This window comes from Actinomyces gerencseriae DSM 6844 (assembly GCF_000429265.1).
GTDB lineage: Bacteria > Actinomycetota > Actinomycetes > Actinomycetales > Actinomycetaceae > Actinomyces > Actinomyces gerencseriae.
The window spans coordinates 1-57,671 of record NZ_KE386872.1 but is presented as its reverse complement, the minus strand read 5'-3'; the positions used below and the strand labels follow the sequence as shown (position 1 = coordinate 57,671).

Genomic DNA, 57,671 nt, shown 5'->3' with positions numbered 1-57,671 from the left:
CGTCACTCGTCGGATCCGTGCTCCGGGGGCGACTTCCCGTCCGCGCCCGTAGCGCCCGAAGTCGTCGGGCCGCGCGCCTGCCGGGCCGGTTGCCGCGCTCGGCGGTGGCCGGGGGCACGCGTCGGCGTCGGGCCGCGCGCCTGCCGGGCCGGTGCGGAACCTCCGCGGACCCGACGGGGCCCGTGGCGTCGGGCCGCGCCTGCCGGGCCGGTGGGCGGTGCCGGGCGGCGTGTCAGTCGGCCTCCTGCGCGCGCAGGAATCCCAGGGCGTCGAGCCGCCGCGCGATCTCGTCGAGGCGCTCCTCGGAGTCGGCCTCGATCGTGTGGGTGTGCCAGCCGTTGGTCAGCTCGGCGAGGGAGGAGGAGGTGACCAGGCGGGAGAGGAAGGCCTCGAGGTCGGGGCGGTTGCGAATGAGCAGGTCGGCGGTGATCTGGCCGTAGAGGCGGTGCTCGATGGAGACGTCGATGACGGCGCCGCCGGCGTCGAGGATCGCGGAGAGCTCGGCGGGGATCTGCCCGCGCGTGTGCTGCACCAGCAGCGAGCGTCGCGGCCGCGTCGTGGGACGCGCCAGGAGGTAGCCGCGGTTGGTGGCGTGGATGGAGTGCCCCGAGGCGCGCAGCAGAGCGACGTCGCCGACGATGATCTGACGGGACACGCCCAGCTCCTCGCCCAGCCTGGCGGCGGGCAGGGGCGTGGTGGCGCCCTCCATCCTCTCGAGGATCGCGGTGCGGCGGTCGGCGGCGTCCATGGTCGACTCCCCTGGTCGTGGTGCGTTCGGATGCGGCTCGGTCCACCGTAATGCGTCGGCCGTGCCGTGGGGCGACACGCCCGGCGAGACCCGATTGCGGGAGCGAGTTCCCCGTGCCCCGTCCCCAGGGTGGGGACGGAGCGGACGGAGCGGCAGTGGATGCCTGTGGGTGAGGGGGCGGGATTCGTGTCGTACCCCTGGAGGAGCATGGTTCCGCAGGTCGTGGGGCCTCCCCCGAGCTGCGGCGCCGGGAGCCGTGGGCCGCCCGTCTCCCCGGCGTCCACAGAAGGGCGGCGGCTCTCCACAGGAAGGGGCGCGTTGTGCACAGCGCCACGTCGGACACATCATCTAGTGGTGCTGGCACGCCCCCACCCCTAGGTGTAGTGTCTTGGTGTGCGAGGCAGACATGCCCGCCCGAGAACGACACGAGCGTTATTACACCGATGGCGCCCCTTCTCAAGGGCGCCGCGTACGGCGCTCGACCATCCGTCCGCGACCCATCACGAGAGCCAGGAAGTGACCGACATGGCGATCACCGTCTACTCGAAGCCCAACTGCGTGCAGTGCAGTGCCACCTACCGCGCCCTGGACAAGGCGGGTCTGCTCTACGAGACGGTCGACATCACGCTCGACGTCGAGGCCCTTGAGCAGGTCAAGTCCCTCGGCTACGCCCAGGCCCCGGTCGTCATGGCCGGGGACGACCACTGGTCCGGTTTCCGCCCGGACAAGATCAAGGCCCTGGCGATCGCCGCCGAGGCCCTCGCGGTCTGAGGGGCGTGTCCGCCTCGGGCCGTCGGAGCGGCCCGCTCCTGGTGTACTTCTCCTCGGCGTCGGAGAACACGCATCGCTTCGTGGGCAAGCTCGGCTACCGCAGTGCGCGTCTTCCGCTGCGACGGGGCGACGAGCCTCTCGTGGTCGATGAGGAGTACGTCCTCGTCGTGCCGACCTATGGCGGAGGATCCGTGAAGGGGGCCGTGCCCAAGCAGGTCATCGCGTTCCTCAACGACCCGCACAATCGGTCCCTGTGCCGGGGAGTGATCTCCTCCGGGAATACCAACTTCGGCGAGGCGTACTGCCTCGCCGGCGACATTATCGCCAGTAAGCTCGATGTGCCGCTCCTGTACCGGTACGAGCTTCTGGGAACGAACACGGACGTCGCGCGCGTCAAGGAAGGATTGGAAGGCTTTTGGCAGACACGCTGACGGATACGGGCCCCGAGCCCGCGCCCTCACCGGAGCTCGACTACCACGCCCTCAACGCGAGGCTGAACCTGTACGACGCCGACGGGCGGATCCAGTTCGACGCGGATCACGAGGCCGCGCGCCAGTACTTCCTCCAGCACGTCAACCAGAACACCGTCTTCTTCCACGACATCGAGGAGAAGCTCGACTACCTGGTCGAGGAGGGCTACTACGAGGGCCACGTCCTGGACAGCTATTCCCCGGAGTTCGTCAAGTCCGCCTTCAAGGCCGCCTACGCGCACAAGTTCCGCTTCGAGACCTTCCTGGGCGCCTTCAAGTACTACACCTCCTACACGCTCAAGACCTTCGACGGCAAGCGCTACCTCGAGCGCTTCGAGGACCGCGTCACCATGGTGGCCCTGGCGCTGGCCGACGGCGACGAGCGTCTGGCCCTGGATCTCGTCGAGGAGATGATGACCGGCCGCTTCCAGCCGGCCACCCCCACCTTCCTCAACGAGGGCAAGGCGCAGCGCGGCGAGCCCGTCTCCTGCTTCCTGGTGCGCATCGAGGACAACATGGAGTCGATCGCCCGGGGCATCAACTCCGCTCTCCAGCTGTCCAAGCGCGGCGGGGGAGTGGCCCTGCTGATGAGCAACCTGCGCGAGATGGGCGCACCGATCAAGCGCATCGAGAACCAGTCCAGCGGCGTCATCCCCGTCATGAAGCTGCTGGAGGACTCCTTCTCCTACGCCAATCAGCTGGGGGCCCGCCAGGGGGCGGGGGCCGTGTACCTGCACGCCCATCACCCCGACATCATGCGATTCCTGGACACCAAGCGCGAGAACGCCGATGAGAAGATCCGCATCAAGACCCTCTCCCTGGGCGTCGTCATCCCGGACATCACCTTCGAGCTGGCCCGCAACAACGAGGACATGTACCTCTTCAGCCCCTACGACGTCGAGCGCGTCTACGGCAAGCCCTTCGCCGATATCAACGTCACCGAGAAGTACCGCGAGATGGTCGATGACGGACGCATCAAGAAGACCAAGATCAACGCGCGCACGTTCTTCCAGACCCTCGCCGAGATCCAGTTCGAGTCCGGCTACCCGTACGTCGTCTTCGAGGACACGGTCAACCGCGCCAACCCGGTCAAGGGCAAGGTGGTCATGTCCAACCTCTGCTCCGAGATCCTGCAGGTCAGCGAGCCGAGCATCCTGAACGAGGACCTGTCCTACGCGCACGTCGGCAAGGACATCTCCTGCAATCTGGGGAGCCTCAATATCGCCAGGACGATGGACTCGCCGGATTTCTCCAGGACGATCGCGACCGCGGTGCGGGGCCTGACCGCCGTGTCGGACCAGACCCACCTGCCCAGCGTGCCCTCCATCGACCGCGGCAACCGCGAGTCCCACGCCATCGGCCTGGGGCAGATGAACCTCCACGGCTACCTCGCCCGCGAGGGGATCTTCTACGGCAGCGAGGAGGGCCTGGACTTCACCAACGTCTACTTCGCCTGCGTGCTCTTCGCGGCCCTCGCCGCCTCGCACGATCTCGCCGTCGAGCGCGGTCGGGCCTTCGTGGGCTTCGAGGATTCGACCTACGCCAGCGGCGAGTTCTTCGAGAAGTACGTGACCCAGGACTTCGTGCCGGTCACCGAGCGCGTCAAGGAGATCTTCGCGGCCTCCAGCGCGCACGTGCCCACGCGCGAGGACTGGGCCGAGCTGGCTGGGAGGATCCGGCGCGACGGCATCTACAACCGCAACCTGCAGGCGGTGCCGCCGACCGGCTCGATCTCCTACATCAACCACTCGACCTCCTCGATCCATCCGATCGTGGCCAAGGTCGAGATCCGCAAGGAGGGCAAGATCGGTCGCGTCTACTACCCGGCGCCCTACATGACGGACGACAACCTCGAGTACTACCAGGACGCCTATGAGATCGGCCCCGAGAAGATCATCGACACCTACGCCGCGGCCACCCAGCACGTGGACCAGGGTCTGAGCCTCACCCTGTTCTTCCCGGACACGGCCACCACCCGCGACGTCAACCGCGCCCAGATCTACGCCTGGCGCAAGGGCATCAAGACCCTCTACTACATCCGCCTGCGCCAGGCGGCCCTCACCGGCACCGAGGTCGAGGGCTGCGTCTCCTGCATGCTGTGATTCCGACGAGGGCGGCGGTGGAGGGGAGACGGGCATGCTGACGCCCCTTGCGGGGCCGCCATGCCCGCTTCCGGCCGGATCGGCCGGGCCGTCGACGAGACTCATCAGGGATGCCCGCGAAGGGGCTCGGTGCCTCACGTAGAACCGCCCGTGACGTCCGCGGACCGTGGCGGGCATGGGACGCGGGTCGTCGAGGCGTCCCGGGCGTCAGACATCCCCCGAGGGGAGCCCTCCCCGTTCCCGGGCCGAGACGCTGCGTGTACGGTCGTGCGCATGTCTCATCGCCAGATCCACTCGCGCCTCAGTCATCGTCGCAGTATCCCGCAGATCCTTCTGACCGCGCTCGTTCTGGCCCGACCGGCCTGGTCGCCCCGACTCGTCCGGACGACCTGACCGCCGCATCCCCCGGCCCGCGTGGTCGGCAGAGTCGGCCGGTCGGCTTCCGGCTGCATCGGCTACCGGGCGGGCCACTCGGCTACAGGGCGTTCGGCGGCGCCGTGCTGCCGCGCAGCACCAGCTCGGCGGGAATGATGACGCTGCGGGACCCGTCCATCGGCCCGGAGGCCACCTGCTCGAGCACCAGCCCCACCATCTCCCGACCGTGGCGCTTGAAGTCCAGGCGGACCGTGGTCAGCGGCGGGAAGCTGAACTCGCCCAGGGCCAGGCCGTCGAAGCCCACCACGGACACGTCCTGCGGCACGCGCCTCCCCCGCTCGTGCATGGCCCTGATGAGGCCGAGCGCCACCTCGTCGTTTCCGCAGAACACGGCCGTCACCTCCGGGTCGTCCGCAAGGCGCAGACCCGCCGCGTAGCCCGCGGCCGCCTCCCAGTCCCCGCCCACCGGGTCGGGAACGGGCGCGCCCGCCTCCCTCAGGCGCGCCGCCCAGGTGGCCCTGCGGACCAGTGCCGACTGCGAGCCCTCGGGGCCGGTGACGTGATGGACCGTGCGGTGCCCCAGCTCCAGAAGGTGCCCGACGGCGTCGCGCACCCCCCCGACCTGGTCGGCGCTGGCCGAGGGGTAGTAGCCCACGAGGGCGGAGTCCGAGACGGCCACCGGCATGGTCGGCGGCAGGGAGAGGTGCTCGAGTCCCGCCCGCCCCGCCTGGACCACCACCAGGCCGTCGATGGTCTGGTGGGAGAGCCGGTAGACGGCCTCGCGCATGTCCTCGGACTCGGGGCGCTCCACCTGGACCAGGTTGACGGCGTAGTCGGCCGCGGTGGCGGCCTCCAGCACTCCCGCCGTGGTCAGGGCCTCCCCGGTGCGCTGGATCTGCTGAGTGAGCACGCCGATCGTCTTGAAGGATCCTCGTCTCAGGGCCTGCGCCGCGCGGTTGGGGGAGTACCCCAGCTGGTTCATCGCCCTCACCACCTTCTCGCGGGTGGCCGGGCGCACGTTGTCGGCACCCATCGAGACGCGCGAGACCGTCTGCGCCGAGACGCCTGCCAGGCGGGCCACGTCGCTCAATGACGACGCCCCCTTCGTTCTCCTGCGCTGGCCGGCCATGACCGGAGGCTATCAGGGGTCGGTGGGCGTCTCCTCGTCACCATCGTTGACAACGTTAGCATGATCGGCATCATCGCCGCTCCGCCTCTCTGCAAATCATATGACTGCATGGTTGTCGAAGTCGTTGACCGTCGATATGATAACGTAAACATCGTGGGTGCCGCACAGTGGCGGCACCCGGCGCCCCGCCGACACCCGAGAGAGCACGAACGATGATCGTTCCCAGACACTACGAGGACCTCGGCGTCCTTCACGAGAACACGCTGCCGCCCCGCGCCTACTACGTCCCCGCTTCGGCCGCTGCGGACCCGAGCCCCTGGAAGCGGGAGGAGTCGGATCGTCTCCAGCTGCTGAGCGGCCAGTGGAGCATGCGGTATCTGCCCAGCATCCACGACCTCACCGAGCCCTTCTGGGAGGGAGGTGAGCCCGTCCGCGTCCCGGAGGACGGCGAGGACGCCGGCGCGGCTGGCGCAGCCGGCGCGGTCACTGCCTCCGATGCCGGGACCCGGGCGGACGCCGCCGACCCGACCGGCACGGCGGGGTTCGCCCGGGTCCCGGTGCCCAGCACGTGGCAGCACCTCGGCTACGACCATCACCAGTACACCAATGTCCGCTACCCCATCCCCTTCGATCCGCCTCGCGTCCCCCAGGACAATCCCTGCGCGGTCTACCTGAAGGATTTCGAGTACACCCCCGATCCAGAGGCCCCCTGCACCTCCCTGACCTTCGAGGGCGTGGACTCCTGCTTCTACGTGTGGCTCAACGGCGCCTACATCGGCTACAGCCAGGTCTCCCACGCCACCAGCGAGTTCGACGTCACCGAGCGCATCCTCCCCGGGTCCAACCACCTGGCCGTCCTCGTGCTCAAGTGGTGCGACGGCACCTACCTGGAGGACCAGGACAAGTTCCGCACCAGCGGCATCTTCCGCGACGTCTACCTGCTGTCCAGGCCGCGCGCCGTCCTCTTCGACTACGCCGTCACCACCTCGCTCGCCGGTTCGCCCACCATCCCGATGGGACCGGACGGGTCCCCCGTCCCGGAGCCGGGCGGCGCCGTCGTCGAGCTGCGGGGGTCCTACCGCGGCGGAGCCGTGCCCACCACGGCGATGCTGACGACCTGCCACGGCGAACCGGTGGCCATCGGGGACCTGGAGCCCATCGACGACGGCGATGACGCGAGCGGCGTCGTCGGCGGCGGGGTCGACGAGACCGGCTACACCCACCGGGTCCGCCTCGCCGTGCGGGATCCGCACCTGTGGAGCGCTGAGGACCCCTACCTCTACGTCCTGGTCATCACCACGCCGGGGGAGGTCATCACCGACCGGGTGGGACTGCGCGAGGTCGGGGTCGCCGACGTCGTCGTCCGCCTCAACGGGAGCCCCCTCACCCTGCGGGGGGTCAACCGGCACGACTCCGATCCGGTCACGGGCCCCGCCGTCGACTTGGCCCACATGCAGCGGGACCTGCGGCTGATGAAGGAGCACAACATCAATGCTGTGCGCAGCTCCCATTACCCCAATGACCCGCGCTTCTACCAGCTGTGCGACGAGTACGGCTTCTACGTCATGTCCGAGGCCGACAACGAGAGCCACGGCGCCCAGAGCCTCTTCCTGGCCGACGACTCCTGGGAGAACCAGGTGGAGCACTGGAACGAGCCCATCGCCGACAATCCCGAGTGGGCCGAGGCCACCATCGACCGGATGCGGTTGTGCGTCCACCGGGAGAAGAACCGCCCCAGCGTCATCGCCTGGTCCGCCGGCAATGAGGGAGGATACGGCTGCACGTTCGAGGCGGCGCTGGCCTGGGTCAAGGGCTTCGACCCCACGCGCCTGACCCACTACGAGAGCGCCTACTATCGCGACTCCAAGCGCCGCTACGACTACTCCTGCATCGACCTGTACAGCCGGATGTACCCGTCCCTGGAGGAGGTCCGGGACTACCTGAACTCCGATCCGGACAAACCATTCATCCTCGTGGAGTACAGCCACGCCATGGGCAACGGCCCCGGCGACCTGGAGGAGTACTGGGAGATCATCCGGGCCGACGAGCGCATGTGCGGCGGTTTCGTATGGGAGTGGTGCGACCACGCGGTGACCGCCGGGACCAGCGACGACGGCCGGCCGATCTACCTCTACGGCGGCGACCACGGCGAGGCGATCCACGACGGCAACTTCTGCGTCGATGGCCTCGTCTCGCCCGATCGCATCCCCCACACCGGGCTGGCCGAGCTCAAGAACGTTCAGCGCCCCGCCCGAGTGGTGGACTACGACCAGGACGCCGGGCTCATCACCATTCGCAACGACCTCGACCACACCGACCTGGCCCGCTGCATCCGCATCTCCTACGAGCTGCGCTGCGACGGCGACATCGTGGAGCGCGGGAAGCTGGCGATGGAGCGGCCCGTTCCGCCGCACTCGCAGGTCGTGATCCCCTGCGCTCCGCGGGTGCCGGACGCCGGTCGATGCCATCTGCGGGTGGTCTACCGGCTCGCCGCGGACCAGCCGCTGCTCGGCGTCGGGCACGTCCTGGGCTTCGACGAGGTCCCCGTTCGCAACGCCGACGGGCGCCACCGGCGCGTCCGGGCGCTCGCGGACCGTGCGGGTACCGGGGCCCCGATCGCGACGGCGTGCGAGGACGCGCGGATCGAGGTCGTCGCCGGTGGGCTGCGCTGCGTCGTCGATGCGCGCACCGGGATGCTCTCCGGGATGGCCGTGGACGGCGAGGAGCTCCTGGACCGCCCGATGGAGCTCAACATCTGGCGGGCCCCCACGGACAACGACCGCCACGTGCGCCTGGAGTGGGAGCGCGCCCACTACCACCAGGCCGCGGCGCGGGCCTACGGGGTGGAGGTCGATGAGGGGTCGGGATGCGTCACCGTCCGCGCCGAGGTGGCCATGGTGGCACCCAGCATCCAGCCCGTCCTGCGCGGGGAGACGGCTTGGACCATCTGGGACGACGGGGAGGTGGACCTGAGACTGGCCGTCCGCCGGGCCGAGGGATTCCCATCCCTGCCGCGGCTGGGCCTGCGACTCTTCCTGCCGGAGGCGATGCGCCAGGTCTCGTATTACGGGCTGGGGCCGTTGGAGAGCTATGCGGACAAGCGCCGTGCCAGCTGGCACGGGGAGTTCGCCGACGACGTCGAGGCCTTCCACGAGGACTGCATCCGGCCCCAGGAGAACGGGAGCCGGGCCGATTGCGAGTACGTGACCGTCACCGGCGGCGGCCTGGGCCTGACCTGCGTGGGGCGGCGGCCCTTCTCCTTCAACGTCTCGCAGTACACGCAGGAGGAGCTGGCCCGACGGCGTCACAGCACCGAGCTGCGTCGCTGCGGCTCGACGGTCCTGTGCCTGGACGCCGCCATGGCCGGTATCGGCTCGAACAGCTGCGGCCCGAGCCTGGCTGAGCGCTACCAGGTGAGCGCCCGCGACCTGGAGCTGGGGCTCTGCTTCCAGCTCCGCACCATGAATAGCAACAGCACGCACGATGAGGTGACGTCATGAGCGATGGGAACGCCGGAGGGGCGACCGGGCGAACGGCCGGGGGATCCGGAGCGGCCGTGGGGGACGCCCCCGGGACGACCGATGAGCGCACGTACCTGAGGTGGTACAACAAGGTGGGCTACGGCTCGGGCGACGTCGCCGGCAACGTCGTCTACGTGCTCCTGTCCGCCTTCGTCATGATCTACCTGACGGACACCGCCGGGCTCAACGCGGGCGTCGTGGGTACGCTCATGATGGTCTCCAGGTTCTGCGACGGCTTCTCCGACATCATCTTCGGGGCGCTGATGGACCGCACGCGCACCCGGATGGGCAAGGCGCGACCGTGGATGCTGTGGGGATTCGTGGGCTGCGCCGCCATGATCATCGCGATCTTCGCGATTCCCACGAGCCTGGGGGACACGGCCAAGTACGCCTGGTTCTTCATCGCCTACACGCTGCTCAACGCCGTGTTCTACACGGCCAACAACATCGCCTACTCCTCGCTCACCGCACTCATCACTCGCAACAGCTCGGAGCGGGTGCAGATGGGGTCCATCCGCTTCATGTTCGCCTTCGGGACGAATCTGCTCATCCAGAGCATCACCGTGGGCGGGGTGGCCATGTTCGGCGGTGGCGCCGCGGGCTGGCGGGCCATGGCGATCGTCTACGCGCTGCTCGGCCTGGCGGTCAACACCCTGTCCGTGTTCTCGGTCAAGGAGTTGTCGCCGGAGGAGCTGGAGGGCGAGAGTGAGAGCGGCCCCGAAGACGACAAGCTCTCGGTCGCTGAGTCCGCCAAGATGCTCCTGTCGAACAAGTACTACCTCATCATCCTCGTCGTCTTCCTGCTGACTCAGATCTTCACGGCCATGCTCAACATGGGCATCTACTTCATGACCTACATCCTGGGGGACGCCAAACTGCTGGGGACCTTCGCCTGGGCCATCAATGTCCCGCTCATCGTCGGTCTGCTGCTGACGCCGCTGGTCGTGAGCAGGTTCGGGGAGATGTACCGGGTCAACATCGGCGGCTACATCATCGCGACCCTCGGGCGGCTCGGGGTGCTCGTGGCGGCCTACCTCCACAACATTCCCCTCATGCTGGTGCTCTCCGGGATCGCGGCCCTGGGGATGAGCCCGTTGCAGGGGACGCTCAACGCCATGATCGCCGAGGCCTCGGAGCACACCTGGCTGCGCACGGGCAAGCGCATCGACGGACTCATGTTCTCCTGCACCTCGCTGGGCGTGAAGGTCGGCGGCGGGCTCGGCACCGCCGTGTCCGGGTGGCTCCTGGCGGCCAGCCATTACGACGGGCACCTGGATGTGCAGCCGAACTCGGCGATCCAGATGCTCTACGTCATGTACGTGTGGTTCCCGCTCATCGCCAACGCGCTCATCCTCTTCCTCCTCACGCGCCTCGACGTGGAGCGGGTCAATGCCCGCCTCAAGGCGGACGGGGCCGGCAGCGACGCGTCTGGCGGGGTCGGCGAGGCTGGCGCGTCTGGCGGAACTGGCGGGGCTTCCCGAGCCGACGGGGAGGCCGATGACGGCGTCGAGGGCCTGACCGCCGCGGCCGGCACCGAGGACGGCGACGGCTCGGCAGGTTGACGCAGCGTGAACGACTGTGAGTGACTCACGGGTGGGGGTGAGACGGGGCGAAGCGGACAGCGACGCCAATGCCCCCACCCGTGGTACCGGGTCGGTGCGCAGGCAGGCGGAGTGCCTGCCTGCGCACCGACCGTTCTCGACGGTGTCAGCACGCAGCGGTGGAACTATCCGCTGTTGGGGTTGATCCAGCGCAAGTCGTTGAAGCGGGCGAAGTCGCTGTCGAAGGAGCATATGGCAGTGCCGTGCTCGATGGCGAGGGCGGCCAGGTGAGCGTCTGCGACGAGGTTGCCGCGTAGATCGCCGTCGATGAGGAGCTGCCCGAGGATGTCGCGGTGACGGCTCCCGGGGGCGGGCACCCAGGCCTGGTCGGCGTCCAGCCAGTCGGTGATGCAGCTCCACGCGTCCGCTGGTGTCAGGGGACTCGCAGTCACTCGCGGATGGGTGATGATGCGCTGAAACGCCATCAGCGACACCCACGGCAGTCCCACGCGTTCGACGCGTTCATCGCCTTCTCCAGCCATGTCCGTGCGGTGGCGTGGAAGTGGGATGTGCTGTCGACGGCGTAGCGCAGGACATTGGCGTCAAGGACCACCGGGTGCCCTCGGCATCGGACTGATCCAGCAGTTCGAGCGCGCTGGCGATATCGGTGACATCGACCTTCAGCCCGACGCCGGCCGTCCGCTGCTGGAAGTGCGTGGGCGTCTGCTTCCGGGCCAGCCTGCGCGTGCGAGTTCGTTGACGGCCTTACCCAAACCGATGCGGCGCTTCCGGCGCAGGTGCTCCGCCGCAGCCGCGACCTCGGGATCGAGACGTACCATTGTCCTTATCGCACTATCCTAGCATCGTAGGTGCGGCCAATATGCATCACTGATGCGCCTCGGGTGCCGACAGGGCGAGGTCGCAGGGGCAGGTCTGCCCTCCCCGGTCGCCTGCGCTCGGATCCGGGCGGCGACTGGATCGCGAATCGTGCCGGAACAGTAACGTGAGGCCATGACCAACCCCGCTACCGGCGATATCCCTCGCGTCCATGCCGACCGGCCCACCGTCGCGACCAACGGCAATGGTTCGATCCACCCCAGGGGAACCGCTCTGAGCACTCCCTACCTCGACGGCCCCACCTCGACCCAGCGGGCCGAGCGCGCCCCCTGGCGGGCCGAGGCCGCCGTCGAGATGCTCTCGACCGCCTTCCTCCGCCGCGGTTCCGCCACACCGTTCGTACGAGAGGTGCTCGTGCCGCTGATCCTTCTCGTCACGGGCATCCAGGTCTCGGCCGTGGTGGACGACGACCCGGCCACCGGTTCCCTTCCCCTTCTCGCCGTCCTGGTCCCCGCCGCCGTCATCGCCCTCTACGTCAGCCGCATGCAGTGGGTATCCAGCCACGCCCACGTGCGAGCCGCCATCGCCTGGGCCCGCAGCGCCCCGGTGCCGCGACGGTCCTGGGGGCACGACGGGGGGCCGGGCGCCTCCCCGGGCGGAGCCGCCGCGCCGGGGTCCGACGACGTCGTCCGCCCCGGCGCCCTGCCCGCCGTCGGCCAGTGGCTGCGGATCACGCTGCCCCGCCGGCTGCCCGGCCTCATCTGGGCGGCCCTGGCTCCCCCGATCGTGACGACCCTCGCGCGCGCCTACGCCCCGGCCCCCTTCCAGGAGACCACTCGTCTGGCGGGGACGGCGCTCGTCCTCGGCGTTGTTCTCGGCGGCCTGATCGACAACCTCGTGCTGTCGGCTCGGCTCGGGCGCGCACGGTCCGCCGTCGGGCTGACGGGACTGGAAACCGGCGCCTGGACCCTCGCCCAGCGCTTCACCGACGACCCCCTCGCGCTGCCGGAGGAGGAGGCGGTGGTCCCCCGCCGCGGCACGGTGTGCGCCCGACTCGCCGGCATCAACTCGCTCCCCGATCAGTCCAGGCTCGTCGAGGTCACGGTCCTGGACGCTCAGATGGCCGTCCTCCGGCAGGCCGCCGACGACGTCGCCGGTCCCGGAGCCCCGTGGGCGGAGTCGCGTCCGGGCGGCCTCGGGGCGGATCCCGCAGTGGGCCCCCGGAGGGACGTGGCGCGGGCCAGACGGGCCCTGGCGGACCTGCTGGCCTCGGCGCGCGCTGTGACCGATCACGGCCACCGCGTCTTCCAGGCCGGTTATCTGCTCACATTCGTCCTCCTGCTCTACCTCGGTGCTCGACCCTGGGCCACCGGCGACGTCCTCGCCTGGCGCACCATCACGCCTGTGATCCTCAGCGCCGGGGCCACGCTCCTGGGCGTCGCCATGATCGGCACCGAGGTGAACAGCGTGGTCGCCGATGCCACCACCGAGCAGTTCCACCTGCGAGCGCTGCGGGACTGGGCCGCCTCCTGCCGCCTTCACGCGGCGTCCGGCTGGGCGGAGCCGGCGTGGATGCGTGACGGTCGATGGAACCTCCGACGCCGACCGGCTCGTATGACTCGGCGGGGGCTGGGGCTGTGGGTGCTCATCCTCCTGGTCGTCGGCGTCCTCGCCGTGGGCTGGACGGCGGGGGAGACTCCCGCGAGCCTGAGCCGCTCCGTCGCCTCCCTGCGCATCGAGACCCTGCGGTCCTGGGGGCTGGGGGAGATCGAGCTCGGCGCCCTGTGCGCGGTCGGGCTGGGGGTCTGGGCGCTCCCCGTGGTCGGGTGCCTTCGATGGGGGCGCGAGGTCCGGCGGCTGGAGGAGACTCTCCTGAGCGACGGCCTGGCGCGCATCAGCATCAACGGCGACGTCGTCGTCGATGACGCCTCATCGACGTCCGTCCACGCGGCGGGGACGGGGCGGGGCTCGGCGGCCGTGCTGGGGATCCCCGACGAGGCCCTCGTGGAGGGGCCGGGGGCGTGGGCCTCGGACGTGTCCGCCATGTCGTCGGGAGTCGCCGCGCCGTGGGAGTGCGGGGTGGCGGTCGAGCGGCTCAGTCGCCTGGCGGCGAACCGTCGCCGCGACTCCCGGGGCGGGTGGCTCCCCCTTCATGTCGGCCTGCTGGCGCTCGTCCTGGCCATTGTCCGGCTCGGTGCCGGGCGGGGCTGGATTCTCGGCGTCCTCGTGGCGGCACTGGGCGGGCTCATGGTGGTCAGCGGAGTGGTCTCCTTCCTGCGGGACGTCATCCTCGACGCCCGGGTGCGGCGCTCTCTCCTGGCCTGGGCGCGGGAGGCTCGCGGCCCCTGGGCCTGGCCGGGCGTCGACGGGCCGGGCGGTGAGAGCGGTGGAGGCGCGATCGCGACCTGGTGGGATATCGACGGGAAGGCCAGGCCGGCGTCCTTCTTCGTCGTCATGGGGGAGACCTCCGCCCTGTGGTGGCTGCTCGCCCCATCGGGCGCCGTGCCCGCCGCGACCGAAACGCTCGCGCTGTTCGTCCTGGCCCTGCCGGCGCTGACATGGCTCATCAGCATGATCAGGTTCGCCCTCCTGGCGGCGAGTGCGCACCGCGCCCGGGCCGCGGTCGGGCTGCCGGGGCGGTGGCGGGTCCAGGACCGAGTCGAGGCGGGTGAGCGCACCACGACGACGGTTCCCGGCTGGCAGGCGCTCGGCAAGCCCGTTCCAGCGGCGGGAGGCGCCGTCCATTGGTCCTGGGGGCGGTGACCGACGGAACCGGACGCGGGGCCCAGCCCAGGGGCTCATTGGCTCGGCGCCCCGGCGGCCCAGGGGCGCCGTGACCCGAGTCGTCCAGGAACGCGCGGCTCGGCTCGGCGGCTCAGGGGCTCAGTGGTGCCGTGCTCGCGCGCTCAGTGGTGCTCGACCCGGCGGATCTCCTCGCTCATGTCCTCGCTCAGGTCGGCAGCCCCGAACTCCTCGGTCAGGGGCAGCCTCAACCGGAAGTCGGTGCCGAGGCAGAGCTCCACAACGCCCCTGGTCAGCTCGAAGTCCACGAGGTGGCCGCCCCAGGTGCGCTCGTCGTCGATGACGTGGGCGTGGCAGCCGGCCACCGAGATCCCCTGCTCGTACAGCGGCGTGCGGAAGCCGGCCACCGTCCCCTCGAAGTCCTCGCGCCGCACGATCTCCTCGCCGTCGGTGGCCTCGACCATGGGCCGGTAGGGCCTCTCCTGCTTGACCACGGTGCGCGCGCTCGCCCACGCGAAATGCCCCGTCACCCGCAGCGCGTACATGTAGTTCGAGCTCGGCACGAGGGCGTCGATGACCTCGGAGAACTCCCTGCGGCTGAGCGCCCCGCCGGCCCCGCCCACCTCCTGGCGGATTCCGGGCACGAAGTTGGTGACGACGGCGTACGGGGTGCGCTCGCTCAGGTCGGGCACGCTCACCGACCCGTCGCCGCGCAGCCGGTAGCAGGTGCCGCCCAGGATCACCATCTCCCCGTCGAGCCCGTTGAAGGTGCCGATCCCGAAGGAGCCGTGCCCGAGCAACTCGGCCAGGGTCATCTCGTCCTCGTAGACGCCTTGGGCCAGGGATGCGATGAGACTGGTCTGGAAGATCTGGTGGCGAGTGACGGTGCGGGTCTGCGAGGACGTCATGGCGCCAGGGTAGCGACGGATCCGGCTCGGGGGGCGGGAGGGTTTGCGCCTGCCCGCTCCCCTCCCCGCAAGGGGCCGATCCCATTCCTTCCCCCGCAGGGCGCCCGATCCTAGAGTCGGGTCATGGTCCGACCGCGTGCACGCTCCATCCTCCTCGTCGTCCTCGGGGTCGTCATCGGCTTCGCCGTCGGCTCGGGGGCGACCCTCACCCTGGTCGACGCCTGGTTCAGCGGGCGCACCGATCCCGATCCCGAGGACATCGCTGCTGCCGGACGCTTGCAGGCGGCTCTTGAGCAGGCGGGGCAGGAGCAGACACTGCTCATCGGCCCTAGTGTGAGAGAGAATCCCGCCGGCTCGGGCGACTACGAGCTCAGTGCGACGTTGCCCGACGACACGGGGCTGGAGGAGGTCCTCACGATCTTCGATGGTGTCGAGGCGACCGTCGAGCAGGCGGACGTGGGTATGGGGGATAAAGGCCGCCTGAGCCTTGCGTGGACTGTCGGAGGAGAACGGATGGGTGCGGAGGTCGGCCTCAGCGGTACCTCCACCGGCACGCTTCGAACCGGGCTCACGACGGCGCTCGCCGCGGTACAGGCCGGCGCTGAGCGCGCCAACGTGGCGATGAGGAACTCTCCGAAGGCAGTCGAGGTCGACTGGGGCGAGGCCGAGGCCGCCGGCCTCTCGGCGGCCCGGCCCGGCCAGGAGCAGAATCCGGCGGGCGATGCCATCATGTACTCCCAGACCGCCTGGGTGGATCGCGTTCAGGTGCGGATTGAGACCGAACCGGGGGCCCGGAGTCTGATTGAGACGGATATCGCAGGCTGGGTGACTGCCGCGAAGGACGCCGGTTTCACCGACGTGCGGCTGAGAGCCTCGGACTCCGGCATCTGGCGCTCCTTCCGCGTCTCAGACGCCAGGAGCAGCTCGGACGTCGAGGCGGTGGCTCCGCCGCTCCTGGCGGCTATTGATCGATGCGACGTCAGTACTGGAACGGAGTTGAGCACTGGCCAGCAGTATGGCAATGACGCCGCGCGCCTGGAGTACGACTGCCGAGACGGATGGCTTGCGGTCGCCGAGGAGTCCGCAGACGAGAACACGAGGGAGACGACGGACCCCGAGGCCGCGCAGCGGGCCCTGGACGCCGCCCGGCGGTGAGGCGACGGCGGCCTCCGGCGTACCGGTCCGCATCGCCGAAGGGCTGCCCGCCCTCGTCCATGGGCTCTTCGCCTTCCGCCTGCCGGACTCTCCGCGGTTGCTCGTGGTACGCGGCAGCGGAGAGCAGAGCGCGAGAGGAGGTCGTGCCCTCATGGTGGGGCGCGTGGGACTCCTGAGACATCACGGGACTCATTCGGGCGAGGACGTGACCAAATCTGCCACAAAGGCGCTGCAAGGCGGAATCAGCGACGGAAAGAAGCCCGGAATATCAACGATTCATTGTGCGCCCTCCGACGAGATCCGGGCCTTTGTGGCAGATTCGGACATTTTCTGAGGTCAAGACCGTCGTGATCGCCTTGTCGCGCTGGCGCCTGGTCCGGGTTCTCAGGGATGTGACCGATCCTGGTGATTGGCGGGGTGTGCGTTATGGCCTGTTCACGGTTCTGTCCCTGGCCGTGACGGGGGTGGCGATCTCGTCCACCCGCACCGCGGGGCTCATAGAAGTATGATCTCAGTCAACTAAGTGGCGCAGGCTCACATGCGGCATCCGTATCTATTGTGATGCCTTGATGGCCGGGCGCCGGGGAGCGGGCACGGCGACGCAGGGAAATGGGCGTGGGAGGCCGCCGGCTCGCAGTCGGCCCCGCTCAGGCTGGTTATGGGCGGTCGCGTTTGTCGTCGAGCCGTCGAACCGAGGTAGGTGCCGGGGTGAAGCTCTCGGTGACGACTCGGGGTTCCGAGCGTCCTGATGCGCCTTAACGGGGTGGAGACCTAATGGCCGCAGTTTCGTGACCGAGTATGAGACGCGCATCATGGATTGTCTGTCAAGGTGATCTCTAGATTCAGGGAACTCTCAGATTAACCTCGTATTTTTCTCGAAGGGTCGACTGTGTCCACCATCCCCATTCCCAGAGCGCTTGGCACTCCTGCGCGTGCGGTGGGTGCGCTCGTCGCACTTGCTGCGCTCGTCGCCACGCTCCTGACTGTCCTGTCCATGCAGGCCCGAGCCGCCAACAACCCGTCGATCACCGTCTCCGGCCTGTCCCTGGTGGTCTCCAACGCCAACGGTGCCGAGGAGCCGGACAACACCTCGGTCAAGGTCGATGACATCCTCAAGCTGAAGTTCTCCTGGGACGCTCGCAACGCCAATGCCAAGAGTGGGGACTCCTTCCAGATCGGGCTTCCCGAGCAGTTCCGCAACCGGGAGCGCCTGTCCGAGCCGATGAAGGTCATCCACCAAGGGGAGGAACACACGATCGGTGAGTGCGTGATGGACGACCGCACCATTACCTGCACCTTCAACGCCGACCTTGACACCATCGTTGCTCAGGGCTTCACCGGTCTGCGGGGCGACGGTTCGGCACTGGTGGTGGCTGCTGCGACCACTGATGCGGCCAACGTGACGATCAATGCCAACGGTAGGCAGACCGAGGTGCCTGTGCCCGGCGGCAAGATCTCTGAGAACGTCGGCCCCGACTACACGCCGCAGTCGCTGAGAAAGTGGGCCTTCGACGTCACCAGCACCTCTAAGACGGTGGACTGGGAGCTGACTTTCGGACCTGACCAGGTCAAGGCGGCCCTTGAGAGGAACGGCGGCTCTCTGACGGTCGACGGGAAGACCCGATCGACCATCACCTTCACCGACCAGCTCGGTCCCGGACAGGCCTATGTCCCGACCAAGAGCGAGTGGAAGCTGAACATCGGCACTGCCCAGGGCCGGGACAAGCTTTACGGCCAGGTCACGGACGCCAGCGGCACCGACCAGGACACCAGCCAGGGAGACTTCGACCTCGACGTCGAGGTCCAGGGCAACACCGCCACCCTCAAGGTGACCGGTCCCTTCGCGCCGCAGACCAACTACCACATCTACTACGCTTCGACCCCCACCACGGCCGACGGTGTCGTCCAGGCCGGTGTGGAGTACACGAACAAGGCCTCCGCGGTGGGGACCGATCTGGAGCACTCCTACTCGGTCTACTACTCCAGGTCCTTCACCATCAACGTCACCATGGAACCGGGATTCGGCGGGCTGGACATCACCAAGCTCCTCACCGGATCCGAGACCGGTAAGGTGCCGGCCGGCACCACCTTCGAGGTCCAGATCACCTATGCCCTGCCCGGCGGCGCTACCGTGGACACCTACCCGGGGTGGAACGCTCCGGGGACCGTCCGCGCGGACCGCACCGGCGGTGACACGTCCATGACAGTCACCGCGGGGGAGAAGGCCGTGTACAACGGCACCTTCCCGGCGGGGACGGTTCTGTCCCTCAATGAGGACACGACGTCGGCCTCGAGCACTCCCGCTGGCGTCGCCTGGGGGCGCCACACCTTCACGGTGGCGGGCCAGATCACCAACAGCCTGACCATCGAGGACCAGAAGTCCACGGCCGTGACACTTCGCAACTCCGCCGACCCCGCCCCTGCGGAGGAGGGTGACTTCACGGTCACCAAGGTCCTGGCCGGCGACGGCGACTTCAGCAAGTCCACCTTCGAGTTCGCCTACACCTGCACCGACGGCACCGAGGGGTCGCTGACGGTGACGGGAGCCGCGACCTCGGAGAAGTCCAAGAAGATCAAGGCGGGTTCGACCTGCACCGTCACCGAGGACAGCGCCAAGGCCGGTCAGAACGGATACACGCTGACCGCCCCGGCCGCGCAGACCGTGGAGATCATCAAGGACCAGACAGCCGCGGTGACGATGACCAACACCTACGCCCGCGACATGGGTACCTTCTCGGTGACCAAGGCCATTACCGGTCTCGAGTCGGTGGACAATGAGTTCACCTTCTCCTACACCTGCGACAACAACGTGAGGGGCACTGTGAAGGTCAAGGCCGACGGATTGGTGGTCTCCGGACCCGAGCTGCCCGTGGGCACCACGTGCACCATCGAGGAGGACGCTCAGTCCGCCGTGGTCCAGGGATACACCCTGGAGGTGCCCGCCGCCCAGACGGTGACCATGAGAGAGAAGGAGCAGGCGGTGCTCGTGACCTTCACGAATACCTACACTCCTGAGCCGAAGCCTGAGCCCTCGCCGACTCCCACACCGAGCGAGTCCCCCGAGCCGACGCCGAGCGCCTCGCCGACTCCCAGCGAGACCGCGACACCGGAGCCCAGTGAGTCGCCGTCGCCGACGCCGTCCGCGTCGCCCAGCGAGTCGGCCTCGCCGTCTCCGTCGGCGAGCGAGTCTCCGTCGCCCAGTGAGACCCTGGACCCGAGCGAGTCCCCCTCGCAGGACCCGACGCCGAGTACGTCCGCGTCGCCGAATCCGAGCGATCCCGCTACTCCCGGTGACCCGTCCTCGCCGAGCCAGCCTCCGCAGGTCGGGCCCAGCGACCCGCCGGTGCCCGGCTCGGCGTCCGGAGTGCCCAGTGTTCCCTCCGGGGGCCCGCTGGCCAGCACCGGTGTCAAGGTCGGCCTGCCGCTGGCTTTCGCCGTCCTCGTCGTGATGGGAGGCGCCCTGCTGGTGAGCCGCCGCCGCGCCTGAGACGGGCGGTAGTCCTCACCTCTCACAGGGGATACGCCCCCGAGCCCGCCCAGTCCTACGACGGGGTGCGCTCGGGGGCGTCGCCGATTTCATTGTGTGGCGCGTGGTGGGTGGCCTGGGGCAGCCGAGGAGCGCCGGCTGAGGATGGAGGCCTGGTGGTCTGAGGCGGGAGCAGCGTGCGGAGTGTCAACGTCCAGATGGAAATAGAAGTCGGTATCTGCCGTTACCATTGAGTCGGAGGCGGCGTGAGCCGCTTCCTGGGACCTGATCGTTGGGAGCACACTAGTGGTGCGCGGAGACCTGCTTCTCGACTTGGTTGAAGCTGAGCGTCGTGGCGATCGCGACCGCTTCCGAGTCGTCGTTGAAGGGATGATCGCCGAAGAGCGCGCCAACCAGCATCATCTTCTTGCTGACCGCCTTTCCGAGATCATCATGACAAGTGGGCAAGGGCTGCCCAGAGACGATCAAGCAGCATCTGTTCGCGATCTGGTCCAGGAAGTGATTCCTCAGCGCCGGTTGGATGAGCTTGAGCTGGATCCGGTGGCGCAGCGTGTTGTCTCTGAGCTCATCGAGGAGCAACAGCGCGCCGACCTCCTACGAAGTTACGGGATAGAACCCCGCCACCGTCTCCTGCTCGCCGGACCTCCTGGTAATGGCAAAACCAGTGTTGCCGAGTCGATCGCGGCAGAACTCATGCTTCCTCTTTACGTGATCCGTTACGAAGGCGTGGTGTCGAGTTTCCTCGGGGAAACGGCGTCACGTTTGGATCATGCCTTTGAGTTCGTGCGAACCCGCCGATGCGTCCTCTTCTTCGATGAGTTCGACACTGTCGCTAAAGAGCGCGCTGACGAACATGAGACCGGGGAGATCAAGCGCGTTGTCTCCACACTTCTGCTCCAGATAGATCGGCTCCCTCCACATGTCATCCTGGTTGGTGCAACGAATCATGACGAGTTGCTGGATCGAGCGGCATGGCGGCGCTTCCAGATCCGTACCGAGTTGAATTCTCCAACGAGGGCGCAGGCTACCCGCTTCCTGGAACGACTTGCACAACGCTTCGGTGGCGATCTTGGTGACGCCCCGAGGACGCTGGCGGATCGCCTTGCGGGATCCAGTTTCGCGGAGTTGGAGGAGTTCGCCATGGATGTCCGACGCCGCACCATTCTTGAGCTACCGGACGCCAATATGCGTCGGATCGTCAAAGAGCGTCTTGAGCACTGGACGGGCACGGCCCACTCATGAGCGACGACGCTCGGCCGCTTCTTGCGTTTGACTCGCCTTCCGTTGGAGAGCGGATAAAGCCGGGAGCACATCCTCCGAAAGTGGTCGGTCCGGGCGGTAGAAGGCAGGGTGAACGGCTCAGCCCTCGATTTAAAGAGCTTACCGATGCCTTCGAGGCAAAGCGTGCTGAGTTGGGAGAGGGAACGCCGGTTGAGGCAGATCCGTCACTGGTGATTGTGCTGGACCTGGCAGGCAGCGTCGAAGAATTTTACAAGACAGTGAATAAAATTGAGGGTCTCGAGTTCCTTGCAGAGATGGTGGGAGACACGACCGACCCCGATGGTGACTTCTACATCCAGGATCGTGGGAAAGAGCGTTCAAAAAAGTCAGTCGAACACTCACTGTATCTAGTGATGTCCAACGCCAGGGCTGTCGATCAGATGGTCTCACTCTTTGGTCGTTGGGAAAAGGACCCTAAGACCAAGTTCGAGCGGGGCTTGGGTAAATTTAAGAATGTGTTTTCTCAATTAGTGGACCTTTGCCGTTGGGGGCCTGAGGATCGCGTAAGAGAAACCGGTCTGATAGATCGACGTGCCTGAGGCTACCTTCGCCGGTCCTGATCTGATGACCTTCCTGGGCCTGGACGTCCCGGGGCTGACCACGGTGGGCCAGCTCCTCAACCCCTACAAGGGCCATTGTGGAGTGTCGTATGCCTGTTGGGTTTGAGGACTCGTTCTGCCGGTACTGCGGGACTCGGGGGGTGGCGTGTGGGACGGTGGTCTGGCGCCTGGCCCACGTGCCGGTGGGGTGGGGGCCCACGCAGCTGCTGGTGCGCGTGCGGCGCTTCGCCTGCACCCACTGCCGCCGAGTGTGGAGGCAGGACACCTGGGCCCTCGCCGAGCCGCGGGCGCGTCTGACCCACTCGGCAGTCGAGTGGGGGCTGCGGGCCCTTGGTCTTGAGTCCATGTCGATCTCCCGTGTCGCGCAGGCCCCGGGGATCTCCTGACGCACCGCCAACAGCGCGATCCTGACCCATGCACAGTCCGCGCTGCTCGACGACCCCCACCGCTTCGACGGCGTAGAGGTCCTCGGCGTCGACGAGCACGTCTGGCGCCGCACCAAGCGGGGCGACCGTTACGTCACCGTGGTCATCGACCTGATCCCCGTACGCGACCGGAGTGGTCCAGCCCGGCTGCTGGACGTGGCCCCGGGCCGGTCCAAGAAGGTCCTCAAGACCTGGCTCGCCCAATGTGACCAGGCCTGGCGTGAGCAGGTTGAGGTGGTGGCCATGGACGGTTTCAGCGGATTCAAGAGCGCCGCCGGCCAGGAGCTCCCACAGGTCCGGGCGGTCATGAACCCCTTCCATGTCGTCTCCCTGGCTGCCAGCAAGCTCGACGAGTGCCGCCGCCGCATCCAGAGGCAGACCACGGGACGCCGAGGCCGGGCGGGGGACCCGCTCTACCGGGCCAGGCGCACCCTACGCACCGGTGCCAGCCTGCTCACCGACGTCCAGGCCAGGCGTCTCGAGGCGCTGTTCGCCGACGAGCGTCACGCTCCGGCCCATGCCGCCTGGGGCCGTCTACCAGCGCCTGATCCAGGCCTACAGGGCCGACGCGACCCGGGCCTGGAAAGTAGCTGATGCAACGGCTCATCGACTCCTTGAAGCAGGCCATCCCCGACGGGCTGGAGGAGATCACGACCCTGGCTAAGACCCTGATTAGCCGCAGCCAGGACGTCCTGGCCCACTATCGACCGCCCCCGTACCTCCAACGGCCCCACCGAAGCGGCGGGCGGACGCCTCGAGCACCTGGGCGGCATCGCCTTGGGATTCACAAACCTCACCAGCTACACCATCCGCAGCCTCATCCACACCGGACGCCTCAAAGACCACCTGACAGCAACCACCTAAACCCGACGATAAACCTCACCCACCACACCCTCAAACACGAAGAACCCCCAAACAGATCAATAAAACTCGCCCACCACACTCGCAAATGCGAAGAGCCGGATAGTGGAACGCCAGCATTTCTCTACAAGCGGCCGGAATCATCGAATAGTCGACGTGAAATAGTTCTCAATCCACCCCCATGCAAGTGTTATCGCCAACAATGCGAGGAGTGGAAAACAGTACACGACAAAAAACGCCCATATGCCTCGTGTGCTGAGATTTAAGAATGCTCGCACAGCCTTACGACCCCCGTGTTGTTTGCAGAAATGCCATCGCTCAGCGCCGAAACATTTCTCTATTATTTCCTCGAACTTGGAGACGACTATTTCGGGGTCGGTGCGGCGTATATCCGCAAACACCCCCATTGAAATTACCCATAACCCAATTACGGCTACCGTTACTGTCGGATACAGCATCGATGTCTTACCTACTTCCATGGCCCCTTCGATGCCATGGGCCTTCATTGCATCGTCGACATCGATTGACACGACGGCACCCCAGAAAGCGGCAACACCGAGCATGAGGGCACTTAAGACCGTACGAAAGTACTGGTGTAAGCGATTAACCAGGGAATGCTGCTTAGTGGGCGGCTCTGGTGGTGGGATCAAATAACCAGCCACCAACAGGGTTGCTGCCGAAACGAACATGCAAATCAGAAATAAAACACTGACGTAGAGCAGTGTTCTGGAAGTATGGAAAATATGGTGTTCTAACATTCCTAAAAGGAAAATAACAGCTAGCGCGGCAGCTACCCATGCCCTCCAGAATTTGGCCATTCTCACAATAACTCGCAATGCGCCTTCATCGCGTACCCGCATGGTTGGATCGATGTTCATAATTGCTCCTTCCGCACCCGACAACCCTACCGTTCGGGGCTGCGAGCCACCGTACGGCGGGGGTACGACACCTATCCTGACCTCTTAACTCTTGTTAGGTGCGCGCACCACCGGGTCGATAGTTCCACCCACCGGCATCGAGAGAAGAGATACGTGGTACTCGGGGATTCCGGGGGTCTAGGGGTGTGGGTGCGGTCTGATCCGAGAGAGATGGCTGTGTCTGATGCGACTGAGGTGGTGGCTGAGGCGTTGATCGGTTCTGTGACCGGGGGGATCATCGATCAGAAGTAGTCGGCCCGGGCGGTTGTTCGCTCGGGCCAGGGGAGCAGGGCATGAACCTGGTGTGCCGGGGTCCGGCAGACCTGCTCAGTCAGCTCATCGAGGATGTACTCGGGATTGCCTTGGAGGTGGAGATGATCAGGCGCCTTGGCCTTGAGCGCGGCGGCGTCCCGGCGGATGCGGACATGCGTAATGGGGTGCGAGGAGCGGGATTGGGCTGGTTGGGATCGAGGGCCGCGCGGGATCGGGATGGCGCGCTCGAGCCGGTGGTCGTGCTCGAGCGGGAGTGCTGGCCAAGGGCATCGACTAGATCGTGCTCTCCGATTGACTGTGCGCGGTCTGACCGTGGGAGAGGATCGTTGCGCACTTCGAGGGGGTCTGCGGTGCCCGGGGTCTGCCAGGGACACGATCAGCCGGACCACGGAAGAAGGGTGACCGAAAGGGCCTGTCGGAGACGGATCAAGCACTGCGTGGGGGCGGACGGTCGTCCAGCAGTGCGTCGTGCACCTGATTTACTGCAGCCTTGCGCTCTGCTGGTGGGCAGCACCACGACGCGATCGTGAGATTCCTCAAGCCGGTCTGCGCAGCCCCGTGCCAGGTCGCGGTCAGGGGCCGCTTTGCCTAAAGATTAAGGCTAGTGCTGCGCGTGCAGCGAGATCCGTTACGACTCAACAGCGGATCGCCCTATGACCGGTGCGGTCATCGTCTTTGACATCGACGGAACGCTCATGGACCACGGGGCCGCGGCAGGCGAAGGCCTGGACAGCTTCCTTCACCTGATCGGGGCCGAGCCCACGCCGTCGCTGGGCGACGCCTGGCTTCGGGCAGAGCAAGAGCGCTTCACGGCATGGCGGGAGGGGAAGGTGAGCTTCGCCGAGCAGTGGCGCCTCCGTATGGCGAACCTGTTCGAGGTTCTGGGGAAGCCCGTCAGCGGTGAAGCGCAGCCGAACCAGTTCTTCGGGTCGTACCTGGCCGAGTACGAGCGCGCCTGGCAGGTCTATCCCGACGTGCTTGGAGGAATTGTGTGATCGCGGCTTTGAAATGGTGGTGTTCAGAAACGGCGATGACCAGCAGCAGAACATGAAGCTTGAACGGATCGGTGTCTGCGAGTACTTCTCGTGTGTGCTCACCGCCGACTCCTTGGGGAACCGCCAAGCCTCATCGGGAGACATTCGACAGGGCAGCCGAGGCGCTGGGTTCCGTGGGCTCGGGGCTCACCTACGTCGGCGACGACCTCGCACTCGATGTGCCGGCTGCGCGCGCTGCTGGTTGGCGGACGTTCCACCTGGACCGGTTCGGCACCAGTTGCGTCCAGGACTGCATCAGGTTGTTGAGTGAGTTTCCCGTGCTTCTCCGCCGGCGATGCGAGGAGGCAGTCGACGCTCATCTGAGCATGGCCTGGCCGACGACCCCGAGATCGGTCGTTCCTGACGGTGCATCACCACCACCATCAAACCCGGGGCGCGACAGGTCGTGGCGCACGCTCCGCCGATGACAAGGGTCAGTTACGTTCTTGAGGACCCTCGCCAGGGGCTGGCGTGACGGGGCGGTTGTGGTGGAAGCTGACTCCAGCGCGGGCTTCAGGGTGAAGGGATGACTAAGCACCATTCATCGTCCCCACGGGGCCCGCGCCCCCCTGTCCCAGCGACACACCATCTCTGACCAACCGGCTCAGATGCCTTTACCCATCGACTTTGCCGATCCCTTGAGGGTGCTGCCGGAACGAGACGGCGCCTGAGCACCGATAGCGTCGGAACTGGTGAGACACGGGCAGTCCTCCCCGTTCCGCGAGCCGGGCTGAAATGCCTACGGTGGCATCGTGGCTCGCTAATGGTCCGCAACGGTGGAGGCGGGGACGCTGAGGGCGGTGCGGGTGCGACAGGACGCCCGCATCCCCGCCCCCGGTGAGAAAACCTGGCTGATCGCCGACGTCCTGGCCTACCATGTCGTGCTCTTGGGCTACATCTGTTTTTGCTGAGGTGATCCTTTGAACGTCTGTGCCGCGACCTCTGCGGGCTGTGTCGCTCGGCGGCGCGCGCTGTCGCTGATGATCGGTGCTGTTGCTGTTAGTGCGATGTCCGGTTGTGGGCTTTTGAATTCCAATAAGGAGCGAAGGGTGAGGGAGTATCTTCTCGGCCTGAAGGGTGTTGACTCGGTCGATGTCTACGTCGAGCTCCTCGGCGACCAGGGCTATCGCTGGACGGTTCGCGTGAGGCTGAGCGACGATCCGCCCCAGGATGCTCTGATCACCGTGGTGGGCGAATCATTCGACAAGGTTGCGGAAATCGCTGAATCTCAGACGGTGGATATGGAGGTCGCCTGGGTGCAAGGGTCCACCGGTGTCAGGTGGAGCAGTAAGGCGACGGATGCGACGAAGGCGGTCGAGACGGTCGCCGGGCTCTGCACGCCCGCGGTTGACGGCATCGAGGTCGACTCTGGTGGAGCCCTGGTGCGGTATCGCGCCGTTGATAGTTTTCCGGATAACTGGATGGTTCCCCCTTCCTCCGATGCGTTGTCGCTCAGTCACCGGGACTTCGAACAGCATATTCGCATTGGCGGGCTGAGCGTGAGTACCCGGTATACTGGGCACGCTGATCTTAGTTCCGTTCCGCTCGAGCGGGTCTTCGAGGCGATGTCTCCAGCCGACAGAAACAGGGAGGGGGCGTCGATCGAATTGGATGACATGGACTTTGTGCATGGTCAGGTCCAACTGCGTGTGGCCGCCTTCGGCAGCTACGAGGATGGCCTCGACTCCGATGCCGCTGCGAGGGTGCTGGCTGTTGTCCTCGGGAATCGAGTCCTTCAGGGTGTTGAGCTCTCGACAGCCTGGGACGAGTCCGGTTCGGATGAGGTTCGCTTCGATATGAAGGACGGAAGCGTTGTGGGGGAGGGCCGGCCCCCGGAGAAGGGCGCAGTCATTCTCGCGGCGGCGCAGTAGGAGGCCCCCTCCTCGTCGTGACGGGTCGGCGTTGTGGCGGGTCGGCAGGCGGGCCGCGTGCGATGCGACAGTGGGCGTCGTGCGGCCTTGCGGTCAGTCCGCGCCCAGCTGCAGCCGGTTCCAGGATCGGAGGGCGAACCGGGCCCCGACAGTGCTACGGCTTATCCTGATGCGCTCGGTGATCGTCTGGCGGGTGCAGGTGGAACCAGTGCGCACGAGGTTGGTGGGCGGTGAAGGACCTCGTGTGGGATACCGCCAAGGGGCGGACGGTGCTCGGCTCGGGCTGGGGCCGGTGCGCCTGACTGCCCGTCAGTGACTGCGGTGCGGGTTCGGGTGGGAGTCAGGCATCGTTGAGAAGTCCGAGACTGCGGAGCAGGTGGGGCATCGTCGTCGACGGGCAGGTGCCCTGAGCGTCGATCTCGGGCTGCTCGTCCGTCGGCAGGTGGCACCTGTCCACGGCCTGCGCGGCCGCATCCCAGGGGAAGCTACCCGGGAGCGTCTTGGCGTTCTTCTTGCTGAGCCCTGTCAGTTTCAGGTAGTGCTCCTGCGCGTCCGCCTGGCTCTGGTAGTTCTGCACGGGCGCGTAGTGGGCGTTGAGCCAGGCCTCGAAGCAGGGCACGGAGACGACGCCGTGGACAACCGTCTGCTCGCTGCTCAGCTTTCGGCATGCGGCGAGGAAGGGGCGACGGTCCTGGCCGTCGTGGTCGACGACGATCCACACCTCCCTGTAGGCGTCGAGAGGTACTGGCGGAGGCTGGAGGCATCCACCCGGGGGATGGCGCCGAAGGCTCCGGCGAGGTAGCGGCGCTGCTTGTTCGTGCCCTTGCGGTTGGAGGGGAAGTCGGCGAGTGAGAAGAGCTCGCTGGCACCGGAGAGCGACTTCTCGCTCATCCGCACCTCGCCCGCCTCCAGGAGCTGGACGGGAGAGTTGTCCAGGAGTGCGGTGTCATGGGTTGTGAAGACGATCTGGGCGCCTCGGACGTTGAGGTCCGGATCCTTGAACATGTCCACCAGCGTGGCGGTCAGCGTCGGGTGGAGGCTCGCGTCGAGCTCGTCGATGCACAGGATCTGCCCCAGTCGCAGGGCGTCGATGGCGGGACCGACCGTTGCCAGCCAGGTGAGAGTGCCCTGACTCTCCTGGCCGATAGCCAACCGGTACTCCTCGCCGTCAGCCCCGCGGTGGCGGAGGACGAGGTGACGCTGGAGCTCCTTGAGCACCTCGGCGGGAACCTCGGCATCCTCGTCCTCGCTCCACGGAAACCGTCGCAGGAAATCAAGCACCTTCGGAGGGACCTCGCGCTCCTCGAGCTCAAGACCGACGATGCCGAGATCAGCGGCCCGAGCAATGGCGTTCACGATGCCCGTCCACTGCTCGGGGGCGTCCGCGAGCCGGCTCATCACCCACTGCAGGCGCGAGCCGCGCTCCTCATCGCTGTGGTGGATGAAGCGCATGGCTCGCAGGCTGCGCGCGATCGGAGCGAGGGCGGTGTGCTTGTACTTAAGGGCCACGGCGAGGAAGAGGTCCTGCGGCGTCGTGATCCGACGGACCTCGTTCGTGGCTCCCTTGAGGGTGGTGCCGGCCTCGATCGTGGGCTCGTCATCCTCGGGGGCCTGCGTGCGTATGAAGACCTTGCGCCAGCGCTGGCCCGCGGCCCAGAGCTCCTCACGCGAGATGCCCCAGTGGTGCGCCTCGATGCTGTAGCTGTAGCGCTCATTCTCGTGGGTGAAACCGATGGAGAAGCGGGAGGGCTGCGCCGCGTGGTCGTGATCGAGGCTGAAGGGCCGGTGCAGGATATTCCGCTGGCCGCCGACGGCGTGGTGGAGGCAGCCGAGCGCATTCAGGAGGGTCGACTTGCCGGAGGCGTTGGCGCCGAAGACCGCCGCCACACGCCATGTCTGCTCCCTCCACGACGAGCCGGCGCGCGGCGTCAGGGTCTTGAGCGAGCCCCGGGTGAGATCGAGGGGCGTCTCCTCGGCGTAGCAGCGGTAGTTCGCCACGGTGAAGTCGAGCAACATGAATCCATGCTACGTGGGAGCGCGTCCAAATGGGAAGGAATTTCCTGAATCGTCTCCATGGGCTGGCATAAGAGGGTGCCGTCGTTGCGGCTCGGCGTCGGTACCTCCGGCTCCCTTGCACTATGGGCCTGAGGCGATCCGGCTCAGTCTCGCCGGCCTGCCGGAGGAGGGTGCTGCACGGACGCGTCAGCGGTCCCGGTGCAGGGCGCCGGCGCCTGTGGTCGCTCAGGTGCTTATGCGCAGCCAGGGCGTAAGTGGGGGCCGCGTCCTAGAGGGAGGTTCCGCCGTTGGTCAGCATCAGCGTGTGCGAAGGCCGTCGACGACGCCCCGCAGCGTGGCGTCGAGGGTCCAGACGTCGACGTCATAGACCTTGTGGGACAGGTTCCTCGATGTAAGACGCCACTCCTCGATGATTGTGAGGTCACCGATCTCGAACACGCCGTCCCCGATGGAACGCTCGAGGTCGTAGTCGTGACCCCGGCCCTCCAGGAGCGCACGAACCACATCGGCATCCCAGGAGAAGGGGCTGAAACTCCACGGCTCGGTGCCGCTCAGCGTCTTGTCAAGAAACCTGGTGAAGGTTCTCGCGCAGGTCCTTCTCGCGTCGCCTTCTTTGATCCTCCTGATGTGTGCTCCCGTCTCAAGGACAGTCGCCATAGGGATCTGCAGGCTGACGCCTGCCTCGACCTTGGCATCGAACTCCTCGGCGACCGTTGCGGATCGGTCGTTTTCGTACGGCACATCGAGGATTTCCAGGAGGACACTCGTGTCGAGCAGTTCCAGGCGCTTGCGGGGAACGGGCGATGAACGGCTCATGCGATGAGGTCTCTGATCGAGCGCAGCGTCGGTGTGGGGGTGGGGCTGGCGGTGAGGGTCCCGCGGGCGACTTCCTGCCCAAGCCGTCCCGCCTGGACGAGTCGGAGGTAGTTCTCGTGCTCGATAAGAGGGATGAGGCGGCTCCGAGCATTCTCATCCCTACGAACAGTGATAATGCCCTCGTGGTCCTCGGGCTCGACGGCGTCGAGTAGTGCTGGACTGTGCGTTGTCGTGATGAGGGCGACGCGTTGATTCGTCGCCTCCTCTCGCAGCAGGGAGAGAATACGAGAGGCCTGGTCGGGGAAGAGCCCGTTCTCGATTTCCTCAACCACGATGGTTCTGCTCCGACGGGATGGGGTGTCGGCCTCCCGGGCTATGAGTAAGGTGGCCAGGATGGCGAGGTAGCGCAGTGTTCCATCGCTCATCGTGCTTGCCGGGATGAGGAAGTCGCCGTCTGGGCCGTGTTCCTTGAGCGCGACCATGACGTCAACTGGTGATGAGGCGTTCGGAAAACGACCTTCGGCGAAAGTGAGATCGGTTGCATTCGCGCCAACGAGGCTTCGAACCAGTTCGACCAGACGCTCCCAGAGCCGGGGGGTGGAGCGAAGGCTGTGCAACTGGGCTGACAGCGACGATCCGGTGCGGTCCGGTGGTGTTCCGAGGCGCACGTAAGAACGCATGCCCGAGGGTACGGGGTCGAGGACGAAGATTCCCGACAAGACCTCGATGACTCGCCGTGCGACGTCAACGACGAGCTTGCGGGACTTCGCGTCCTCGGGAACTCGCGTGGTCGCCTGAAAAGTCACCATCCGGTTGGCCGGCATGGAGAAGATCTTGGGGGAGCCGCCACTGTACACCTTGGCGGTAATGAGTCCGCTTCCGACGTCGTGCTGCGTCGCTTCGATGAGCGTGAGATTGCGGCCCCCGCTCAACCGTAGGCGCTCGCGAAGAACCTCGAATCGTTGCGGGTCGAGTTCGATGTCGAGGGTCGCGCGTGTCTCATCGCCGAGATCGATGGTCGCCCCGATGTCGATCGAGCCGTGGTTGAAGGGAGCGCAACCGCTAAGACCGCCGCGGAGGCCCGCGACCTCCGGATCGTCGCGATCCAGGTCCGTCAAAGTGCGATCCGATGAGAGAAGGGCGAGCAAGGACAGGGCGTCGAGTGTATTCGACTTCCCGCTCGCATTACGTCCGATGAGCATCGTCAGCGGTGAGAGTGGAAGCTCTTGGCGCTTGAAACTCTTGAAGCTCCTCAGATGAAGCGTGACTAGGTGAGGCGCATCCATGGTCGTGATAGTACTCCTGCGCTTTGCGGGGATGGGGCGGCGAGGCCCTCACGAGCGCCGTCCATTTATGCGCAGCCAGGGCGTAAGTGGGCGGAGTGAGGGTGTGGGACGATGCGCGCGGACGGACTGAATGATCCGTGTGAGGCGGGGATGGTGCCCGCAGAGCATTGACCGTGTGACGCACAGGGGCTGTGCTCGGGGCCGCCGTCAGCACGCGAGTCCGACGCCGTCGTCGGACTCGCGCGGACATGCCCGCCTCGCGGCCCCGGCAACCGGGCGCGGCGCCGTCGGACCGATCTCGGTGCGGAACTCGACCGATCTCGGCGAGGGGGCTCAGTCCCCGGACATGGAGGCCAGGGTCATCTCCATCACGCGGCTGGTCCCCTTGCTCTGCTTGCAGATGAACACGACGGCGTCGGCCAGGTCCTGCGGCAGCAGCATGAGACGGGCGTCGTTGCCCTCCCGCGTGCGCCCGGCCCCCACTTGGAACTCGGTGTTGGTGGCTGAGGGGCACAGGGTGCACACCTTGAGGCCCTGCTCGCGGAACTCGCGGTTGAGCGCCTGCGCCATGCCCCGGTTGGCGAACTTGGTGGCGGAGTAGGCCACCTCCATGACATGACCGTTGATGCCCGTGACGGAGGACACGATGATGAGCTGGGATTCCTCCTTCTTGATCATCTCGGGCACGGCGTGCAGGCAGAATGCGTAGGACGAGCGCACGTTGGTGTCCATCTGCACGTCGTAGGTCTCCATGGTGGAGTCCAGGAACGGCCCGGCGATGCCGATCCCCGCGTTGGACAGGAGGATGTCGATGCCGCCGAAGGTGTCCACGGCCAGCCCGACGGTCTCCGCCGCGGTGGACTCCTCACGGGCGTCACCGGCGTGGTGGACGGCCTGGACGCCCAGCTCACGGCACTGCCGGGCGATGTCCGCCAGCTTGTCCTCGGACCTGGCGGTCAGGACGAGGTTCGTCCCCTCCCCGGCCAGGGCGAGGGCGGATGCCCGGCCGATGCCGGAGCTCGCACCCGTGATGATCGCGGTCTTCCCGGTGATGTCCTGCATGGTTCTCCCCTTGTCGTTCTTGCCTTGTCGTTCTTGGCTGTGTTCCTGCGGCCGACTGGTCCACGAGCGCTCAGTCGCCTCCGAGGGGCTGCACGACCCCGGCGGGCACTGGTGACGACGGTCCTGGCGCCTACGGCAACCGGTGGACGCGGCGGGCGGCTGTGCGGTCATGGCGTCCTTCCGCCTGCGGGGCTGTGTTCCTCCGAGCGGGTGCCCGTGCGGCAGCTGCGGCAGCACGCTATCAACGCAGGCGGTGGCGAACCTGTCCCGAGGCGCGATGACGCGCAACGCCACGGCGCCCGCTCCGGCGTCGTCGTCGGTAGCATGAGGCGCAGCCAACCCGAGGAGGTCCCATGCCCGAGCCGATCAAGCTCATCGACCGCGTCCAGGCCATCAACTGGAACCGTCTCATCGACGACAAGGACCTGGAGGTCTGGGACCGCCTGACCGGCAACTTCTGGCTGCCCGAGAAGGTGCCGCTGTCCAACGACGTGCAGTCCTGGGCCACCCTGAACGCGGCCGAGAAGAACATGACCACCCGGGTCTTCACCGGCCTGACCCTCCTGGACACCATCCAGGGCACGGTGGGCGCCGTCTCCCTCATCCCCGACGCCCGCACCCCCCACGAGGAGGCGGTCTACACCAACATCGCCTTCATGGAGTCGGTCCACGCCCGCTCCTACTCCTCGATCTTCTCCACCCTCATCTCGACGGCGGAGATCGACGAGGCCTTCCGCTGGAGCGAGGAGAACGAGAACCTTCAGCGCAAGGCCCGCATCATCCTGGACTACTACCGCGGCGACGACCCCGAGAAGCGCAAGGTCGCCTCCACCATGCTGGAGTCCTTCCTCTTCTACTCCGGCTTCTACGCCCCCATGTACTGGTCCAGCCACGCCAAGCTGACCAACACCGCCGACCTCATCCGCCTCATCATCCGCGACGAGGCCGTCCACGGCTACTACATCGGCTACAAGTACCAGCTGGCCGTGCGCGAGTCCTCGGCCGAGCGCCAGGCCGAGCTCAAGGACTACACCTTCGATCTCCTCATGGAGCTCTACGACAACGAGGAGCAGTACACCGAGGACCTCTACGACGAGCTCGGCCTGACCGAGGACGTCAAGAAGTTCCTGCGCTACAACGCCAACAAGGCCCTCATGAACCTGGGCTACGAGGCGCTGTTCCCGGCCGACGCCGTCGACGTCAACCCGGCGATCCTGGCCTCCCTGTCCCCCAACGCCGACGAGAACCACGACTTCTTCTCCGGCTCGGGCTCCTCCTACGTCATGGGCACGGCCGAGGCCACCCAGGACGAGGACTGGGACTTCTGAGCGCATGAAGAGAGTGGATCAACTGGCCGACACGTTCTGACGGTAGCTCGATGGCTCGTTCTGATGAGCGGAGGTCTGTGTGTGCCAGTCCTCGAAAGGGCGCTCCTGCTCGCATCCATTTCTGCTTCATCGATGCTGAGTCTGTTGATGTTCAGGCGGAGATTGCTTCCGTCGCGCAGCAGGTCGTGGCGCCACTGGGGCTGTCGGGCCTGGCCAGAATGCAGCGAGAGGCGGACGTTGTAGGTGCGATCCTCGGGCGTATGCGAGCGATGGCGCGAGGGCAGCTGCCAGAGGGGAATCCTCCCGCCCTGTCGCCGGTCGTCTCCCAGCCCGATCTCTTCGAGCTTCGCTGGAAGTTCGCCAAGGAGAAGAATGCGGCGGTGCGGGCCTATCACGGTGAGCCCGGCGACCCCGACGTCGTCGTCGTGCGCATCCACCGCAAGGAGACGGATGCGCCGGTTGCCAGGCAACGCGAGCTGCAGAACGCGGTGATGGAGGAGGGTCAGCGCGTTTCACCGTGGGAGAGCAGTGCCACTGGGGCCATACCAGGGCTTGCCCTCACTGCCTCGACCTGTGATAGGTTACAATCTATGACTTCGATCCAGGTGTCCCTCCAGGAGCGGGGCTTCGATGAGCTGGTTGAGCACTCGGCGCGACTCGCTCAAGCCGATGACGAGATGCGATGGGCCCTCATCCAGACTCGCAAGGAGGCCGGCCTCTCGCAGCGCGACGTTGCCGAGATGATGGGCGTCAAGCAGCCGACGGTTGCCGCCTTCGAGAGTCAAGATAACGATCCTCGGCTCTCCACCCTGCGTCGCTACGCGCTTGCTGTCGGAGCGAGCGTGGAGCATCGCGTCACAACCTGGGGACATACGACCTTCGAGTCGGAGAGCTGGACGCCCATTCAGGCGCTTGGCGGAGGTTGGCCCATGGCGGTAGAGGCGAGCGCTGGCGATCCGCTTCCGATCCAAGCCGGGCGCACAGTTCCGCTTGTCGACGACTTTTCTGTGGCTGCATGAGTGCTGATCGGCGTTACGAGACTGCTCGAGGCCTGCTCCCAGTCCTCGAACTGAATCGTGTGACGCCCTACGAGGTTGCAGGCAGGCGCGTCCCCTCCCCTGAAACCACTGAGATCAAGAACTCGATGGAGTCGATGATCGGCGGCGAGGAAGGGGTGGACTTCGTCTTCCGGGTCCGGCAGCGGGTCAAGACCGACGAGGCCGAGATCACCGCCGACTTCGAAGCGGAGTACCGGTTCAGTGAGCCAGGTGGTCAAATCTCGGAGGAGGCTCAGCTCGAGTTCGCCGAGAAGGTGGCTTTCATGACGCTCGTTCCCTACCTCAGAGAGTCAGTTCATGCGACTGCCATGCGTCTGGGTGTGCGGCCGCCCCTGCTGGGAATGGTGCGCCAAGGCGAGTTCCGACTGCGTGCTGACGGCGACACCGTCGTCTCAGGCGACGATCCCCAGAATTAAGCGGGTCGGAGGCCTCGGCCTCGCCGTCGACGTCGAGTGCCGTTGGAGGGTCGTTCGATAGCGTGATCCCATGACGACACCCGAGGTGACTCGCCCCCGTCCGACGGCGCCGCCCGTCTACCGGGACGGCCCGTCCAAGATGACGGAGGTCGAAGCGCGCTCCTGGGGACTGGACGACGTGATCGACGCCGTCTTCTTCGCCGTCGCCGCCGCGTCCACCCTGTGGCTGGCCTGGCTGCTCATCGGCTCGGGGTGGCACCTGGAGCCCTGGCTGGTGCTCAACTCGGTCCTGTTCTGGGCGGTGCTCGCCTACCTGGCGATCCCCCGTCTTCACCAGGTGCTCACCTGGCTGTACGTGCCCGACTACTTCATCGGCCGCACCCGTACCCCGGACGGTCTTTTGGGCGATCCGGTCAACCTGGCGGTCCGCGGGGACGAGGACGACATCCACGAGGCCATGCGGGCGGCGGGCTGGGTCCGCGCGGATGCGATCACGCCCCGCTCCGCCCTGCGCATCGTCGTCTCCTCCCTGCTGCGCCGCTCCTACCCGGCCGCTCCGGTCTCCACCCTGATGCTCTTCGGCCGTGGCCAGGACTTCTCCTACCAGAAGGAGGTGGAGGGCAATCCCTCCCAGCGTCACCATGTGCGCTTCTGGCACACGCCGGGCGGCTGGGTCCTGCCCGGCGGCCGCAGCGTGGACTGGTTGGCCGGGGCGACCTACGACCGCTCCGTGGGGCTGAGCGCTCTCACCCTCCAGGTCACCCACAGGATCGACGCGGACATCGACATCGAGCGCAACTTCGTGGTCGACGACGTCCGCTGGGCCAACGCGCGTGCGAGACTGAGGGTGTGGCCGGACTTCTTCACCGCCTACCACGACAAGAACGGCGGTGGGGACCGGGTGGAGACCGACGGCGACCTCTACGTGCTGGACCTGCACGACGTCGTCCCCGACTCGCAGTACTCCGTGGAGCTGGCCCGCGCCCGGGCGGCCGATGCCGAGGCGAACCGTCAGCGCCCCTCCCAGCTGCTCGTCGCCCTCGTCCTCATCATGCTGCTGCTGGGGGTTCAATCGGCTCAGCTCTTCCGGAACCCCGCCGTGGAGACGGCGGCGGCCGAGCTCGCCCGGGACGGCGTGGCTCGGGCCGCAGGAATCGTCTACGGAGTGCTCAGCATGCTGTCGGCCGTCATGATCGCAGCCGTGGCGGCCCTGGGCGCGGCGGCCTGGCGCGGGCACCCGCGCGGGAGGACCGCCCTTCTCGGGGTGCTGACGCTCGCCGTTCTGACGGACATGGTCCAGGTCTCGGCCGTCGGGGTTCGGGAGGCGACGATGTCCCTCGTCGTGACCTCGGGACTGGGCGTCCTGGCTCTTCTGGCGCTCACCGCGCGCCCGGTCCAGCGCTGGGAGCGATCGCGCAAGGCCGAGCGTCAGGGGTGGGCGCAGTCGGGGGCAAAGCGGAGCGGGACGGACCAGGGCGGCCGGGCTCCGGCGCGGGCTCGCCGGGGCGGCTGAGCGCGGGGCGGCGACGTCGTCGGTGGTGCCGTTGGCGCGGTCGTGGTCGTGCCCCTCGTGCCCGCGCCGGTCGGCAGGAGCGCCCCGTAGGCTGCTGCCATGAGCGAGCACTCCGTGGGGAAGCACGACGCCGGCACCGCCTCTCCTGGGTCATCGACCCCTGGGACCTCCCGAAGGAGCGCGGATACCAGACGCGCCCGGCGCGCCCGACATGCTCGGGGGGGGCAGGCACGCCGCCGCCCCCGCCCGGGGGCGGCACGCGGCCCCCGAGCACGTCCGCTTCGGGGTGCCCTTCAACGGCGTCGTCCCCATCTGGCACGACAACGCCGAGATCACCTGGCATCGCGCCACCGACGGGACCGACTTCACCACGGTGCTCGGCCTGGGCGTGGTCGAGACCGAGCCCGGCCCGTCGGACGCTCCCGAGGGCTGGGTCGAGATCGTGGAGACCGGCACCCTGCTGACGCCCGGCGCCGATCCCGCAGACATCGCCGCCGGCGCCGAGTCCGGACCGATCCTGCGTCTGCGCGCCGAGGCCCCCACGGGCAGGCGCGCCTTCAACGATCCCCGGCGCGGCGCCGCCATCCCCCTGTCGCCCGCGCTGACCGTCGAGGAGGCCATGGGCCCCAGCCCCGCCGACTTCGACATCACCGGCTTCACCGTTCACCTGGCGCGGCTCATGCTGCGCGCCGCCCGCGACGGCGCCATCCTCCTGTTCACCCTGCGCGCCCCGCGCGACCCCGAGCCCCATCACGTGCTGAGCATTCCCAGTGATGTCGATTCCGAGCAGGTCATGCACTTCCACCTGGGCACCCTGCTCGAGATGGAGGGTGGCGCGTGGGACCACGCCGGCCACGCCGACGGCATGGCTCTGCTGGACCTCGACGTGCCCTACTCGCGGCTGCTCGCCGACTCCGGGCCCGACGAGGAGCAGGGCTTCGAGACCGCGGGTCTTATCGAGATGGCTCAGCCGGTCGTGGACGCCGTGCTCAAACCGGGCTACCCCTTCGCGCTCGGCAGCTCCTTCATCATGCCGCGGGGCTGACATCATGTCGTGCTTCATGCCGAGGGGCCGGGCGCGTCGGGCCGTGTGAGGCGCCGGCGCGGCGGGCCCGGGCGGCCTCGGGCGCTTCCGCCGCCCCCCTCCCGTCGAGATCGGTTCGATTCCGCGTCGAGATCGGTCGAGTTCCGGCTCGAGATCGGTTCGGTGGGGCGTGCCCGGCAGTCGAGCACGGCGACGCCGGGATCGCGAAACCTGCGATCCTGGCATCATGACCGACTCTCCCCTCCCTCATCGCCCTGCACCGGGCGAGACCACCGGATGGATCACCCCTCCCACCGACGGCGGCGAGCGCCTCGATGGCCGTTCCACTGTCCTGGTGACCGCCGACCGCCTCATCACGGGGCGTCGCGGCGACGTGCCCGGCACCCTCGACGTCGTCGGCGACGTGCCCGCCGTCGGGCCCGATGGGGAGAATGCGGACCGGGCCGAGGCCGCTCGGCGCGCCGGGCGCGGGGGAGCGGTGGTGCTGCGCCGCAAGCGCATCCTGTTCGCGGGCACCGTCGCCGAGGCCGAGGCCCGACTGTCCTCCCGGACCGATCTGGCCATCGCCGACGTCGAACGCCTCGATCTGCCCGGCTCCACCCTCATGCCCGGCCTCATCGAGACCCACGACCATCTGCCCACCTCCGGCACCGACGTCGAGTACCCAGACTACGGCCCTCACGAGGTCGCCCGACTGACCCTCAACGCCGTGCACTCGGCCCGCGAGCTGCTCAGCGTCGGAGTCACCAGCGCCCAGAGCCTGGGGGCGCGCCACTACGTGGATGTCGCCGTGCGCGACGCCATCGAGCACGGGGACGTGCGCGGGCCGCGCGTGATCGCCTCCGGGCCGCAGATCACCACGACCGGAGGGCACTCCTATCACGCCGGTGCGGAGGCGGACTCGCTCGACCAGATCCGCCGCGAGGTGCGCCATCACCACAAGATGGGGGTCGATACGATCAAGGTGATGTCCACGGGCGGTTTCATGACGGGCGGCTCGGCGCCGTGGTTCGCGCAGTTCAGCCAGGACGAGCTGGAGGCGCTCGTCGCCGAGGCGCACCGACTGGGCAAGTGGACGGCCGCCCACGCCCACGGCGTCGAGGGCATCGAGCGGGCCGTGCGCGCCGGCATCGACTACGTCGCCCACGCCTCCTTCATCACCGCGGAGGGGCGCAGCGAGTTCGATCCGGCCCTGGCCGATGAGATGGCGCGCTCGGGCGTGTACGTCGATTGCACCATCACCGCCGATATGCCGCGGATGCTCCAGCGCGATGACTCCTACGCCCCGCCCGTGCGGCAGCTGTGGGAGCACGGCGTCAGGATCGTCGCCGGGCACGACGCCGGGATCCCCGAGGTGCCGCAGCGCGGCTACGTCGCCGATCTCGAGGCGCTGGAGTGGATCGGCCTGCCGCGCACCGAGGTGATCCTCGCGGCGACGTCGCGGGCGGCCGCCGCCATCGGGCGCGCGGGCGTGACCGGTGTGCTGTCGGAGGGATTCGAGGCCGACCTCATCGCTGTGGCGGGCGACCCGCGCGAGGGCCTGGGGGCGCTGCGCCGTCTGACCCTCGTGGTGACGCGCGGGCGCGAGTTCGTGCCCGATCGGCTCGAGGGCGTGCCCCTGCTGGTGGACGACTCCCTGGGCGGTCTGGGGCCGATCGGCCCCGCCGCGACCCTGGCGACGTGGCGCGCCCGCGCCGAGCGGCGTCGGGCCCACCCGGAGGTGTGACCGTGACTCGGGGTCGGGAGGGCGGTACGACTCCGCGCCGCGCGGTCGTACCCTTCCACCCGCGGTCGTACCTGATGCCGCGCGGTCGTACGGTAGACGGGATCTAAGGTACGACCGCGCGATGCCGGGTACGACCGCGCAGGTTCATGTACGACCGCGGCGCCTTCGCGCGACGACGGCGGCGAGGCTCCACTCGTATAACGGATTGATAACTACAGTGAGGGAATGGGGTATCGACGGAGAGTCTTCAAGCACGGGATCCAGAGCGAGGATATCGACCATGCGCTCGCATACCCTCTCGAGGTGCGCTATCACGACGGGTACGTCATGGTTCTCGGGTCGGACCGGCCTGGTGAGCTCCTCGAGGTCGCAGTCGACGGCACGGGCCAGGTGTTCCACGCGATGAAGGCTCGGCCGACGTACTCCAGGCGGCTGCAGGGAGCGGTGGCCGCGCGGAGCACCAAGGAGATGCTTCATGAGATCGAGCGGACCGTCGACGGCCAGGGACCCGATGCGGTGGCGTGGACGGATGATCCTCAGTTGACGGGCATCACCCTGGCCCAGCTCCGGCTGGCCGCGGCCGAGGCCGACCTCGACGCGGCTGTTGCCCGTGCGCGGGAGAGCGGAAAGTCCTGGCGTCAGATCGGCGACATTCTGGGGATGACCTGCCAGGGCGCGGGCAAGGGGCTCACCGCTTGACCGATCTCGGCGCGGAACCGGACCGATTTCGAGCCGGAACTGAACCGATCTCGGCGTTTGGGGGGCTCGCGGATCCGACTCGCTCTCGCTGCTCCGCCTTCACTGCGCGGACACTGCGTACAAGCGGATGGAGGCGCGATCCTCGGCGTCCCCCGTCTCATCCGTCTCGGCCGCGAGGAGCGTGGCACCGGGCGCGCTCACGGCGGCGACGTCCTGCCCGAGATGGCCGAGGAGCACCTGCTGCTGGGGTGCGCCCGTCCCGTCGGCGCCGTCGGACCGTGGCCGCACCGATCCGTCCTCGACGGGTACGGCGACCCCGGCGCTCCCGTCGCCGGGCCTGATGACCAGCGAGGTCATGGTCCCGGCGTCATGCTCGCCGTGCTCGACCCCGACGCGGGCCGATGCGAGGCCCGGGTCCTCCCGCGGCGTGCGGACCCGGCCGGTGGCGGTGTCGAGGGCGGCGGCAACCGGCACGAGTTCGTCGCGGTGGGCGCCGGCATCACCCATGTCGATGTCGCTGGAGCGCTCCCCGTACAGGCACAGATCGCCCGAGGCCCGACTGGCCCCGATATTGGCCCCGGAGGTCGTCCCCAGCGGAACCGGCTCCGTGGGGTCGATCCATGCCGACGTCGACGCGGGGGAGGCCGTCCCCGCGGAGTAGAGGTAGATGCTCCCGGTCGCCAGGCCGTCGATATTGACGGACTGCGTGGACCATCCCAGGGTCCGGGGTTGGCCGGGGCGGGAGCTCGTGGAGCTCTGCGCGGCCCGGGACGCGCCCTCATCGGTGAGCTGGGCGATCCATCCGTCGACGACGACGATCGAACCGGTGGTCGGGTCGGTCAGGACATTGTCGAGCGACTGCATGTCCCCTCGACTGCCGTCGGGGGTGAGCTGCACCGTGGTCGTGGGAACATCGGCGCCCTCGCTCGGCGCGACACTGCTCAGGAAGGTGATGTGCCCGGCTGGACCGGAGTAGCCCAGGTCCAACGGCCGGCTCGGGGACACCGGTGTCGGCTCCGTCAGGGCCCACTCCCTCTGACCGCCGTCCAGGGTGAGGGCCTGAGGGCCGTCGAGGGCCATGCGGTCGGTCAGCTGGAGCGAGGCGTCCTGGTGGCTCATGCGCTCCGTGGTGACCGCGCCGGTCAGGGTGTCCAGGACGATGAGGACCGAGTCGTGGTTCGCGCCCGTCGTTCCCGAAGGCCTTGAATCGCCGATGCCGAAGCGCAGAGCCAGGTGGCGCGCGTCGGGGCTCGGAACGGCGTAGCGCTCGCCGGCCGTTCCGGTGCCCGAGCCGATGGGGACGATGGTGGCGCCCGGGCGCTCGTAGCTCCACCGGGTCGAGCCGTCCTGCGGGTCGAGGCCCCGCACGGCGCCCTGCTCGACGAGGACGGGGCCGGCGGCCCCCGCCATGAGGTCCAGGGCACCGCGCGAGGTCAGCGTCCACGCGAGCTCGCCGGAGATCGTATCTGCGGTGGTCGGGAGCTCGGCCGGCGCGGGCGCCGTCGTCGAGATGACGGTGCGGGCGAGGGCGTTGGGGAGGATGGCGGCCCCCACCAGGGCCAGGGCGGTCGCCGAGGCGATCGTCAGGAACGCGCTCGGCCGCAGCGGCGCCTTGGATGCGGGGGGCGGATGCCTCGCCGTCCAGCGCCGCACGGCGTCGCCCGCCAGGAGCGCCCCCGCGGCCAGGATCCCCGCGCTCAACGGGGGCAGGTGGTGGGGCGGGAATCTCGTGGCGACGAGCTGCTGGCGCCACGCCAGAATGAGCACTGCGCTCGCCCCGACGGAGGTGGCGACCTCCGTCGCCATCAACAGGCTCAGGCCGATACGGCCGCGTCGGCCGGTCAGGCCGACGATCCACATGATGCCAGCGCCGATTGCGCCGAGGGCGAGAGGCACTCCCAGGGGAACCGGACTGGGGATCGGCAGGCGCAGATGCCACCAGGTCGCCAGGGCGCCGTCGAGCACCAGGGCGGCCAATGACCCCCACGAGACGGCCTGCGCCACCGAGCCGAGACGCGTCCGAACGGGTCGTGGGATCGCGGCGCCCGCACGAGGGGCTCGCGCGCCCGGGTACGGGTACCCGACCCCGGGAGGGCTCGGCCAGCCCGTGGCGCCGTGCACCGGGGTTCCGGGAGCAGAGGTGTATCGCGGGTGCGTGCCGTGTGGCTGTGGAGGTGGAGTCACGTGATGGTCCATCGCCCTGACGATGAGGTATGGAGGTGCGGTCCCCTGCCCGCTCTGGTTCGCTCGGCCCTGCGGAGGCGGCAAGACATTCTCTCATGACGGGCATGCGTCTGGGCTGTTCACCTGGGATTCACCGGGGATGAGGGTCGCCGATCTCGTCCCCGTTCGCGCTGACGCTCCGGCTGGGGCGATTCAGCCTGGGCACCGGGCCGGCGCGCATCGTCAACGTGCCCTTGCGGCATGAACGGAGCCCTCCCCCATCCGACTGCATGTGAATGCCAGTGGTTTGTGAGAAGAATACGTTCATGTTGCGAAGGTGCGTTCGCGCCGCGAACCGCCGCCGTTGACACCCGCGCGCGGGGCCCCATCGGATCGGGGGGCGCCTTCAGACCGGTGCAGTGGCCTTCAGGCCGATGGCGAGGCCTTCGCCCCCCCCCCCCGCACCCTGGTGGCGCGCGGAGTATGTGGGAGTGAGAACGTCGCGGCATTCATCGACCTGAACGGCGTCACCGATGAGGGCGACCTGCACGATGTCGAGAGCGTGGCGACCGTCGTCGACCCTGTTGGCAACTACGATGCGGCGCTTGAGACCGTTACCGCACTCGTGCGACTCTGATCGCGCTCTTGAGACGCCGGGAGAAACGCCGCGGCATGCGCCGTGGAGAATCACGGCGCCAACTGATCGATTGGGATCCTGCTCGTGTCGGGGAGGGCCCGCTTGTCCTTGTCCTCGGGTGGAGGCTCGGCGCTGCGCTGAGCGGCGTCGGCCGGGGAGTTGTAAACGCCGATGGTGCGATCGCGATAGACGGCGTCGACACCGGCGATGCTCCCGACCTCCGCACCCTGGGTGTCCACAGCGGTGAGCGTGACCGGCCCGGAGGCTTCTCCACGGTTCTCTCGGATCATCTTCCGCGGCGATAGGAGCAGGGAGCCGGGGCCCGCGCCGGCGAGCCACTGCCCGCTGGGGAATGAGGAGCCGAAGGCCGTTGGATCATTCAGTGGGAAGATGTTGATGACCCCCTGGCCGGCGCCGCCGGGGAAGGGCCACTGAGCCGTCTGGACGGCGAGGACGTCATCGGTCAGCGCCTGTCCCAGAACAATCCCGTGGACCGTGGCGTTGCGCGCGAGTTCGCCGGTGGCGGTGTCCAGCACCACGACGTCGCTGCGCTGCTCCGCCGTGGAGTCCGCCCTCCCGGACGGGAAGACAAAAGACAGGTGGGCGCCGTCGGAGCTGAGGATCACGCGGGAGGTCGGGTTGCTATCAGTTAGATCGTCAAGCAGTTCGCTGCTCAGAACCTGCAGATCGTCGTTGTGGCCGCTGGAGTCGGCACTGTGCGTCGTCCGATTGATCTCAACGGCCCAGAGCATCTGCTCGTCGGCGTCGTACTGGACCACCGTAGTCGTCTCGGTACTGGGATCCTCACCGGTACTCCCCTGGTCGAACAGGAAGATCCGTCCGGACTCGGTGTCGAGCCCGGAAGGATACAGATGCGTACCGATCCCCTCGACCTGGTCCGCGGAAATCGCCGTGACGTTAATATTCGCATCGTCCTCCGCCTTTTCCGCGCCGTCCCCTCCGCTCTGCTGGGAACAGGCACCCAGCAGAGCGAGCATGAGTGCGAAGGCCACCGCGCGATGCGGGATGAGCCTCATGAGCCGCCTCCCGCTCCCGGGAAGGCGATGAGCCGGACGGTGTCCGATCTGCTCTCCAATCCGGTCACCTGGACCACCAGCGTCACTCCCGGAGTACTGAGGGCCGTCATGCCCGATTCGCTGCTGGATAATCGGATCTGCTCGGAGTCGACGAGCCACGGGTTGAAGACGCCGATGCTGGGAGCGAGATAGGAGGTCGTGGCGTCCACGGGGCGGGACACGCCTTCGCTGCCGTCGCCCGGGGCGATGGTGAGGCGATTCTCGACGTCGTCGCCAGCCGCCTGAATCGTAATGCCGATTCTGGCGGCTGCCAGACCCGGTGTGTGGGTGGCATCGGTGACGGCTCCCGTCGCCGGATCGAAGACGGAGCCGACCATGCCGGCGAGCGCGGTGGCGGGCCTGAGAGGCCGGTCCGTTGCCCAGTGTGTGCCCTCAGGTGGAGGCGGCACGGTGACGAGACGATTCGCCGCCATACTCGCCTGCCTGTTGACGGACGAGGCCGTACCCAGGCCCGTGCGGGTGGTGTCGGCGCCGTCGACTCCCGCGAGCGAGTCGAGGCTGACGGCCTGCGCCCCGTCGTCGGCGAGGACGGCGATCCATCCGGTACTCACCACAAGACCTTCATCGATGGGCGTCAGGACTCTCTCGACCGTCTGCGTCGCCGACGGATTCGACTGCGGCGCCACCGTGAGCGTTGTGACCGATGTGTCCTCCTCCTTCGCCGCATTATTCCCCGCGGATGCGGTCTTGGGATCCAGGACGAATGAGGAGTGACCGGCAGGGCCTGAATAGCCCCGAGGAGGGGAATCGTACGTTTTCTTGCTTTCCTTCGGCAGAGTCCACATGCGCGAGCCGTCCTCCAGGCTGTAGGCGTCGCGCCCGTCCAGGACGGCGCTGTCGGTGAGTTGGAGCCGCCCGCCGTCGCTCAGGTGCTCCGTGACGACCGCACCGGAGACGGTGTCTAGAACGACGGTTCTCCACTCGGGGACGTTGTCGAGAAAAATACCGGGGCCCGGCCGACGCAGGGACACATATCGGTGGTCGGGGCTCGTAATGAGTCTGGACGACTTGCCGATGACGGAATTCCCGGCTTCCATTTCGCTGTTATTGCTTGCGATGTCCTTGAAGCAGAAGCTCCAGGTCACCGAGCCGTCGGCGGGATCGAGTCCTTGGACCTTATCGGGCGTGAGGATGACGGGACCGGCCGCGCCGCCGACGATATCGTCGAGCGCGATGAGGTCCAGGTCCCAGGCCGGGTCCGGGGCGAAGGTGGTCGGAGCAGTGGGGAGGCCCTCGGCCGCGATCGTCGGCGCCGTGATCCCCTCTCCCGGGACTCTGCGGATCTGGGCGATGGCGATGGTACCGGCCATGACGAGTGCGGGGATGAGGGTGGCCACCCACCATACGGGGCGGTTCGGCCCGTGGAAGAAGAAAGCGTCGTCGTCGGAGGTCAGCCGCGGGGTGTTGAGGAGCGCGCTGCCGATGGTGATGATCGCCAAGCTGGTCGGGATGAGGGCGACGAGGAGGATCTCCGTGATGCTGACCCCGGTGAACTCGACGATTGTGTTCCATCGGCGCGCCGAGATCACGATCGCCCAACCTGACAGCCACAGGGCGACGGCGATCAGGATGAGACGCAGGCACATGACGGTCCGTCGTCCGCCGGCCCGGCCATCGCGGTCCGTGGATCCCTGGATGATGCGAATAACGTCGTCGACCACCCAGACTGCAACAATCCAGAAGCTGCTGACATACGTGACATCCTTGGGGAAGTCGAGGCGGGCGCGGTTGCTCGGCTCGCCGCTCGCGGGGAAGAAAGCGAGGTCGGGACGGCCGGGCCAGAGCAATCTCGCCGTGAAGGCCGCGGCGAGGAGCATGAAGGCTCCCATGACGAGGGTGCGTAGAGCGCGGCGCAGACAGGGCGCGTTCAGATGCAGGCGGGCAGGGGCCATGCTCTTAGTATGGTCCGGATGACGCCGGAGAGAGGACGTTCGCCGGCCTGATGATCCCGACATGGTGAAAGAAGCCGTCGGGGGCTCGTGGAGGCATGCCGAGGCCGGGAGCGCGCCGACGCCGCGGTTCTGGAGACCGTCGTGTGCGAGGGCGCTGGTAGCGGGGCGCGGCGCCCAGAGCCCCAGAAGGAGACGGCCCCCCAGAACTGATACTTGCCAGTACAGGGCGCCGTCCCGATGATGGCGCACTATGACTGTCCCCATGGCCGCCCCCGCCCCGAGCCCCTCGCCTCCGCCCGGTGCGCTCCGGCCGCCGGGCGCGCCCCCGGGTCCCGTGCCGGGCGGTGCGGTGGCGGGGCGCTCCGCACTCGAGGTCGTGCTGCCCGCACTCCTGATCTCCGTGGCGCTGGTGTCCACCGCGGCGATCACGATCGTCGACTACGACGACTCCAGCGTCGGCCCTGTTTTCGCCGCGGCGAGCCTCGTTCTCGGGGACTCGGGCACCTGGGTCCTCGTCGCCGGTATCGTCCTGTGCCTGCGACGTCGGGCTGCGGTGGGGGCCTCCGCTTCACTGCTCGCCGTCACTCCAGTGGTCCTCGCCGACTGGAACATCGTGTCGAGGATCCTGATGGGCGTCATCCTCATCGCCGTCCCGCTCCTCATCGCGCTCGTCCTCCCCCTGGCGTCTCCACCTCGGGAGGAGCCGCGACCGGCGGCGCTTCAGCTCTCGCAGGGCGCCGTCGTCGTCCTCACCCTGGACCCCGTCGTGTTCCTCATCGGCACCCTGCACGGCCTCATGGGATACCCGGCGTACCCGCACGACAGTCACGGGTGGGAGTTCTCTCCCGATCCCCCGGGAGTGTACGTCGGCTTCACCGTCATTCTCCTGCTGGGGGCAGGGGCGCTCGTGGCCGTCCGCCTCCGGAGCTCGCGCCTCCTCTACGCCGGGCTCGTCACCGCCCAAGTGGTCAGCTGGATCGTGCTCGGTGTCGTGGAGGGTGGTGCGCTGGGCGAGTACGTGGCCACCATGCTCACCCTCATTCTCGCGCTCCTCGTATGGACACGACCGGTGGGGCGGTGGTTCGCGGGGACCTGGACGCTTGCCGTCGGACGATCCGCCGTCGCCCCCGCACCCGTCGCCCCGTACGTCGCGCCGCAGCAGATCCTGGGCGCGGACGGGCGGATCTACACCGTGGTGCCCGCTCAGACGCCTGCGCCCTTCCCGACGGCGCCCCCGGCCGCTGCCGGCGCACCCGTGCCGGCTCCCCTCCCCGGGACGGCACCCGAGCCGACCGTTCCGCATGCTGCGGTGGCACCCCCAGAGACATCCGCGCCGCACGTGGCGGCCGAGACGCCAGAGGCGGACCGGCACAGGACGCGCCCCGCCGACTCTCCCTCCGTGCCGCACGCGGCGGCCGCGCCGTCCGGGGCTCCCGTCTCGGATGAGACTGCCGCCTCGCCCGGGGCGGCTGCAACACCCGGGATGTCCGAGCCGCCCCAGACGGCCGCGCCGTCGTCGGAGTCCGCGCCGTCGTGATCGTCCCGCTCGCCTCGCCACCCCGGCCGACGATCGGGCGGCGCGCCACCAGCGCTCAGGCCAGCGCCTGGCGCAGGACGTCCAGGCCCACGCTGCCCAGGCGCAGCGCCCGAGTGTGGAAGTCTTTCAGGCTCGCCCCATTCGCGAGCGCGCGGTCCCGCGCCTCCTCCCACAGCCGCTGGCCCACCGCGTACGACGGCGCCTGACCCGGCCACCCCAGATAGCGGTCCAGCTCGAAGCGCAGGAAGGACTCCTCCATCGCCACGTTGTGCCGCAGGAAGGCCCAGGCGCTGCCCGCGTCCCAGGCGCCCTCGCCCACCCCGGGCAGGCCCGCCAGCTCGGGCGGCCGCCGCTTGCCCAGGTGCACCCCGATGTCGAGGACCACCCGCGCCGCGCGCAGCCGCTGGGAGTCGAGCATGCCCATGCGGTCGCCCGGGTCGTCCTGGAATCCCAGGTCGGCCATGAGCCTCTCGGCGTACAGCGCCCAGCCCTCGCCGTGCCCGCTCACCCAGCAGGCCAGACGGCGCCAGGAGTTGAGCTCGTCGCGCAGCCAGGTCTGCATGCCGACCTGCAGGTGGTGGCCGGGCACGCCCTCGTGGAAGACGGTCGTGCGCTCCTGCCAGGTGGAGAAGTCCTCGGTGCCCGCCGGCACCGACCACCACATGCGGCCCGGACGGGAGAAGTCGTCGCTCGGCCCGGTGTAGTAGATGCCACCGGTGGTCGACGGCGCGATGCGGCACTCCAGGGTGCGCAGCGGGGCGGGGATGTCGACGTGGACGCCGTCGAGCGCCGTCATCGCCTGATCCGAGGTGTCCTGCATCCACTTCTGCAGTGCCGCCGTGCCGTGAACGGTGCGCGCCGGGTCGGCGTCCAGCCGGTCCAGGGCCTCGCGCACGCCCACGCCGGGCCCGTACAGCCGCTCGGCGATCGCCCGCTGCTCGGCATCGATGGCGGCCAGGCGCTCCCGGCCCCACTCGTAGGTCTCGTCCAGGTCGACGACGGCGCCCAGGAACTCCCGGCTGAAGCGCTCGTAGCGCTCCCTGCCGACCGCGTCCACGGCGCCCGCCTCCGGGAGGATCTCCCCGGTGAGGACGTCGGCGATACGGGCGTATCCCTCCCGGGCGGTGGCGGCGGCGTCGCGCAGCTCCTCGGCCAGGGGCTCCGGGACCGGGGCGCCGTCGGCGGTGGCGGCGCCATCGATCAGCGCCGTGTAGGAGCTGGTCCTCTCCCCGGCCTGGTCGCGGGCCTGGGAGAGGGCCGCCTCGACCTGACGGCGCGCCGCGACGTCGCCGCGGGAGCGCGCCAGGCGCAGGCTCTCGGCGTACTGGCCGAGCGCCCGGGGGACGTCCCGCAGGGCGGAGGCGAAGTCCTCCCAGTCCTCCCGGGTGCCGGTGGGCAGGTTGTCGAAGAGATCGCGCAGGCCCTGGACGGGGCTCTCGATATTGTTGAGGTTGCGCAGGTTCTCTCCGGCCTCGGCGAGGTCCAGGCTCGTCCCGAGGCGCTCGCGCATGGCGGCGACGGTGACGCGGTCGACGTCGTCGGCCGGGACGGCGGAGTCCAGCTCGTGCAGCGTGGAGCGGGCCAGGTCGCTCAGGGCGGTCAGTCCCTCGGGGGAGTAGTCGTCGAGCTCGCCGCGGCGGCCGGGCAGACCGTTGTAGACGGCGAACTCCGGGGAGAGCTCGGCCAGACGGGCCACGTAGCGGTCGGCGACGACGTCGACGGCAGTCGCGGGGCGGGAGACGACGGGGGATTCGGAGGGGGAGGACGCCACGAGGCGAGTCTATGGCACGCCTGTGACATGGTCGGCCCCGCTGGCTGGTGCGGGGCCGGGCCCGTGGCTGATCCGGGGGCGGCCCGGGCCCGCCGTCGAACCAGGGCTCATCAGACCCGGGTCCGAGGCCCGCGCCGAATCTCCTCAGTCGGGGCGATACTCCTCGCGCGCCGGTGGCAGCACGCTCTCGGCATGAGCACCTCCGAACCCACTGAACTCGCTGAGTCTGCTGAATTCACTGAACCCACTGGCCCCATCAGCCCCACCGCTGCTGTCCCCGACGCCTCCTCCCCGCCACCGCGGTCGCCGCGCCGGGGCGGCTCCGGCGGGAGCGGAAGCGGGGCATCGCGAGCGACGACCATCGCGCTATCCGCCTTCGTCGCCATCTACACGGTATTCATCTTCATGGGCCTGGATCGCGGCCGGATTCCGGACACCTATCGAGTGCCTCTGCACCTGGCCCTCTTCTTCCTCCTGCTCCTCCTCGGGTGCGTCGCCTTCCGCCACGAACTGGCCCGGGCGGCCCGGCAGATCGCGGGCCACAGGCTCCGGGCCCTGCTGATACTGCTGGCCGGATTGGCGGGGGTCATCGTCGCCGAGCTCATCGGGGCCGCGCTCACGGATCTGCTGATCCGACTCACCGGCCTGTCGGGCACTCCACTGCAGAACGATCTGGAGCTCGGCCAGCTGATGCAGACCTACCCGTCCCTCCTCATGATCGTCGTCATCGGAGTCGTGGGCCCGGTTGTCGAGGAAATGTTCTTCCGTCAGTTCCTCATCGGTTTCATCGGGCGCTGGGCACCGACCTGGGCGGCCGTCGTCGTCTCCAGCATCCTGTTCGGCTCCCTGCACATGCACGCACTCGCCCTCTCCGAGGTCATCAGCGTTATTCCTCACGCCTTCTTCGGGCTCGTCTGCGGCATTCTGTACGTCAAGAGCGGTCGCAACCTCTACTACTCCGCGATTCTGCACGCCCTGATGAACCTCAATGCAGTCATACCGACTACTCTCTCCTGACAATGGGGATTCGAGCCGTTGCACGTGGGGCGGGTATTGCCCGTCGTGAGCTCGCCCGATCGGCCCCTCGCCGCGGGGCGCGCGATCATCAGGCGACGGCGAGGAGCCACGCCAGCCAGGCCCCGGCCCCCAGGTAGGGGCCGAAGGCCATCCGCTGCTTGCGGCCCGCCCTGCGCAGGACCAGGAGCACGACGGCGGCCAGGCCGCCGAGGAGGAAGCCCAGCATGACGCCGACGACGGACGCCTCGACGCTCAACCGTCCGAGCCATAGGGCGCAGAGAGCGCTCAGCTTGACGTCGCCGAGCCCCATCCCCGAGGGCAGCATCGCCAGGAGATACATGACGAGGCCGACTCCGAGCGCGGAGAGCGCGGCTCGCCCCACGGGCCGAGCCGCCTCGCCGACGGGCGCGCCCGAGACCACCTCGGCTCCGAGACGCACGACGGTCGCTGCGATCAGCCACAGCGCCGCCCGGCCGAGCAGCCGGTCGGGCAGACGGTGGCACACGGCGTCGACGCAGCAGGCCGCTCCCAGGACGGCGACGAAGGGGAGCGCCACGACCGTGTCCGCGAGGGCCCCGCTCAGGACTCCCCACCAGGTGACCGGGACCAGCAGCGCGAGGGCGACCACCGCCTGAGGGCGTCGTTCCAGCAGTCGGGGGTGGCGGATTCGCGGCGTCCTCGCGGAGGGGCTCGACGCCTCGAGGCGGGCCACGTAGTCGCGGGCGGCTGACGCGGCCGGTCCTACGGCCAGTACCAGGGAGACGAGTGCGACGACGGGCGGGACCAGGGATAGGGCTGTCGGCATGGGCCCAGCCTTTCACGCCCGATCGGCCGCGGGCACCGGGTGCGCTCGGCGACCACCCGGAGATCCCGGATAGATCGCCGGATCGGCCGCGGGCACCGGGTGCTCGGCGGAGAGGGCGCATTCGCCGCCCGCATCGGCGGGCCCGGGCCGCGCCCGGTGCAGCGGCGGACTCGGCCGGACGATCCGGCGGGCCCCGGGCGGGCCCGGGCCGCGCGCCGACGTCGGGCCCGACGGAGGCCGGACGGCTTGCCATACCCGTTCCATGCGCGAGAGCCTGACCCGCATGCCCGTCACCATCACGCCCGCCGACCTGCCTGCGCCGCGCCGCGCCGACACCCCTTACACGATCTCGATGGTCTGCACCGGCAATATCTGCCGGTCGGCCATGGCCGAGGTGGTGCTCATCGATCGCCTCGCCGCGGCCGGCGTCCCCGCCTCGGGGCCCTCCGGCGTCGTCGTGACCTCCGCCGGGGTCTCCGATGAGGAGCACGGCAACCCCATCGACAGCCGCGCCCGCCGTCTCCTGGTCGAGCGCGGTTACGGCTCCGGGGGCGATGCCGCCGCGCGTGCGGTCGTCGCCGCCGTCTCCGGTCACGTCGCCCATCGGATCGACGACGCCGAGCTCGCGGGCGCCGACCTGGTACTGGCCATGACCGCGGCCCACCTCCGCGAGCTGCTGCGCCGTGCCGAGCGCCTCGACATCGACGCCGACCGCATCCGCATGTTCCGCGAGCTCGACCCGGCCGTCTCCGAGCTGATCGCCTCCGACCCGGCCGCCGGCGCCGAGCGGCGCGGGACGGCCGTCGGCCTGCGCGCTTCCCGTGGATTGGACGTGCCCGACCCCTGGTACGGGACCATGGAGGACTTCGTCGAGACTCTCGAGGTCGTCGAGCGCGTGTGCGATGCCCTCGCCCCGGTGCTGGTGGAGGCGTCGGCGCAGCGGGGGCGCTGACGGGCCGCCGGTCGGGCCGTCCGGACGCCGGTCTCTCGTCGGCCTACGCGCCCGTCCGCGTGGAGGCGCGCCCCAGCCTCGCCGTCAGCCACTCGGTCACGGTCGTCAGGTACTCCTCGCGCGCCGGCGAGGGCGAGAGCGCCAGGTCGTGCACCCCGCCCGGGATCTGCCGGACGGTGACGTCCGTTCCGAGGAAGGCCGAGCGCTGGACGATCTGCTCCACCGACAGCACGACGTCGCTGCGCAGGGCCTCCTCGGTGCCGACCTCGGGCCCGCCCGACGCCGTCGAGCAGCACACGAGCACGGGCACCTCGATGCCCAGGCCGTGGCGCACCTCCCGCTGGAGTCGGCGGATCCCCGCGAGGAATCCCGCGCGGACCGGGAAGGCCGGCGAGGGCTTGAGCCTCAGGTCCCAGTCCCACTCGCCGCCCCAGCGCCTGTGCAGCACCCGCACGTACAGGTCCACCTCGGCCGGTCCGGCGTCGGCGGCGACCGGGGCCCCGGCTTCGGGGGCGACGTCGTCCTCCTCCGTGCCGTCGGGGCCCTGCGCGCTCGCGGCCCGCGCTGCCAGACGCGCGCGCTTGCGCGCCCTGACCTCCGCCGGGTTGTCGATGATCCGCTCCGGGCTGCGCCGCGACAGCACGTCGACGTAGGCCGATCCGTAGGAGCGCATGAGTCCCGAGGCGTTCAGCTGGAGCCACGGGGAGTTGAGCGTCACCGCCTCCACGCTCCCGGGGTGGTCCCCCGCCCAGATGACCGCTTGCAGCCCGCCCGTGGAATGGCCGTTGAGAACGACGACGCCGTGCCCGTGCTCGGAGCGGATGATCCGCAGCGCCTCTCCGATCTCCTCGTCGTGGACGCGCAGGTCGCGCACGTCGTGCGGCGAGGGATGCCCCACGCCCGCTCGTCCGCAGGTCCGCAGGTCCAGGGCGTAGAACTCGTAGCCGGCCGACAGGAAGGCGTCGGCCAGGTGGGTCTGGAAGAAGTAGTCGTTGCGGCCGTGAAGGTAGAGCACGGCCTTGTCGTGGCGCGGCGCCCCCTGAGCGGTCGGCACCGCCCCGCGCTGGTGGACCAGGACGGCGTGGTCCGCACCGGGGGCCGCGACCTCGTCGGGGACGACGTCGATGCGTCGGGCCACCCACGGCTCTCCCAGGATGTCCGTGGTCATGCCCGTGCTCTTATCCGTGGCCGCAGCCAGTGCGGTGGGGGTTGGCATAGGGGCTGGAGCGGGCCCGACGGGCTCAGCGGGGGCGATCTCGGTCATGAGGAGCATCCTGGCACGTTCCACCGAGCGGGCGGTTGCGAGATGTGGTCGAGCTCGGGGCGCGTCTCGGCCCGAGTCGCTGGGCGTCCTCGGCTCTGCCGACGATGAGCGGCGGCGTCGCGACCCCGACCGGCGTCCTGCCGGCCGTTCTCGGCGCGAGTGGCGACGAGGGACACTCACCGCGCTGCCCCCGCTCGGGTCACCGGTTTCGCGGACGTACCTGGGGGCGCGCGGTCGTACCTGGGGGGCGAGGTCGTACCTGGGGGCGCGCGGTCGTACCTTGGAGTCCTTCTAAGGTACGACCGCGCGGGACTGCGTACGACCTCGCGCGCTCGGGTACGACCGCGAGTCTGGACGTACGACCGCGCGGACGTCGCGTATGTCGTCCGCGTGCCGATCCCAGTGCGCCGCTGCGCGCAGTGCTCGCGCATCAGCCGGGGGCTTGCGCGCACCGACCCGTCCGAGCCGACGATCACCCGGGAGCGAGGCCCGGAACTCAGAACGGCAGAAGCGGGAATCCACCGGTGGATCCGTGGAGTCCTGCGGCAGGGTGGGCGTCGGCCGGGTAGGTGCCAGAGTCCACCGGTGGATTCGAGTGCTGGTCTCGCACTGCGTCGAGGGCGGGGTTCTACGTCGTGACGTGGACGAACAGGGGCGAGGGGCACGGGGATTCTCGCCGTCAGGGGAAGTCGTTACGGTCGCCGCGCCGCCCGGCGCCTCCTCCTGCAGTGTCGCATGAGCCAGCCCCGCCTACCGGCGCCCCGCGCCCCGCCTACCGGCGCCCCGCGCGGCCCGACGCAGTGCGATGAGACGGGCACCTTGTCGGGTCGGGCCTCCCGGCCAACCACTCCGCGCGAGTCGGGTGTCGTCGGAGTCGTGCAGGAATGCCCGACTCGTGGTTCCGACCCCCGGGTGCGACGGCGTCGGACCGATCTCGAGCCGGAACTGAACCGATCTCGGCGCGGAACCGGACCGATCTCGGCGGGAGAGCTCGGGAGCGAGGGGGAGGGTCAGCGCCCCAGCACGGGGTTGTAGAGCAGCCGGTTGGGCTCGCGCGGGCACTCCTCGCCCACGGCCATCGGCGCGATGAGCCGATCGGCCCGCAGGTCCTCCAGGCGCGTCACGACCCGATCGCGCAGGGTCCACGGGTCGATGGTGTTGAGGTAGATCTTCGTGCCGCCCTCGAAGCCCGCCAGCGTGGAGACCCGCCACTTGAGCGTGATGTGCCACGGCATCGGCTGATCGACGTCGATCGGCTTGTGGTGCCACTCCTCGTTGCTGGGCACGTCCACGCCCGTGGCCGCGTGCAGCGCGTGCACGAGGTCCGCCACGGCGTCGACCTCCTCGCGGCTCATGAACCAGGGCTCGCACGTGGCCGACGTCGAGTACACCTCGAGCGTGGGGTAGCGGTGCCCGAAGCCGGCGAAGGCGACCGCGTGATCGTTGGAGGCCACCAGCAGCCCGCTGTAGGCGGCGTAGTCCACGCCCATCTCGTTGTAGAGGTTCGGGTTGCTCCGCACCCGCTGGAGCTCCAGCGAGGCGGACACACCCCGCTCATCGATGCCGACCAGCTGCTTGTGCAGATGGTCGAAGCTCGCCCCGGCGGGACGCAGCCAGTTCTGGAAGACCGCCACGTAGCGCACCCACCGGTTCGTCCGGTACAGGTCCGACATCGCCGCGACCGCCAGGCGCATGTAGGCGCGGTGCTCCGCGGGCGCCAGCGTGCCCGAGCCGGCCAGCCCGGTGGTGTCGATGGCGTCGTCGGTGAAGTGGCGCCGCGCGATGATGACGTCGTGGCCGCCCGCGAAGAAAGCGGCCAGGAATTGGTGGCGGGCGTCGTCGCTCATCGAGTCCCACGAGTCCGGATCCTGGCCGGAGGCGCGCAGCTTGCTCCGGGCCACGCGCGAGACGTGGGCGGCGCCCGCCGGATCGGCGAGGTAGGCCTCCATGTGCTCGCGGGCGGCGTCGGGGATCTCGTAGCCGTGGTTGGCGTGCCAGTAGTCGTAGGACAGGATCTCGAAGAGGTTGGGCACGCGGCGGAACTCGGCGACCGTGTCGAACAGGGCGCTCGCGGGCACGCCGTCGATCTGCTCGAAGCCGCCGTCCGGACGGGCGATGACGCGGTTCTTCTCCGGCGGTGTCTCGGTGTAGTGGGCCGGGCAGAAGGCGCAGGCGCGGGTGCGCTCGGCCGGGGTGAGGGCGTGGACCTCGGCGACCGGGTGGGAGATCGGCCGGTTGCCTCGGCCCGGGACCGTCCACACCTCCGTGCCGGTGAAGGGGCTGATCTGCTTGACGGTCCCGTCGTCCATGCGGGTTAGCGGCGCGGGGCCTGGAGAATAGGGCATGAGCATGAGGCTATTGTGGCGCAGATGACGGTGGAGCGCTCGGTCACCGTGCCGCGAGATGGGCGTTCTCAGGTGAGTCGCGAGTCGCGAGTCCGGCGACGCCGCCGTCCGGCTCGCGCCGGCATGCCCGGCTCGGCGTCTGTCGTGGGGGAGGGGGCTGGCGGATGCGGGGTGCTCGCCCGCCGTGGGCCTCCCCGACGTCGTGGGCCGCCCGACTTACTGAGAGGCGGTTGCCGCCGCCGACGTCGCCGCCACCACGGCTATGGTCGTGGCGTTGATGGCGTCCTGAATGGCGCGGGCAACGGCGTCTCCGGAGGCATTGGCCGGGCGCAGCGCCGTGATGGCGCGCTTGAGCTCTCCGCCCCTCATGCCCGTCTCGGTCGTCGGCAGGATCTTGGAGGCGAGTCCCATGCTCTGGAGAATGCCCAGCAGGGCGAGGTCGGCGTGGGCCGCGGGACGCTCACCGTGCAGGACGGCGTACAGGCGCTCCCGGGTGTCGTGCTCGGGGCCCGCGTCGAGGGTCGGGTACCGGGAGCTGAGGCCGAAGAGGCCGCCGCTGGTGCGCTCGATGACGCCGATCGCCTGAAGCCGGGCGGCGATGGCGTCGCGGGGCTTGATCCTGCCCCAGCTGATGAGCGACAGGAGCCTCTTGCCGTTCCTGATGGGCAGGACGGCGAGGGCGTCGTCGAGGGCGGCGAATCCGGTGGGAGAGGTGTCCAGAACGGTCATGCGCGGGCGCTTGTCGGCACTGAGCTCGATTCTTCCTGCTATGACGAGATCGAGCAGTACGGCTCCGCGCAGTCCGAGCTGATCGTTCCCGCCCCAGGATTCGGGGGCGCCGGAGTCCTTGGTCAGGAGCAGGAACAGTTCTTCGCAGATCAACATGATCTCAGGGTAGAGGTGGAAGCCCGTCGCGGGCCTCCTGCGCGGGGACGAGGCGCCCCCATCCGCGAGGCGGACTTTTCCGCGCGAGTCGGACGACGCCGTCGTCCGACTCGGGCCGGAATGCCTCGCGCCGGAATGCCTCGCGCCGGAATGCCTCGCGCCGGAATGCCTCGGGCCGGAATGCCCGACTCGGCGGGCCGGCTCCGAGAATCATGTCTGCGGCAGTTGCTTGTAGCGCCGAGCGCACTCCTCGCACTCGGGGCGCTCGGCGGGATCTGTTCTGGGAACGAAATAGACCCCCGCACAGTGATCGGACTGCGGCTCCGTTGACGCAGGCGTCTCCGATGCCACGGCGGTTGACCCAATGGGCGACTCGTCCCGGGGAGGACTCCATCAGTCGGTGGTCCTGCGAGGCGCTGCGCAGCTGTGTGATGTGACGTGCGCAGTGTCCTGGCTCTTTTATCGCCGAGTAGATTCCTCCGCCGAGAGCCCAGTTCTGCTCGGGAGGTGCGACGCTGATGGGAAAGCGCCATTGCTGCTCCAATTATTCGTAGAAGTCCTCGTGATCCCGGTGGTCGCCTTCGGCGAGACCGGCGGCTGCCACTCACGTCACTCCGTCTGAGTCCCACCGCACTCCAGCGCGCCACTGACTGGCGCTACCTCGATCAGGTTCTTCGTGTTGTGAAGGTGTGGTGGGTGGGGTGCGTGCGGTTGCTCGGGGCTTTTCTCGTCGGGGTCGTCGGGGTGCTGGCTGGTGGTCCTGGCGCGGGAGCGGGCTCGGGTCTTGGTCCCGCGTCGTTCCGCTGGTGGGGTCACTCGTCGTCGTGCCCTTGGAGGGCGCTGGCCCGCGTCGTACCGTCTGCCGGCGGGGGTCCGTTCCGGCGGACGGGTGTCCGATTCTGCTGCAAGGGTCCGGTTTCGGCCGGAACGCGCAGGAGGAATCGTTGATGTTCCGGGTTCTTCTCCGCTGTCGATACCGGTAGGCGGCTTCTTTGCAACAGGCCCGGGCGCGCCCCTGCGCGAATGAGTCTCGGAGGTCCCGGGTGCTCGTCGCGCGTTGTTTGCGGGTGCGCGCATTGGCGTCGGCATGGGTTCTGCTGCGTTCCGCGGGTCCCGCAGTCCTGCGCTGCTGGTCCGCGCGCCGTGCGCCGTCGGCCTGTGGAGCCCGGGGCGCCGGGGAGCGTATGCCGCTTCGTCGCCGTGCGTCATCGGTCCCGCGCGGTCGTACGTAAAGCCGCGTGGTCGTACCCCCGGCGCGCGCGGTCGTACGCAACTTCGCGCGGTCGTACCTTAGAGGGTCTTTAAGGTACGACCGCGCGCTTCCGGGTACGAC

At 68.5% G+C, this 57,671-nt stretch carries 42 protein-coding genes and 2 pseudogenes; 25 read left to right on the top strand and 19 right to left on the bottom strand.

The annotated features are described in order from the left end of the window. Positions 1–232 precede the first annotated feature (232 nt). Positions 233–748, bottom strand: coding sequence for a transcription repressor NadR (locus G448_RS0111925; protein WP_026408166.1), 516 nt, complete (start codon positions 746–748; stop codon positions 233–235). A 525-nt stretch (positions 749–1,273) separates the two neighbouring features. On the opposite strand from G448_RS0111925, the gene nrdH reads away from it, so the two are divergent. Genes nrdH through nrdE form a run of 3 tightly spaced genes read left to right on the top strand, consistent with a single transcriptional unit; the run spans position 1,274 to position 4,091 of the window. Next, the gene (gene nrdH / locus G448_RS0111920) at positions 1,274–1,519 is read left to right on the top strand and encodes a glutaredoxin-like protein NrdH (RefSeq protein WP_026408165.1); all 246 of its coding nucleotides are present in this window, start codon (positions 1,274–1,276) and stop codon (positions 1,517–1,519) included. A 5-nt stretch (positions 1,520–1,524) separates the two neighbouring features. Beyond that, the gene (gene nrdI, locus G448_RS0111915) at positions 1,525–1,950 is read left to right on the top strand and encodes a class Ib ribonucleoside-diphosphate reductase assembly flavoprotein NrdI (protein ID WP_026408164.1); all 426 of its coding nucleotides are present in this window, start codon (positions 1,525–1,527) and stop codon (positions 1,948–1,950) included. Next, complete coding sequence (gene nrdE, locus G448_RS0111910; protein WP_026408163.1) at positions 1,935–4,091, top strand: class 1b ribonucleoside-diphosphate reductase subunit alpha; 2,157 nt, start codon at positions 1,935–1,937, stop codon at positions 4,089–4,091. The genes nrdI and nrdE overlap by 16 nt, the downstream gene beginning before the upstream one ends. Before the next feature lie 475 nt (positions 4,092–4,566). Here the strand turns inward: nrdE and G448_RS0111905 are convergent, their stop codons facing one another. After that, the gene (locus G448_RS0111905) at positions 4,567–5,595 is read right to left on the bottom strand and encodes a LacI family DNA-binding transcriptional regulator (protein ID WP_051269019.1); all 1,029 of its coding nucleotides are present in this window, start codon (positions 5,593–5,595) and stop codon (positions 4,567–4,569) included. A 212-nt stretch (positions 5,596–5,807) separates the two neighbouring features. Between G448_RS0111905 and G448_RS0111900 the strand changes: the two genes are divergently transcribed. Further along, positions 5,808–9,095, top strand: a complete 3,288-nt coding sequence (locus G448_RS0111900; RefSeq protein WP_026408161.1) for a glycoside hydrolase family 2 TIM barrel-domain containing protein — start codon at positions 5,808–5,810, stop codon at positions 9,093–9,095. Beyond that, positions 9,092–10,678, top strand: coding sequence for an MFS transporter (locus tag G448_RS0111895; RefSeq protein ID WP_026408160.1), 1,587 nt, complete (start codon positions 9,092–9,094; stop codon positions 10,676–10,678). The genes G448_RS0111900 and G448_RS0111895 overlap by 4 nt, the downstream gene beginning before the upstream one ends. A 164-nt stretch (positions 10,679–10,842) precedes the next feature. On the opposite strand, the gene G448_RS16470 is transcribed toward G448_RS0111895, so the two are convergent. Continuing rightward, a complete protein-coding gene (locus G448_RS16470) occupies positions 10,843–11,199 on the bottom strand; it encodes a TA system VapC family ribonuclease toxin (RefSeq protein ID WP_281170957.1) in 357 nt (118 codons plus the stop codon). 469 nt (positions 11,200–11,668) lie between these two features. Here G448_RS16470 and G448_RS16465 point away from each other — a divergent pair, with 469 nt between their 5' ends. Further along, a complete protein-coding gene (locus tag G448_RS16465) occupies positions 11,669–14,257 on the top strand; it encodes a hypothetical protein (protein ID WP_051269017.1) in 2,589 nt (862 codons plus the stop codon). Between the two features lie 143 nt (positions 14,258–14,400). Here the strand turns inward: G448_RS16465 and budA are convergent, their stop codons facing one another. Continuing rightward, complete coding sequence (budA, locus tag G448_RS0111880; protein ID WP_026408159.1) at positions 14,401–15,144, bottom strand: acetolactate decarboxylase; 744 nt, start codon at positions 15,142–15,144, stop codon at positions 14,401–14,403. 123 nt (positions 15,145–15,267) lie between these two features. On the opposite strand from budA, the gene G448_RS0111875 reads away from it, so the two are divergent. The 5 genes and pseudogenes from G448_RS0111875 to G448_RS17160 all read left to right on the top strand — a co-directional run bounded on the left by G448_RS0111875 (position 15,268) and on the right by G448_RS17160 (position 22,916). Further along, positions 15,268–16,299, top strand: coding sequence for a hypothetical protein (locus G448_RS0111875; RefSeq protein ID WP_026408158.1), 1,032 nt, complete (start codon positions 15,268–15,270; stop codon positions 16,297–16,299). An 889-nt stretch (positions 16,300–17,188) separates the two neighbouring features. Continuing rightward, a complete protein-coding gene (locus tag G448_RS0111865; RefSeq protein ID WP_026408156.1) occupies positions 17,189–19,786 on the top strand; it encodes a DUF7926 domain-containing protein in 2,598 nt (865 codons plus the stop codon). A 288-nt stretch (positions 19,787–20,074) separates the two neighbouring features. Then, entirely contained in the window at positions 20,075–21,028 is a 954-nt protein-coding gene (locus G448_RS17760; RefSeq protein ID WP_211228015.1) for an AAA family ATPase, read from the top strand. Beyond that, complete coding sequence (locus G448_RS18265) at positions 21,025–21,606, top strand: hypothetical protein (RefSeq protein ID WP_156911035.1); 582 nt, start codon at positions 21,025–21,027, stop codon at positions 21,604–21,606. Before G448_RS17760 ends, G448_RS18265 begins: the two co-directional genes overlap by 4 nt. Next, positions 21,599–22,916: pseudogene (locus G448_RS17160) on the top strand (ISL3 family transposase). Before G448_RS18265 ends, G448_RS17160 begins: the two are co-directional and overlap by 8 nt. A gap of 137 nt (positions 22,917–23,053) precedes the next feature. Here G448_RS17160 and G448_RS18260 read toward each other — a convergent pair. Then, the gene (locus tag G448_RS18260) at positions 23,054–23,791 is read right to left on the bottom strand and encodes a hypothetical protein (RefSeq protein WP_156911034.1); all 738 of its coding nucleotides are present in this window, start codon (positions 23,789–23,791) and stop codon (positions 23,054–23,056) included. A gap of 965 nt (positions 23,792–24,756) precedes the next feature. On the opposite strand from G448_RS18260, the gene G448_RS16455 reads away from it, so the two are divergent. The 4 genes from G448_RS16455 to G448_RS0111835 all read left to right on the top strand — a co-directional run bounded on the left by G448_RS16455 (position 24,757) and on the right by G448_RS0111835 (position 27,008). Next, the gene (locus tag G448_RS16455; protein WP_051269014.1) at positions 24,757–25,098 is read left to right on the top strand and encodes an HAD family hydrolase; all 342 of its coding nucleotides are present in this window, start codon (positions 24,757–24,759) and stop codon (positions 25,096–25,098) included. A gap of 71 nt (positions 25,099–25,169) precedes the next feature. Further along, positions 25,170–25,565 carry an HAD family hydrolase gene (locus G448_RS19280; protein ID WP_425393664.1) on the top strand — a complete coding sequence of 132 codons (396 nt, stop codon included), beginning with the start codon at positions 25,170–25,172 and terminating at the stop codon, positions 25,563–25,565. Between the two features lie 348 nt (positions 25,566–25,913). Continuing rightward, complete coding sequence (locus G448_RS19045) at positions 25,914–26,048, top strand: hypothetical protein (protein WP_281170956.1); 135 nt, start codon at positions 25,914–25,916, stop codon at positions 26,046–26,048. A gap of 138 nt (positions 26,049–26,186) precedes the next feature. Beyond that, positions 26,187–27,008, top strand: coding sequence for a hypothetical protein (locus tag G448_RS0111835; RefSeq protein ID WP_026408154.1), 822 nt, complete (start codon positions 26,187–26,189; stop codon positions 27,006–27,008). Between the two features lie 340 nt (positions 27,009–27,348). On the opposite strand, the pseudogene G448_RS16450 reads toward G448_RS0111835, so the two are convergent. The 5 genes and pseudogenes from G448_RS16450 to G448_RS0111810 form a co-directional block, all read right to left on the bottom strand. Beyond that, positions 27,349–27,747 (bottom strand): annotated as a pseudogene (locus G448_RS16450) (RloB domain-containing protein); the annotation flags it as partial. Continuing rightward, complete coding sequence (locus tag G448_RS16445; protein ID WP_084436718.1) at positions 27,663–29,024, bottom strand: AAA family ATPase; 1,362 nt, start codon at positions 29,022–29,024, stop codon at positions 27,663–27,665. The gene G448_RS16445 and the pseudogene G448_RS16450, both read right to left, overlap by 85 nt. Before the next feature lie 297 nt (positions 29,025–29,321). Next, positions 29,322–29,840, bottom strand: coding sequence for a hypothetical protein (locus G448_RS0111820; RefSeq protein ID WP_026408153.1), 519 nt, complete (start codon positions 29,838–29,840; stop codon positions 29,322–29,324). Next, a complete protein-coding gene (locus G448_RS17155; RefSeq protein WP_051269012.1) occupies positions 29,837–31,126 on the bottom strand; it encodes an AAA family ATPase in 1,290 nt (429 codons plus the stop codon). The genes G448_RS0111820 and G448_RS17155 overlap by 4 nt, the downstream gene beginning before the upstream one ends. Before the next feature lie 333 nt (positions 31,127–31,459). Then, the gene (locus G448_RS0111810) at positions 31,460–32,188 is read right to left on the bottom strand and encodes an SDR family NAD(P)-dependent oxidoreductase (protein ID WP_026408152.1); all 729 of its coding nucleotides are present in this window, start codon (positions 32,186–32,188) and stop codon (positions 31,460–31,462) included. A gap of 353 nt (positions 32,189–32,541) precedes the next feature. Here G448_RS0111810 and nrdF point away from each other — a divergent pair, with 353 nt between their 5' ends. The 7 genes from nrdF to G448_RS18895 all read left to right on the top strand — a co-directional run bounded on the left by nrdF (position 32,542) and on the right by G448_RS18895 (position 39,973). Further along, positions 32,542–33,516, top strand: coding sequence for a class 1b ribonucleoside-diphosphate reductase subunit beta (gene nrdF, locus G448_RS0111805; RefSeq protein ID WP_026408151.1), 975 nt, complete (start codon positions 32,542–32,544; stop codon positions 33,514–33,516). 50 nt (positions 33,517–33,566) lie between these two features. Then, complete coding sequence (locus G448_RS18580) at positions 33,567–34,535, top strand: helix-turn-helix domain-containing protein (RefSeq protein ID WP_211228014.1); 969 nt, start codon at positions 33,567–33,569, stop codon at positions 34,533–34,535. Then, complete coding sequence (locus G448_RS0111795; RefSeq protein WP_169720852.1) at positions 34,532–34,990, top strand: hypothetical protein; 459 nt, start codon at positions 34,532–34,534, stop codon at positions 34,988–34,990. Before G448_RS18580 ends, G448_RS0111795 begins: the two co-directional genes overlap by 4 nt. Before the next feature lie 70 nt (positions 34,991–35,060). Then, on the top strand, positions 35,061–36,503 hold the full coding sequence (locus G448_RS0111790; protein ID WP_026408149.1) for an LssY C-terminal domain-containing protein: 1,443 nt from the start codon (positions 35,061–35,063) through the stop codon (positions 36,501–36,503). Positions 36,504–36,714: 211 nt separating this feature from the next. Continuing rightward, positions 36,715–37,548: a hypothetical protein gene (locus tag G448_RS16430; RefSeq protein WP_245572317.1), complete on the top strand. Its 834-nt coding sequence runs from the start codon at positions 36,715–36,717 to the stop codon at positions 37,546–37,548. A 226-nt stretch (positions 37,549–37,774) separates the two neighbouring features. After that, entirely contained in the window at positions 37,775–39,274 is a 1,500-nt protein-coding gene (locus tag G448_RS0111780; RefSeq protein ID WP_026408148.1) for an amidohydrolase family protein, read from the top strand. Between the two features lie 303 nt (positions 39,275–39,577). After that, positions 39,578–39,973: a hypothetical protein gene (locus G448_RS18895; protein WP_245572316.1), complete on the top strand. Its 396-nt coding sequence runs from the start codon at positions 39,578–39,580 to the stop codon at positions 39,971–39,973. Between the two features lie 99 nt (positions 39,974–40,072). Here G448_RS18895 and G448_RS0111765 read toward each other — a convergent pair whose 3' ends face one another. From G448_RS0111765 to G448_RS16415, 3 genes are all read right to left on the bottom strand, one after another. Next, entirely contained in the window at positions 40,073–41,977 is a 1,905-nt protein-coding gene (locus G448_RS0111765) for a hypothetical protein (RefSeq protein WP_026408147.1), read from the bottom strand. 846 nt (positions 41,978–42,823) lie between these two features. Further along, entirely contained in the window at positions 42,824–43,810 is a 987-nt protein-coding gene (locus G448_RS17145) for a hypothetical protein (protein ID WP_051269007.1), read from the bottom strand. After that, positions 43,807–45,762 (bottom strand): hypothetical protein, encoded by a 1,956-nt coding sequence (locus G448_RS16415; RefSeq protein ID WP_051269005.1) that lies wholly within the window; start codon positions 45,760–45,762, stop codon positions 43,807–43,809. Before G448_RS16415 ends, G448_RS17145 begins: the two co-directional genes overlap by 4 nt. A gap of 250 nt (positions 45,763–46,012) precedes the next feature. Here G448_RS16415 and G448_RS0111745 point away from each other — a divergent pair, with 250 nt between their 5' ends. Continuing rightward, positions 46,013–47,299 (top strand): hypothetical protein, encoded by a 1,287-nt coding sequence (locus G448_RS0111745; RefSeq protein WP_026408146.1) that lies wholly within the window; start codon positions 46,013–46,015, stop codon positions 47,297–47,299. 55 nt (positions 47,300–47,354) lie between these two features. Here the strand turns inward: G448_RS0111745 and G448_RS0111740 are convergent, their stop codons facing one another. Next, entirely contained in the window at positions 47,355–49,070 is a 1,716-nt protein-coding gene (locus tag G448_RS0111740) for a DUF885 domain-containing protein (RefSeq protein ID WP_026408145.1), read from the bottom strand. Positions 49,071–49,262: 192 nt separating this feature from the next. On the opposite strand from G448_RS0111740, the gene G448_RS0111735 reads away from it, so the two are divergent. After that, positions 49,263–50,087 carry a CPBP family intramembrane glutamic endopeptidase gene (locus G448_RS0111735; protein ID WP_026408144.1) on the top strand — a complete coding sequence of 275 codons (825 nt, stop codon included), beginning with the start codon at positions 49,263–49,265 and terminating at the stop codon, positions 50,085–50,087. Positions 50,088–50,175: 88 nt separating this feature from the next. Here the strand turns inward: G448_RS0111735 and G448_RS0111730 are convergent, their stop codons facing one another. Then, positions 50,176–50,892 carry a prepilin peptidase gene (locus tag G448_RS0111730; RefSeq protein ID WP_026408143.1) on the bottom strand — a complete coding sequence of 239 codons (717 nt, stop codon included), beginning with the start codon at positions 50,890–50,892 and terminating at the stop codon, positions 50,176–50,178. Between the two features lie 262 nt (positions 50,893–51,154). On the opposite strand from G448_RS0111730, the gene G448_RS0111725 reads away from it, so the two are divergent. Beyond that, complete coding sequence (locus G448_RS0111725) at positions 51,155–51,844, top strand: low molecular weight protein-tyrosine-phosphatase (protein ID WP_026408142.1); 690 nt, start codon at positions 51,155–51,157, stop codon at positions 51,842–51,844. A gap of 43 nt (positions 51,845–51,887) precedes the next feature. On the opposite strand, the gene G448_RS0111720 is transcribed toward G448_RS0111725, so the two are convergent. The 4 genes from G448_RS0111720 to G448_RS19275 all read right to left on the bottom strand — a co-directional run bounded on the left by G448_RS0111720 (position 51,888) and on the right by G448_RS19275 (position 56,732). Further along, complete coding sequence (locus G448_RS0111720; protein ID WP_034495288.1) at positions 51,888–53,060, bottom strand: alpha/beta hydrolase; 1,173 nt, start codon at positions 53,058–53,060, stop codon at positions 51,888–51,890. 1,058 nt (positions 53,061–54,118) lie between these two features. Then, positions 54,119–55,459, bottom strand: a complete 1,341-nt coding sequence (locus G448_RS0111715; protein ID WP_026408140.1) for a DUF4921 family protein — start codon at positions 55,457–55,459, stop codon at positions 54,119–54,121. 210 nt (positions 55,460–55,669) lie between these two features. After that, positions 55,670–56,338, bottom strand: a complete 669-nt coding sequence (locus G448_RS0111710) for a GOLPH3/VPS74 family protein (protein ID WP_026408139.1) — start codon at positions 56,336–56,338, stop codon at positions 55,670–55,672. 4 nt (positions 56,339–56,342) lie between these two features. Continuing rightward, a complete protein-coding gene (locus G448_RS19275) occupies positions 56,343–56,732 on the bottom strand; it encodes a DUF3039 domain-containing protein (RefSeq protein WP_156911032.1) in 390 nt (129 codons plus the stop codon). Between the last annotated feature and the right edge of the window lie 939 nt (positions 56,733–57,671).

Coding starts and splice junctions, on each gene's coding strand:
- G448_RS0111925 (WP_026408166.1), bottom strand. CDS start 748: ATGGACGCCGCCGACCGCCGCACCGCGATCCTCGAGAGGATGGAGGGC.
- nrdH (WP_026408165.1), top strand. CDS start 1,274: ATGGCGATCACCGTCTACTCGAAGCCCAACTGCGTGCAGTGCAGTGCC.
- G448_RS0111905 (WP_051269019.1), bottom strand. CDS start 5,595: ATGGCCGGCCAGCGCAGGAGAACGAAGGGGGCGTCGTCATTGAGCGAC.
- G448_RS0111900 (WP_026408161.1), top strand. CDS start 5,808: ATGATCGTTCCCAGACACTACGAGGACCTCGGCGTCCTTCACGAGAAC.
- G448_RS0111895 (WP_026408160.1), top strand. CDS start 9,092: ATGAGCGATGGGAACGCCGGAGGGGCGACCGGGCGAACGGCCGGGGGA.
- G448_RS16470 (WP_281170957.1), bottom strand. CDS start 11,199: ATGGCTGGAGAAGGCGATGAACGCGTCGAACGCGTGGGACTGCCGTGG.
- G448_RS16465 (WP_051269017.1), top strand. CDS start 11,669: ATGACCAACCCCGCTACCGGCGATATCCCTCGCGTCCATGCCGACCGG.
- budA (WP_026408159.1), bottom strand. CDS start 15,144: ATGACGTCCTCGCAGACCCGCACCGTCACTCGCCACCAGATCTTCCAG.
- G448_RS0111875 (WP_026408158.1), top strand. CDS start 15,268: ATGGTCCGACCGCGTGCACGCTCCATCCTCCTCGTCGTCCTCGGGGTC.
- G448_RS18265 (WP_156911035.1), top strand. CDS start 21,025: ATGAGCGACGACGCTCGGCCGCTTCTTGCGTTTGACTCGCCTTCCGTT.
- G448_RS18260 (WP_156911034.1), bottom strand. CDS start 23,791: ATGAACATCGATCCAACCATGCGGGTACGCGATGAAGGCGCATTGCGA.
- G448_RS16455 (WP_051269014.1), top strand. CDS start 24,757: ATGACCGGTGCGGTCATCGTCTTTGACATCGACGGAACGCTCATGGAC.
- G448_RS16445 (WP_084436718.1), bottom strand. CDS start 29,024: ATGTTGCTCGACTTCACCGTGGCGAACTACCGCTGCTACGCCGAGGAG.
- G448_RS0111820 (WP_026408153.1), bottom strand. CDS start 29,840: ATGAGCCGTTCATCGCCCGTTCCCCGCAAGCGCCTGGAACTGCTCGAC.
- G448_RS17155 (WP_051269012.1), bottom strand. CDS start 31,126: ATGGATGCGCCTCACCTAGTCACGCTTCATCTGAGGAGCTTCAAGAGT.
- G448_RS0111810 (WP_026408152.1), bottom strand. CDS start 32,188: ATGCAGGACATCACCGGGAAGACCGCGATCATCACGGGTGCGAGCTCC.
- nrdF (WP_026408151.1), top strand. CDS start 32,542: ATGCCCGAGCCGATCAAGCTCATCGACCGCGTCCAGGCCATCAACTGG.
- G448_RS18580 (WP_211228014.1), top strand. CDS start 33,567: ATGGCTCGTTCTGATGAGCGGAGGTCTGTGTGTGCCAGTCCTCGAAAG.
- G448_RS0111795 (WP_169720852.1), top strand. CDS start 34,532: ATGAGTGCTGATCGGCGTTACGAGACTGCTCGAGGCCTGCTCCCAGTC.
- G448_RS0111790 (WP_026408149.1), top strand. CDS start 35,061: ATGACGACACCCGAGGTGACTCGCCCCCGTCCGACGGCGCCGCCCGTC.
- G448_RS16430 (WP_245572317.1), top strand. CDS start 36,715: ATGCTCGGGGGGGGCAGGCACGCCGCCGCCCCCGCCCGGGGGCGGCAC.
- G448_RS0111780 (WP_026408148.1), top strand. CDS start 37,775: ATGACCGACTCTCCCCTCCCTCATCGCCCTGCACCGGGCGAGACCACC.
- G448_RS17145 (WP_051269007.1), bottom strand. CDS start 43,810: ATGAGGCTCATCCCGCATCGCGCGGTGGCCTTCGCACTCATGCTCGCT.
- G448_RS16415 (WP_051269005.1), bottom strand. CDS start 45,762: ATGGCCCCTGCCCGCCTGCATCTGAACGCGCCCTGTCTGCGCCGCGCT.
- G448_RS0111745 (WP_026408146.1), top strand. CDS start 46,013: ATGACTGTCCCCATGGCCGCCCCCGCCCCGAGCCCCTCGCCTCCGCCC.
- G448_RS0111735 (WP_026408144.1), top strand. CDS start 49,263: ATGAGCACCTCCGAACCCACTGAACTCGCTGAGTCTGCTGAATTCACT.
- G448_RS0111730 (WP_026408143.1), bottom strand. CDS start 50,892: ATGCCGACAGCCCTATCCCTGGTCCCGCCCGTCGTCGCACTCGTCTCC.
- G448_RS0111725 (WP_026408142.1), top strand. CDS start 51,155: ATGCGCGAGAGCCTGACCCGCATGCCCGTCACCATCACGCCCGCCGAC.
- G448_RS0111720 (WP_034495288.1), bottom strand. CDS start 53,060: ATGCCAACCCCCACCGCACTGGCTGCGGCCACGGATAAGAGCACGGGC.
- G448_RS0111715 (WP_026408140.1), bottom strand. CDS start 55,459: ATGCTCATGCCCTATTCTCCAGGCCCCGCGCCGCTAACCCGCATGGAC.
- G448_RS0111710 (WP_026408139.1), bottom strand. CDS start 56,338: ATGTTGATCTGCGAAGAACTGTTCCTGCTCCTGACCAAGGACTCCGGC.
- G448_RS19275 (WP_156911032.1), bottom strand. CDS start 56,732: ATGGAGTCCTCCCCGGGACGAGTCGCCCATTGGGTCAACCGCCGTGGC.